53 protein-coding genes and 3 pseudogenes (1 of these 56 running past the window's edge) are annotated in these 57,671 nt (G+C 50.3%); 13 read left to right on the forward strand and 43 right to left on the reverse strand.

The features are described 5' to 3' along the window. Positions 1 to 594 (reverse strand): hypothetical protein (locus tag BLO51_RS10110; protein ID WP_217266718.1); only part of this gene is annotated, 594 nt, incomplete at its 3' end. A gap of 190 nt (positions 595 to 784) precedes the next feature. On the opposite strand from BLO51_RS10110, the gene BLO51_RS10115 reads away from it, so the two are divergent. Both BLO51_RS10115 and BLO51_RS10120 read left to right on the forward strand, forming a co-directional pair. Continuing rightward, a complete protein-coding gene (locus BLO51_RS10115; RefSeq protein ID WP_090670585.1) occupies positions 785 to 1,558 on the forward strand; it encodes a DUF2161 domain-containing phosphodiesterase in 774 nt (257 codons plus the stop codon). Between the two features lie 60 nt (positions 1,559 to 1,618). Further along, positions 1,619 to 2,389 (forward strand): polysaccharide deacetylase family protein, encoded by a 771-nt coding sequence (locus BLO51_RS10120; protein ID WP_245719607.1) that lies wholly within the window; start codon positions 1,619 to 1,621, stop codon positions 2,387 to 2,389. A gap of 93 nt (positions 2,390 to 2,482) precedes the next feature. On the opposite strand, the gene BLO51_RS10125 is transcribed toward BLO51_RS10120, so the two are convergent. From BLO51_RS10125 to BLO51_RS10160, 9 genes and pseudogenes are all read right to left on the reverse strand, one after another. Continuing rightward, positions 2,483 to 3,406, reverse strand: coding sequence for an NAD(P)/FAD-dependent oxidoreductase (locus BLO51_RS10125; protein ID WP_090670588.1), 924 nt, complete (start codon positions 3,404 to 3,406; stop codon positions 2,483 to 2,485). A gap of 105 nt (positions 3,407 to 3,511) precedes the next feature. Beyond that, a pseudogene (locus BLO51_RS10130) lies at positions 3,512 to 3,967 on the reverse strand (GyrI-like domain-containing protein); the annotation flags it as partial. 276 nt (positions 3,968 to 4,243) lie between these two features. Then, positions 4,244 to 5,464 (reverse strand): ArnT family glycosyltransferase, encoded by a 1,221-nt coding sequence (locus BLO51_RS10135; RefSeq protein WP_167670161.1) that lies wholly within the window; start codon positions 5,462 to 5,464, stop codon positions 4,244 to 4,246. A 288-nt stretch (positions 5,465 to 5,752) separates the two neighbouring features. Next, positions 5,753 to 5,863: pseudogene (locus tag BLO51_RS28530) on the reverse strand (transposase); the annotation flags it as partial. A gap of 368 nt (positions 5,864 to 6,231) precedes the next feature. Next, entirely contained in the window at positions 6,232 to 7,350 is a 1,119-nt protein-coding gene (locus BLO51_RS10140; protein ID WP_090670600.1) for a sensor histidine kinase, read from the reverse strand. Positions 7,351 to 7,383: 33 nt separating this feature from the next. Beyond that, positions 7,384 to 8,076, reverse strand: coding sequence for a response regulator transcription factor (locus BLO51_RS10145; protein ID WP_090670603.1), 693 nt, complete (start codon positions 8,074 to 8,076; stop codon positions 7,384 to 7,386). Positions 8,077 to 8,358: 282 nt separating this feature from the next. Further along, positions 8,359 to 9,690: an MFS transporter gene (locus tag BLO51_RS10150; RefSeq protein WP_090670606.1), complete on the reverse strand. Its 1,332-nt coding sequence runs from the start codon at positions 9,688 to 9,690 to the stop codon at positions 8,359 to 8,361. Between the two features lie 232 nt (positions 9,691 to 9,922). Beyond that, the gene (locus BLO51_RS10155) at positions 9,923 to 10,318 is read right to left on the reverse strand and encodes a hypothetical protein (protein WP_217266719.1); all 396 of its coding nucleotides are present in this window, start codon (positions 10,316 to 10,318) and stop codon (positions 9,923 to 9,925) included. Positions 10,319 to 10,339: 21 nt separating this feature from the next. Continuing rightward, entirely contained in the window at positions 10,340 to 11,029 is a 690-nt protein-coding gene (locus BLO51_RS10160) for an ArsR/SmtB family transcription factor (protein WP_090670611.1), read from the reverse strand. Positions 11,030 to 11,156: 127 nt separating this feature from the next. Here BLO51_RS10160 and BLO51_RS10165 point away from each other — a divergent pair, with 127 nt between their 5' ends. Further along, positions 11,157 to 11,789, forward strand: coding sequence for a flavin reductase family protein (locus tag BLO51_RS10165; protein WP_090670616.1), 633 nt, complete (start codon positions 11,157 to 11,159; stop codon positions 11,787 to 11,789). A 113-nt stretch (positions 11,790 to 11,902) separates the two neighbouring features. Here BLO51_RS10165 and BLO51_RS10170 read toward each other — a convergent pair whose 3' ends face one another. The 3 genes from BLO51_RS10170 to BLO51_RS10180 form a co-directional block, all read right to left on the reverse strand. Next, positions 11,903 to 13,201 (reverse strand): ABC transporter substrate-binding protein, encoded by a 1,299-nt coding sequence (locus BLO51_RS10170; protein ID WP_090670924.1) that lies wholly within the window; start codon positions 13,199 to 13,201, stop codon positions 11,903 to 11,905. Positions 13,202 to 13,347: 146 nt separating this feature from the next. Continuing rightward, a complete protein-coding gene (locus BLO51_RS10175) occupies positions 13,348 to 14,184 on the reverse strand; it encodes a carbohydrate ABC transporter permease (RefSeq protein WP_090670619.1) in 837 nt (278 codons plus the stop codon). Further along, positions 14,184 to 15,068 carry a carbohydrate ABC transporter permease gene (locus tag BLO51_RS10180; protein WP_090670622.1) on the reverse strand — a complete coding sequence of 295 codons (885 nt, stop codon included), beginning with the start codon at positions 15,066 to 15,068 and terminating at the stop codon, positions 14,184 to 14,186. Before BLO51_RS10180 ends, BLO51_RS10175 begins: the two co-directional genes overlap by 1 nt. 105 nt (positions 15,069 to 15,173) lie before the next feature. On the opposite strand from BLO51_RS10180, the gene BLO51_RS10185 reads away from it, so the two are divergent. The 4 genes and pseudogenes from BLO51_RS10185 (at position 15,174) to BLO51_RS10200 (ending at position 21,498) form a co-directional block, all read left to right on the forward strand. Further along, positions 15,174 to 17,024, forward strand: coding sequence for a cache domain-containing sensor histidine kinase (locus BLO51_RS10185; protein ID WP_143006859.1), 1,851 nt, complete (start codon positions 15,174 to 15,176; stop codon positions 17,022 to 17,024). Continuing rightward, complete coding sequence (locus BLO51_RS10190) at positions 17,021 to 18,652, forward strand: response regulator (RefSeq protein ID WP_090670627.1); 1,632 nt, start codon at positions 17,021 to 17,023, stop codon at positions 18,650 to 18,652. Before BLO51_RS10185 ends, BLO51_RS10190 begins: the two co-directional genes overlap by 4 nt. Further along, positions 18,646 to 19,171: pseudogene (locus BLO51_RS10195) on the forward strand (phosphodiester glycosidase family protein); the annotation flags it as partial. The gene BLO51_RS10190 and the pseudogene BLO51_RS10195, both read left to right, overlap by 7 nt. An 833-nt stretch (positions 19,172 to 20,004) precedes the next feature. Further along, positions 20,005 to 21,498, forward strand: coding sequence for an alpha/beta hydrolase (locus tag BLO51_RS10200; RefSeq protein WP_245719619.1), 1,494 nt, complete (start codon positions 20,005 to 20,007; stop codon positions 21,496 to 21,498). A gap of 99 nt (positions 21,499 to 21,597) precedes the next feature. Here the strand turns inward: BLO51_RS10200 and BLO51_RS10205 are convergent, their stop codons facing one another. After that, on the reverse strand, positions 21,598 to 21,846 hold the full coding sequence (locus BLO51_RS10205; RefSeq protein WP_174551231.1) for an AbrB/MazE/SpoVT family DNA-binding domain-containing protein: 249 nt from the start codon (positions 21,844 to 21,846) through the stop codon (positions 21,598 to 21,600). 140 nt (positions 21,847 to 21,986) lie between these two features. Then, positions 21,987 to 22,451, reverse strand: a complete 465-nt coding sequence (gene trmL, locus BLO51_RS10210; protein ID WP_090670636.1) for a tRNA (uridine(34)/cytosine(34)/5-carboxymethylaminomethyluridine(34)-2'-O)-methyltransferase TrmL — start codon at positions 22,449 to 22,451, stop codon at positions 21,987 to 21,989. 125 nt (positions 22,452 to 22,576) lie between these two features. Between trmL and BLO51_RS10215 the strand changes: the two genes are divergently transcribed. Next, positions 22,577 to 23,293 (forward strand): response regulator transcription factor, encoded by a 717-nt coding sequence (locus tag BLO51_RS10215; protein WP_090670639.1) that lies wholly within the window; start codon positions 22,577 to 22,579, stop codon positions 23,291 to 23,293. A gap of 118 nt (positions 23,294 to 23,411) precedes the next feature. On the opposite strand, the gene serC is transcribed toward BLO51_RS10215, so the two are convergent. Continuing rightward, the gene (serC, locus tag BLO51_RS10220) at positions 23,412 to 24,500 is read right to left on the reverse strand and encodes a 3-phosphoserine/phosphohydroxythreonine transaminase (RefSeq protein WP_090670642.1); all 1,089 of its coding nucleotides are present in this window, start codon (positions 24,498 to 24,500) and stop codon (positions 23,412 to 23,414) included. A gap of 105 nt (positions 24,501 to 24,605) precedes the next feature. Here serC and thpR point away from each other — a divergent pair, with 105 nt between their 5' ends. Beyond that, positions 24,606 to 25,172, forward strand: a complete 567-nt coding sequence (thpR, locus tag BLO51_RS10225; RefSeq protein ID WP_090670645.1) for an RNA 2',3'-cyclic phosphodiesterase — start codon at positions 24,606 to 24,608, stop codon at positions 25,170 to 25,172. Between the two features lie 67 nt (positions 25,173 to 25,239). Here the strand turns inward: thpR and BLO51_RS29175 are convergent, their stop codons facing one another. Together BLO51_RS29175 and BLO51_RS10230 are read right to left on the reverse strand one after the other, a co-directional pair. Beyond that, a complete protein-coding gene (locus BLO51_RS29175) occupies positions 25,240 to 25,395 on the reverse strand; it encodes a hypothetical protein (protein ID WP_167670164.1) in 156 nt (51 codons plus the stop codon). A gap of 167 nt (positions 25,396 to 25,562) precedes the next feature. Beyond that, positions 25,563 to 25,904, reverse strand: a complete 342-nt coding sequence (locus BLO51_RS10230) for an XRE family transcriptional regulator (RefSeq protein ID WP_090670648.1) — start codon at positions 25,902 to 25,904, stop codon at positions 25,563 to 25,565. A 270-nt stretch (positions 25,905 to 26,174) separates the two neighbouring features. Between BLO51_RS10230 and BLO51_RS10235 the strand changes: the two genes are divergently transcribed. After that, complete coding sequence (locus BLO51_RS10235; protein WP_090670655.1) at positions 26,175 to 26,546, forward strand: helix-turn-helix domain-containing protein; 372 nt, start codon at positions 26,175 to 26,177, stop codon at positions 26,544 to 26,546. A gap of 575 nt (positions 26,547 to 27,121) precedes the next feature. After that, positions 27,122 to 27,490, forward strand: coding sequence for a helix-turn-helix domain-containing protein (locus BLO51_RS10240; protein ID WP_090670658.1), 369 nt, complete (start codon positions 27,122 to 27,124; stop codon positions 27,488 to 27,490). Between the two features lie 94 nt (positions 27,491 to 27,584). On the opposite strand, the gene BLO51_RS10245 is transcribed toward BLO51_RS10240, so the two are convergent. Together BLO51_RS10245 and BLO51_RS10250 are read right to left on the reverse strand one after the other, a co-directional pair. Next, entirely contained in the window at positions 27,585 to 28,187 is a 603-nt protein-coding gene (locus BLO51_RS10245) for an SGNH/GDSL hydrolase family protein (RefSeq protein ID WP_217266720.1), read from the reverse strand. Between the two features lie 200 nt (positions 28,188 to 28,387). Next, positions 28,388 to 30,055 (reverse strand): right-handed parallel beta-helix repeat-containing protein, encoded by a 1,668-nt coding sequence (locus tag BLO51_RS10250; RefSeq protein WP_245719608.1) that lies wholly within the window; start codon positions 30,053 to 30,055, stop codon positions 28,388 to 28,390. Positions 30,056 to 30,191: 136 nt separating this feature from the next. Between BLO51_RS10250 and BLO51_RS10255 the strand changes: the two genes are divergently transcribed. Further along, the gene (locus tag BLO51_RS10255) at positions 30,192 to 31,769 is read left to right on the forward strand and encodes a right-handed parallel beta-helix repeat-containing protein (RefSeq protein ID WP_090670664.1); all 1,578 of its coding nucleotides are present in this window, start codon (positions 30,192 to 30,194) and stop codon (positions 31,767 to 31,769) included. Between the two features lie 19 nt (positions 31,770 to 31,788). Here the strand turns inward: BLO51_RS10255 and BLO51_RS10260 are convergent, their stop codons facing one another. The 9 genes from BLO51_RS10260 to BLO51_RS10300 form a co-directional block, all read right to left on the reverse strand. Next, positions 31,789 to 32,751, reverse strand: coding sequence for a Kelch repeat-containing protein (locus tag BLO51_RS10260; RefSeq protein WP_090670678.1), 963 nt, complete (start codon positions 32,749 to 32,751; stop codon positions 31,789 to 31,791). A gap of 12 nt (positions 32,752 to 32,763) precedes the next feature. Beyond that, complete coding sequence (locus BLO51_RS10265) at positions 32,764 to 34,521, reverse strand: glycosyl hydrolase family 28-related protein (RefSeq protein WP_090670681.1); 1,758 nt, start codon at positions 34,519 to 34,521, stop codon at positions 32,764 to 32,766. 111 nt (positions 34,522 to 34,632) lie between these two features. After that, complete coding sequence (locus BLO51_RS30780; RefSeq protein WP_174551226.1) at positions 34,633 to 35,175, reverse strand: acyltransferase; 543 nt, start codon at positions 35,173 to 35,175, stop codon at positions 34,633 to 34,635. Positions 35,176 to 35,239: 64 nt separating this feature from the next. Further along, on the reverse strand, positions 35,240 to 36,616 hold the full coding sequence (locus BLO51_RS10275; protein WP_090670682.1) for a sugar phosphate nucleotidyltransferase: 1,377 nt from the start codon (positions 36,614 to 36,616) through the stop codon (positions 35,240 to 35,242). A gap of 26 nt (positions 36,617 to 36,642) precedes the next feature. Then, positions 36,643 to 37,977, reverse strand: coding sequence for a UDP-glucose dehydrogenase family protein (locus BLO51_RS10280; RefSeq protein ID WP_090670685.1), 1,335 nt, complete (start codon positions 37,975 to 37,977; stop codon positions 36,643 to 36,645). A gap of 74 nt (positions 37,978 to 38,051) precedes the next feature. Next, positions 38,052 to 39,215 (reverse strand): glycosyltransferase family 4 protein, encoded by a 1,164-nt coding sequence (locus BLO51_RS10285; protein ID WP_167670166.1) that lies wholly within the window; start codon positions 39,213 to 39,215, stop codon positions 38,052 to 38,054. Between the two features lie 53 nt (positions 39,216 to 39,268). Beyond that, positions 39,269 to 40,732, reverse strand: a complete 1,464-nt coding sequence (locus BLO51_RS10290; protein WP_090670691.1) for a lipopolysaccharide biosynthesis protein — start codon at positions 40,730 to 40,732, stop codon at positions 39,269 to 39,271. Positions 40,733 to 40,749: 17 nt separating this feature from the next. Next, the gene (locus BLO51_RS10295) at positions 40,750 to 41,949 is read right to left on the reverse strand and encodes a glycosyltransferase family 4 protein (RefSeq protein ID WP_090670933.1); all 1,200 of its coding nucleotides are present in this window, start codon (positions 41,947 to 41,949) and stop codon (positions 40,750 to 40,752) included. Positions 41,950 to 41,987: 38 nt separating this feature from the next. Continuing rightward, positions 41,988 to 43,058, reverse strand: coding sequence for an O-antigen ligase family protein (locus tag BLO51_RS10300; protein ID WP_245719609.1), 1,071 nt, complete (start codon positions 43,056 to 43,058; stop codon positions 41,988 to 41,990). A gap of 18 nt (positions 43,059 to 43,076) precedes the next feature. Here BLO51_RS10300 and BLO51_RS30245 point away from each other — a divergent pair, with 18 nt between their 5' ends. After that, positions 43,077 to 43,283: a hypothetical protein gene (locus tag BLO51_RS30245; RefSeq protein ID WP_245719610.1), complete on the forward strand. Its 207-nt coding sequence runs from the start codon at positions 43,077 to 43,079 to the stop codon at positions 43,281 to 43,283. Between the two features lie 61 nt (positions 43,284 to 43,344). Here the strand turns inward: BLO51_RS30245 and BLO51_RS10305 are convergent, their stop codons facing one another. From BLO51_RS10305 to galU (BLO51_RS10370), 14 genes are all read right to left on the reverse strand, one after another. Beyond that, positions 43,345 to 44,601, reverse strand: a complete 1,257-nt coding sequence (locus BLO51_RS10305; RefSeq protein WP_090670695.1) for a glycosyltransferase — start codon at positions 44,599 to 44,601, stop codon at positions 43,345 to 43,347. A 19-nt stretch (positions 44,602 to 44,620) separates the two neighbouring features. Then, a complete protein-coding gene (locus tag BLO51_RS10310) occupies positions 44,621 to 45,316 on the reverse strand; it encodes a sugar transferase (protein WP_090670696.1) in 696 nt (231 codons plus the stop codon). A 13-nt stretch (positions 45,317 to 45,329) separates the two neighbouring features. Further along, positions 45,330 to 46,220: a UTP--glucose-1-phosphate uridylyltransferase GalU gene (galU, locus tag BLO51_RS10315; protein WP_090670699.1), complete on the reverse strand. Its 891-nt coding sequence runs from the start codon at positions 46,218 to 46,220 to the stop codon at positions 45,330 to 45,332. Between the two features lie 284 nt (positions 46,221 to 46,504). After that, on the reverse strand, positions 46,505 to 47,251 hold the full coding sequence (locus BLO51_RS10320; RefSeq protein WP_090670702.1) for a YveK family protein: 747 nt from the start codon (positions 47,249 to 47,251) through the stop codon (positions 46,505 to 46,507). Between the two features lie 158 nt (positions 47,252 to 47,409). Then, complete coding sequence (locus tag BLO51_RS10325; protein ID WP_090670705.1) at positions 47,410 to 48,678, reverse strand: glycosyltransferase family 4 protein; 1,269 nt, start codon at positions 48,676 to 48,678, stop codon at positions 47,410 to 47,412. After that, on the reverse strand, positions 48,675 to 49,244 hold the full coding sequence (locus BLO51_RS10330; protein WP_090670707.1) for a WcaF family extracellular polysaccharide biosynthesis acetyltransferase: 570 nt from the start codon (positions 49,242 to 49,244) through the stop codon (positions 48,675 to 48,677). The genes BLO51_RS10325 and BLO51_RS10330 overlap by 4 nt, the downstream gene beginning before the upstream one ends. Beyond that, positions 49,213 to 50,391: a glycosyltransferase gene (locus BLO51_RS10335; protein ID WP_090670710.1), complete on the reverse strand. Its 1,179-nt coding sequence runs from the start codon at positions 50,389 to 50,391 to the stop codon at positions 49,213 to 49,215. The genes BLO51_RS10330 and BLO51_RS10335 overlap by 32 nt, the downstream gene beginning before the upstream one ends. Then, a complete protein-coding gene (locus BLO51_RS10340) occupies positions 50,388 to 51,653 on the reverse strand; it encodes a hypothetical protein (protein ID WP_245719611.1) in 1,266 nt (421 codons plus the stop codon). The genes BLO51_RS10335 and BLO51_RS10340 overlap by 4 nt, the downstream gene beginning before the upstream one ends. Positions 51,654 to 51,665: 12 nt before the next feature. Next, on the reverse strand, positions 51,666 to 52,808 hold the full coding sequence (locus BLO51_RS10345; protein WP_245719612.1) for a glycosyltransferase: 1,143 nt from the start codon (positions 52,806 to 52,808) through the stop codon (positions 51,666 to 51,668). Beyond that, positions 52,805 to 53,941, reverse strand: a complete 1,137-nt coding sequence (locus BLO51_RS10350) for a glycosyltransferase family 4 protein (protein ID WP_090670713.1) — start codon at positions 53,939 to 53,941, stop codon at positions 52,805 to 52,807. The genes BLO51_RS10345 and BLO51_RS10350 overlap by 4 nt, the downstream gene beginning before the upstream one ends. Beyond that, a complete protein-coding gene (locus tag BLO51_RS10355; RefSeq protein ID WP_245719613.1) occupies positions 53,938 to 55,458 on the reverse strand; it encodes an oligosaccharide flippase family protein in 1,521 nt (506 codons plus the stop codon). The genes BLO51_RS10350 and BLO51_RS10355 overlap by 4 nt, the downstream gene beginning before the upstream one ends. A 63-nt stretch (positions 55,459 to 55,521) precedes the next feature. Next, positions 55,522 to 56,514, reverse strand: a complete 993-nt coding sequence (gene gmd / locus BLO51_RS10360; RefSeq protein ID WP_090670718.1) for a GDP-mannose 4,6-dehydratase — start codon at positions 56,512 to 56,514, stop codon at positions 55,522 to 55,524. Between the two features lie 11 nt (positions 56,515 to 56,525). Beyond that, positions 56,526 to 57,479: a GDP-L-fucose synthase family protein gene (locus tag BLO51_RS10365; protein WP_090670721.1), complete on the reverse strand. Its 954-nt coding sequence runs from the start codon at positions 57,477 to 57,479 to the stop codon at positions 56,526 to 56,528. A 39-nt stretch (positions 57,480 to 57,518) separates the two neighbouring features. Next, positions 57,519 to 57,671 carry the end of a UTP--glucose-1-phosphate uridylyltransferase GalU gene (gene galU, locus BLO51_RS10370; protein ID WP_090670724.1) on the reverse strand. Its footprint extends 738 nt past the window's final position, so 153 of the gene's 891 nt are visible here — the last part of the coding sequence; its start codon lies off the right edge, out of view; its stop codon occupies positions 57,519 to 57,521.

A 57,671-nucleotide genomic window follows, 5' to 3' on the forward strand; every position in this document is an offset into this window, starting at 1 on the left:
CAGATTGTGGCTCGACAAGCTCTGCGGCGCAAAGTTCAATACTTCCGTCAGATCTGCATACAGCCCGTTCGGGTCTGTCGCCCTCACCGTAAACGAATCGTTCGTCCGCGTCGGATTTCCGCTCAAATGCACCAAACTACCGCTCACAATGCTCACCGAGAACCCTTGTGGTTGCCTCACGATCGAATATGTTAACGGATCCGCATCCGAGAAGTACATCCCCGCATCCGCATCGTTGTTCACAAACCTCTGCCCCGTCGGATCCCACGTTGTATAGATCATACCACCACTGGGCAATGCCAAAGGAGGGCCGGACAAACCACTTAATTTAATTTTATTTAGTTGATAGGAAATATTCGGGTTGTAAACGGGATAATGATACTTTTCCAAGCTGTCATATACCGACTCTTCCTTTACTACTCTCTTTTCATTCCCAGTGAGTTCGATAGAGCCTGCATTTACATACGGAGCAAACTGAGGGTATAAAACCATGGTGGCTTGCAATATTCTTAAAAGCTTCTGGTAATGATTTTCTCGAGTCAACATGCTCACCTTGTTTCTTTTATTTTTTGAAATGAAATACGTATAATCCATTCAATACAAAAAATCTAGTAATTTTCTCCTGTATATATCGACAAAATAATACTATTTTATTAGGCTTTCGCACTATAACAATTTACTATTTCATATCAAAACGCCCTTCTCTTTTCACCGTCCTCCCCTCCCAAGGTATGATATAATAACCCTACCATATCACTGTAAGCAAAAAAGGAGGCGCGGCCCCTTGGCTATCAAAAGTGAAACGGAGCTGTATGCCCCCGTCAAAGCCTACTTAGAGCAGCTTGGTTACACCGTGCGCGGCGAGGTGCGTCATTGCGATCTGGTCGCCATTCGGGGAGAGGAGCCTCCGGTCATCGTCGAATTGAAAAAAAGCTTCTCGGTCCCGCTCCTACTGCAAGCGATCGACCGTCTGCGGATCAGCCGTTTCGTATACGTCGCTTTCGAGCGGCCGGCCAAAGGACGCGCGCCGCACGGGGCCAGCTGGCCGGAGCTCCGCAGACTGTGCGGCATGCTCGGCCTCGGCATGATCGTCGTGCAGTTTTATAAAACGCGCAAGCCGCGCGTCGAGGTCGAATGTCATCCGCCGGACGGGTCCGGGCTGGCGATGCCGCTCAAAATGCCCAGACATAACAAATATGCGGCCGGTAAGCTGATGCAGGAATTTCAGGAACGCCGGGCCGATTATAACGTCGGCGGCAGCACCAAGCGAAAACTCGTCACCGCTTACCGCGAAAAGTCGCTTCATCTCGCGGCGCTGCTGCACACCCATGGCCCCATGAGCCCCAAACAGTTGCGCGACCTGACAGGCAATGCCCAAGCCGCAGGCATGCTCCAGAAAAACGTATACCTGTGGTTCGAACGCGTAGCCCGCGGCGTATACAAACTCACTCCGCAGGGGGAAGCGGCGCTGCAAACTTTTGCCCACGTCGTAGAGGCTTACTTCCCGGCAGCGGATGCTGACGAAGCACCCCAAGTCCCTGTCCTGCAAAATGCATAAATCGTTTGGGCAGCGGGTATGTATAGAGTGATAGACTACCGTGCAGAAAGGACGTGCGCCATGAAACCGTTCGTTCGGGCTCTCTTCGCGTTATGTCTTGCTATGCTGGCGTCGACATTGTCACTTTTCACCCCTGCCCTATCGCCCGCGCAAGCCGCTTCTTCCATTCGCATCCCCGTGCTCAACTACCACAGCATTACCATCGGTCCCGGCAACCACCGGGCGACCATCGCCCCGGACAAATTCGAAGCGCAGATGCGCTACTTGGCCGACGAAGGCTACACGACGCTCACGCTTCAGCAATTCACCGATATCCTCGAAGGCAAAGAAAAACCGCCGAAAAAACCGATCCTGCTCACGTTTGACGACGGCTATGCAGACAACTACGAGCACGCTTATCCACTGCTCAAAAAGTTGAAATTTCATGCTACATTATTTATGGTCCCGGGGTTTGTAGGCGACGGTTATTATTTGGATTGGGAGCAGGTCAAAACGATGAAAGAGGCCGGTTGGGACATTCAGCCGCACAGTATGAGCCACCCGTATTTACCGAAGCTGAATGCCAAGAAGCAAGCGTATGAAATGACTGAATCCAGGCGGTTGATCGAGGAACAGCTCGGAACGACGGCCGATATTTTTAGTTATCCGTATGGCGAGTCCAACCGGATAACCTTGAATATTTTAAAAGAGAATAAATTTCGGTATGCGTTCACCATCGATCAGGGATGGGCTTCGTCCGATCAGGACCCGCTCAAGTTAAAACGTCTGTTCGTTAACGGAGAAGCATCGATGAAAGCCTGGAAGCAACTGCTGGTGCCGTCCAAATCTTGACTTCCCCTTCCATGAACGGGAAGCAAACGTAAGGGACCGAAGCGATCCCCCTAAATGGAAACGGCTTGGGTCCCTTTACTTATCCGGCGTGACTTAAACGAAGACCGCGGTATTCGCTTTCCTCTTCAAAAGCTCTTTATGAATCCAAATCGCCGCCTGCGAGCCCTCGCCCATCGCGATCGTGACCTGCTCTGAGTGTACTCCGATATCCCCCGCCGCCCAGACGCCGGGAACGTTCGTCATCTTGGTGCGCGGATCGGTGACGATATGACGGTTCTCCAGCCGTTCGATACCGAGCGCCGCCGTCCATCCGGCGTGCACTTCGTTGCCGCCAAAAGCGATAAAGCCGCGCTCCCCCTTGATCGTCCGACCATCCGACAATCGTACGCCGTCGAACCGGGCATCCGGCCCTCCGATCACCTCAGCGATTTCCGCTTCAACTTGCGTTATGCCCGCTTCCATAAGCTTGTCCGCATACTCGCTGCCCACCGCTTCCCGTTCGTGATTAACGTAAGTAATCCGGTCGGTCCAATAGCGCAGAGCATGCGCCATTCCCGCTCCCGTATCGCCCGATCCCATCACTACAGTCAGCTTCCCGGAGACCTCGTAGCCGTCGCAGTCGGGACACACGTAAATACTGACACCGAGCCGTTCTTCCAGCCCGGGCAGTGGCGGGAAGCGATCCAGTACGCCGGTTGCCGCAAGCAGCGTCTCGGTGTGGACGGCTCCGCCCCCATCGGCAAGAGCGATCCGAAATCCGCTACCGTTCCTTGCCGCCGCCACAGCCTCATCGCGGCGAAATTCCACCCCGAGCTGCTCGGCATGCTGCCGTCCGAGATGGCGAAGCTCTTGGCCGGAGACTCCATCGGGCCAACCGAGCACATTGTGGTAGCTGCGGCACAGCGTTGAGCGCCCTCGCCCTTTGTCGATCACCAGCACGCGATGCCGGTACCTTCCAAGCTGGATGGCCGCCTGCAGGCCAGCGATCCCCCCTCCGACGACGATGCAATCGTACATGATCTACGCCCCTTTGCTATTCGTTACCGTTAGCATCCCCCCGCTGTCCCAGATTCCATTCCATCCGTTTCCTAAGGAGTACGAAAAAAGCTTCCTCATCAATCAAGTATCGGGAAATGGCCCGATGGCTTCGAATACAGCCCACGTTGAAGCAGGAACTTCAAGCTTCGTCAAGTGATCCGGGCAATCCTCCGTTGTAGCCGTGCCAATATAGTGATCAAGCTCCCCTTTCTCCTCCATTCGGCCTTCGGAAAAGTTCACCGATGCGCTAAGCAATCCCCGCGGCTCGACATTCGAAAGTGCTTTAAATGCATCAATCGTTGCCCCATCCAAACTTTCCCACATCTCAGCAATTGCCGGATTAACCCCGTGGAAAATGATCGGAACCCTTTTCTTAAAACCCACAATGCGGAATGCTTCTTTTTCTTCCAAACGATAGTTCATTTCGTTGCCTCCCTTAATGGATAACTGGAAGGTCATTCGCGGATAAGCTTTAAGTGAACGGCCATGATTTCTGGCTTCGGACGGCGTGACGCTATGCAGATGGTGAAAAGCCCGAGAGGTTATATACAATAGCAGGAGTGAAATGCATCCATCCGACATTTGGTGCACGATAATGCAGGGTTTATGCTGATTTTACTTCATTCGCTTGGAGACTTGTAAAAATAGAAAACACCGCTTCGGTTTGGTATAGTGATTGAGCAACCCATACCATACAGAAGAGGTGTCCTCTGTTCTATCCGTGAATATCTACATCTGGTACATGCAGTCGAATGTTTTGAATCACTCTTAGAATTGTGTGTTCTTCGTTGTACGCTGGAATTATAACAAGAACTTTCATTCTGTTTTCCTTTCATTCCTGTTTCGCATCAAACAGTATATTTGATAACCCGTTGTACTGGCCAAGACAATGAATAGGGGCATAAGCGAAAAATTATATCGATATTCAGGTACGAAAGCTAAGCGGATCAATGACATTATAATAATCACAGCTGCAAGCATTGTTTTTTGTTCTTTCAATCGAAGGAACGAAATCAGGATCGCTGCTGCTCCAAACCAGACAATAGCATCATGTAACATATTTGACGACAGAATAACTTGGTATAACGGTGCATGGCCCCCTCCATGATACATGTTGGAATACAGATATTCCAACTTTCCAAATGTATACCACCATAGGAAAAGGCGCGGATAATGGGTAAAACCGAAAATTAGCCGTTCCTTTGTAAATTCCATATCGGTTTTTCCATTACGATCGACCATGTTATCTTCGTAATTGTTATATGGGAATGATCCAGCCATAAGTGGATTTGTTTGAGTAGCGAGCGGAATGAATTCATGCAACGTTACGGCATTGCGAATCCACCAAGGTGAAAGTACCAACACAATTCCGAGCAAACTCCATAATAACATTATCCAGACTCGTCGATCTCGTTGCTGCCACCACCTTAATGCATAGAGTACGAAAATAACGGGTAAAAACTCGGGGCGTACCAATACAGTAAGACCCATTAAAATACCTGAAATAAGTGAATGACGCCGAGAAGATGAATCCATTGCGTAAAGCTGCCAAAGTAAATATCCCATAAGAAAGAAAGTGCCAAGAACTTCAGTTAAAACTGCACCGTTTGCCCATACGAAAGGTGGATAAATCGCAGTAACAAATACCGCTAGAAGAGCTACTATCCCGTTTTTTGCCAGCTTTCGTGTTAAGCCATAAATCATTACAAGCGTACACATACTCAGCAATATTTGAACATATCGAGTCAAAACAAGAGGATCCCAATTAAATTTTTCAGCTATGATGTAATTTATGGCGACAAAAAGCGGATAACCTGGCGTAACATATGCGTTTGGGGTTGTACTGTTATAACCATAAAATCCTTTTTCGATTAATTGTTGGGCCATCTTAGAATAATTCACTGCATCTGGTGACATTTCATGTGAAACACTTTGAACAAATTTAACGCGAAGATACAAAGCAATAATTAAAATAAGAGCAAAACACGCCCAATGAATGATCCGTTTATAACTTATGAAATTTTTATCCTGTCTCATTGAATCCTCCATTTTGGCTTCTTTTTACAATAAATAACTCAAACTTCGCAGAGAAGAATTGGCCATGAACCCTTGATAAATAAAGCTGCATCAGAATAAAGATCTATTCCTTGCAAAAATAGAAAACACCGCTTCGGTTTGGTATAGTGATTGTGCCGAGCAACCCATACCTGACTTTAAGCGTCGAGGAAGAGACTGTCAAGAAAAAAGTGTAATCTTTGAAATGCGAATCTAGCAAACGGTGCCGCGGCTTGACCCGGAGCCTCTGGCGGGTCCGATGCTCCCGCGGACTTGTATCTCCAAGTCCCCGTACTCCGTATGGACCGTTTTCTTCCGGTACCCATTGCGGCTGTTCGTCGTCTGCTTGTCCTGCTCATAGCGTAGTATGTCCAACTTTTCTCAATTTCAAAGGTTCTACCTTTTATTTTACTCGTTAGTCATACGACGATTGTATTTTCCAGATACATTCTGCTTGCGTGGCAGCATCGGCAAAGCACCGATCAGCGCACACTTGACGGTTTGTTTTACAGGCACCCGCTCCAAGCAAAATGACGATTGAAACTGCCACAATTCATACCTTTTTTCGCAACATACTAGTTACCTTATCAATGTATTGTTCCCCGGTAAAATAAAACCGGGCCTCTCTCTCTTCTCCCGCTGTCATCCAGTATAATTACGAAATGTTACGGCATGTTAGCCGGACAATTATGGAACGCTTAAATGATTCTTAATAAAAATTAAGCAAACCGCCTAATAAAAAAAACCGGTTAACGGCCTTTTTGCGGTTCTTGTGAGGAAACTTGACATAGAGGAAGTCTGGTTTCAAATGCGGTTTCTCTCCGGTCACTGCGTACGGATATGCGTCCTCCGTGAAGTTCGATAATACTTTTGGTGATGGCCAGTCCCAATCCGGTTCCACCGTTTTGCGAAGACCGGGATTTGTCCGCGCGGTAAAACCGTTCGAATACATAAGGTAAGTCCCTTTCCGGAATGGCTTCCCCGTAATTGATGATTTCTACGACAGCCTCGCCGCCCGTACTGCCGATCCGAATATCGATGTATTTGCCGCTGCTGCCGTAGCGGATTGCATTGGAAATCACGTTCTCGTAAGCGCGCATCAATTGGTGGCCGTCGGCTTCCACATAGATGCTGTCATCTCTAGCGGCCAACCGGCACGACATACCAGCTTTTTTTAATTGGGGGTTAAATTCCTCCGTCAATTGTTTCAGGAAGCCGATGATGTTCACTTTTTTCATATGAAGCTTGATGCCTTCGTCGCTCAGTGACGTATATTCGAAAAGGTGATCGATCAGCTTTTTTAAATTTTTCGTTTTTTCATAGGCGATTTTTGTATAATACCGAAGTTCCACCTCGTCTTTATAGCGGTCCGTCTCAATTAGCTCCAAATACCCGAGAACCGAGGTGAGCGGAGTGCGCAGATCGTGCGATACCCCGGTGATCAATTCATTTTTGGTTCTTTCGGCCTTTCGTTCTTCTTCAATCGATTTTCGCAGTTTCTTCGTCATCCGGTTGAAATGATCGGCCAAAACTCCCAGCTCGTCCGAAGATTGGGTCGTGATCTCATACGACAAATTTCCTTGCGATATTTCCTGAAGCCCTCGTGTAATCTCCTCCAAATAATCGAACATTTTTCTGCTGAATAGGAAGAAATAAATCAGGAACATCAGAAAGCCGGCTGCAACCAGAACGGGCAGGGAGCCGATACGCTTGACGACCCAGTTGATCGGGATGGTGAACGGCTCCACATTTTCCAGCTTAAACCCCAATCGATAGCCTATAAATGCGGTAACGAACGCAGAGGCAATACTGAGCGCGAATACAGAAAGAAACTTCCAGCGCATGGTGTAGATGAAATTAAACTTCATAGCCAATCCCCGTCCAACGATAGTATTTGCCGCTTATTCGATAATATAACCGATTCCCCATACGGTTTTGATATACTGCGGTGAGCTCGGATCTTTTTCGAGTTTTTCCCGGATTTTGCGGATGTGGACCATAATTGTATTGTTCGATTCATAGTAAGGCTCATCCCATACGGATTCGTAAATTTGCTCCATGCTCAACACGCTGCCGCGGTTTTGGGCAAGTACCCGCAAAATGGCGAATTCGCGCGGCGTCAACCGGATTGGATTATGACCGAGAACCACTTTATGCGTTAACAAATTGATAACGAGGTCATCGATGACAATTTCATTCTCGTTTTTGGCGTGGTTCGCATTGAACTGCCTGAACCGGCGAAGCTGCGATTTAACCCGTGCGATCATTTCCAAGGGACTGAACGGTTTGACGACATAATCGTCGGCCCCGATGCTCAGGCCTGTAATTTTATCGATTTCCTGACCTTTCGCGGAAAGCATGATGATCGGCATTTGTTTTTCTTCCCGTATTTTCATGCAGGCTTCAATACCATCCATCCGCGGCATCATCACGTCCAGAATGATTAGATCGACGCTGTGCGTCTGCAAAAGCTCCAAAGCCTCGACGCCGTCGCCTGCAATTAATAAATTGTATCCTTCATTTTTCAAGTATATTTCCAGAAGATTCGTAATCTCCTTCTCGTCGTCAACCAAAAGAATGGTGCCTCTGAACATGGGTCATCCTCCTTGCTCTCAAAACCATGATCTAAAACAATATCATACATCAATTCTCAAGAGGAGGCGAATCCCCACGTTAGTGATTGCGACAGTCGGCGCCAAGGGGGTGATCATGGAAGATTTCTCGAAAAGCGTGTTTGAGGACGAACATAGTTGGAGATTTCGTTCGGAGTTGAAAGGAATGGACATTTCATAACAACAGATCAACGGGCTTAACGTATCCATCATTGGTTTAGCAATTGGAATGAGCCCGTCAAGGCCCTGAGCTTCCTCTTTTGATCAAGAGGAAGCTTTCATGCCGGTGCGGGAGCCGCTCCCCGAACCGGAACCTTGCACCGCTGGGGCATCACCTAAAGGAGGCTCTTCATCCGCGCGTCGGCTCAGCAGCCAGACCAGCCCGATTTGCAGCGCGGCCGTTGCCGCCAGCACCCAGGGAAGCACTTCGCTGCCTGCGGCGCTTGTAAGCCAGACAAGCAGGCCGATCGATACGACACGCCCCCCGTTCAAGAACGTCTCGCGCATCACGACCGACTCGACGCGAAGCTGGCCCTTGAGCGGCAGCACGCCGATCAGGCGGTAATAATACGAAGTAATCGTGTTGCCCTGCAGCGGCGCGCAGATGGAATAAATGATCATAAAAGCGATTACGGTGCCCAGCGTCAGTTTCCACAAAATGAACCCCGTGCCGATCACGAACCCTATGGTGGAGATGAACATAAAGGCCTTCGCCTTGGATTCGGTGCCGTAACGGGAAATGAACATCCCCGTGCCGATGCCGAGACTGGCGTACAGCACTCCCAAATAACCGACCAAATCCTCCCGGCCGACGATCTGAAAAAGCAAAATGTTCGGCAAAAACAGCATCAGTCCCTGAAACAGACCCATAACCGAAAAAGCGATTAGTGAATAGGTCCAATCCCGGTTTTTGCGCATCAGCAGGCCGACATATTTCAGATAATACGCTTTATGGTGAGAAGCTTTCATCGGGATCTTGAAGCTGCCGAGCGCCGCCAGCAAAAACATGAGGAACGAGATGCCGAAAACGATCGTGTAGCCCTGCAAGCCCTCGAATTGCCGAATGAGAAATCCGGCCAACGCCGGTCCGATCAGTCCTCCGAGCGTAAACGTGATCATATTGATCGCAAGAAAACGGATGCGGTTCCGGTCCGTCGTAACGTCATACATCAAGGTCAAATAACCTACCCAGTAAAACGAACTCGCGATGCCGTTCAGCACGGCAAAGAGCACATAATATTGAACCACCAGCTCCCCGGAGAAGACAACGGACAAATAAAACAGCGCAATCATCGCAATGCCCATCCGGTACGTAACCATGCGGTCCTTGCGCTTGATCATCCAGCCGCCAAGCGCGAATGCCAGCGGCGCCACCGCGTAGTTAATCGCATAGTATGCTCCGTTAATTTCAAGGCTGTGGGTCAGCCGCCACAAGTACAGCGTCAAAAAGACACCCGACATCGAAGCTCCGAACTGAAAGCAAAAATGAATAAAGAGTGAAGCGACCGCCTCGGCCGACAGCCTCTTTTCTTCCGGTACCGCCGTCTTCCGCGACTCCGCCCAATGCCTGACTGCTTCTCCGAGTCGTAACCCCATCCGAGCCTGGACCGCCTCTCCCGGCAAACAGGAGGCGCCCCTGCCCCTCCGTTCGCTCAACATCGATTTTACGACCATTGTATCAGCGGGGACAGCCGTTTGTGAAATCGCAAACAAGCGCGATTGCAAGCGTATCCGGTCATTTTTCGCCAGCAGCGGGAGAAGGCCTCGGTCAACCTCCCGTTATTAGCCGTTTCCCCGTGATATACCCAAAATCTTCACTCCACAAATTTCAGTCGCCATATTTATCAACAAACCCGCGCGCAGTTGGGTATTTTGTGAAAAAATCGATTACCCTCTCATTCGTTATCTCCGGCCTAAATATAGAAACGTTGGCATCTCTCAGTTTAAGGCCATAGCTATATATTTTTTCCTCCACGTCATCCAAAAGTGACAGGCACATACCATTCACAAGCTCCGTGTACTCGTTAATGAGATTTGACAGCTCCCCAGGAATTGCATATTCGAGAATTTCGCCTGTGCAATAATATTCTTTATCTTCGCTATGACGATATTCTATTTTTGCATACTCATTGTGATCTTTATCAAAAATATAATCTATCATATAAATCCTCAGCCCCCTTTGAATGTGCTCGATATTCGCCTTTATTCGCGTCAAATCCTTCACTCCGCTGTACCAACCGCCGGTTTAATCCAGCTGAATGCCAAATCGCTCCGTTATGCCTTGCTTTCCTTCCTGCGTGATTCGCACGGCCCGGCTTTGCTCCTCCCGGTGAAACCAATCCATCGCAAACATCCGCTCAGTCAGCCCTTGCCCAAGTGCGCCGGCCAAATGATGCTCGCGCTCCGTCCAATCGAGACAGCAGCGGGAGAAAGCCCGCCGCTTCTTGCGAAGCTGCGGCAAATCCAAGCCGAAATCCGCAAAAAATGTTTCGCCGGAAACCGTAACGTGAAGCTGCAGGCCGTCTTTCTGCAAATGCCCTGCCCTTAGCAGCGATTCCGTAATGCGTACCGCAGCTTCCCCTGCCAAATGGTCGTAGCACATCCGTGCGTGACGCAGCTTTTTCATTTGGTCCGATTGCCGTAACGAGACGACAGGCGCCGGCCCGGCAAACGAAAGCAGCTGCTCGATCATTTCCGCGTCGCTCGCCTGCGCAATCCGGTAATACCGGTGCCGGCCGTGCTTTTCTACCGTTACCGTCCCGATCTCCGCCATTTTAGCCAAATGAAAGCTGGCGGTTTGCGGCGTGATTCCTGCTGCGGCTGCCAAATTCCCGGCCGGATGGCAGCGGCCGTCCAACAGATGCAGCAGGATGGCCGCCCGGGACGGGTCGCTGATCAGCGAAGCGATGGACGAGACATTCCGTTTCATGTTCATCGTAACCCTCCTTTTTATTGCATTTCACATTTCGATGATAATGGAAACGTCTATGAATTACAATGATTTAGGAACCGTTATCCTGAAATTCCTATCGGACTATGACAACCATCGGAGGTAATGAAGCATGAATACGAAAGTATCCCCTACGGAATCAAGCCATCTGAACATTCAGCCTAAAATTTTATACTACGGCATGCCCGTTATTCTCGCTACGACGCTGAACGAAGACGGCACGACCAACATCAGCCCCCTTTCTTCGTCATGGGCGCTAGGACGGTATTTGGTGCTCGGCATGGGCTTAGGCGGGCAAGGCATGGATAACCTGCAGCGGACGCCGGAGCTGGTCGTCAACGTCCCCGACGCCGCCATGTGGCAGCAGGTCGAAAAATTGGGCTCGCTCACTGGAAAACATCCGATGCCGGACTACAAAGCGCAGATGGGCTACCGCTACGAGCCGGATAAATTCACCGCGGCCGGGCTTACGCCGGCCGTTTCGCTGTCCGTTAAACCGCAGCGAATCGCGGAATGCCCGCTGCAAATCGAATGCACCGTCAAGAAGATTACGTACCCGGAGTATGCGCCGATGTTTGCTATCGTCGAAACCGAAGCGGTGCAAATCCACGCTCTCCCGGATATCGTGAAGAAGACGGGCAGCGATCATATCGACCCTTCCCGCTGGAACCCGCTGATCTACAACTTCCGTCATTACTTTGGGCTCGGTGATCGCCTAGGCAACAATTACCGTGCCGAAGTATAGCGCCCAAGCCTACAAGCCCTACAAGCCGCAAGTTGACATCCCTGACACTCCACAAAGCACAAAAAATCAAGGCACCGCCCGACAGGGGCAGATGCCTTGATTTTTCAACCTTCTTATTTCTTCAGGCTATCCCAGATTTGCTGGAATTCCGTCAGCATTTGATCCTTCGTTTTTTGCTTCGCGACGTAGGCCTGCATCGTGGAAGCAAACTTTTTGCTGGACGCTTCGCCGCCCGGGAATTTAAACCAGTTCCAGCTCAGCGTTTTATTTTCTTTGATGTATTTCATCAGATCGGCAGCGAGCGGTCCGAGAATTTTCTCGTCGCCTTGGATGTTGGTGAAGGCCGGGATGAACTTGAATTCTTCCACCATGTACTTTTTACCCATATCCGAAGTCACGAGCCAGTTCAGGAACTTTTTCGCTTCTTCTTTGTTCGGGGAATTTTTATTGATTACCCAGTTGTTCGGCACGCCGACCGGCAGCTTGTCGTTCGCTGCAGCATCGTCGGAGATCGGCATCGGCAGGAAGCCGACCTTCAGGTTCGGGTTCGTTTGTGTCAGCTGCAATTGCGTCCAGTTGCCCTGCTGCGTCATCGCCGCTTTGCCGGTAGCGAACTCGGTCACCTGCGTTTTATAATCGGTTTGAAGCGGGTTCTTGTTGCCGTACTGGAGCTGCAGATCGAACAGCTTCGCCCAATTTTCGAACACCGGGTCGCCCGGAATTTTCGCCGTGCCTTTGTTCAGGCCGTTAATGAACACATTCGGATCTTTCTGATAAGCGAACGGCAAGTTCACGAAGTGGTTCCCAAGCACCCACCATTCAGCATAGCCGTTCACGAACGGCGTAACGCCTTTGGCTTGCAGTTTCTTCGCCGCGTCTTCAAGCTGCGGCAACGTTTTCGGCAGCTCGGTGATGCCGGCTTGGGCGAACAAGTCTTTGTTATACAGGAAGCCGTAGCCTTCCAGGTTAAGCGGCTGGCCGTACAGCTTGCCGTCTTTGGTCATCGGCTCTTTGGAAACCGGCACCAGATCTTTTACCCAAGGCTGATCGGACAAGTCTTCCAGATGCTCGATCCACTTGTCCAAATCGGAGAAGCCGCCGTTGTTGAAAATATCCGGTTTGTCCCCGGAGTTGAATTTCGCCATCAGCGCCGCGCCGTAGTCCGCACCGCCGCCGACCGTATCGATTTGGATTTTGACGCCCGGGTTTTGTTTCTCGTACTCGGCCTTCAGCTTGGCAAGCGGTTCCGCAATTTCGACCTTGAATTGGAACATTTTCAGCGTGACGTTTTTGCCTCCAGCCGCACCGCCTCCGGCGTTCGTTCCGCTTGGCGCTTCCTCTTTCTTCGCGCAGCCCGCGATGAGCGACATCAGCATAACCGCCGCCATGCCGGCGCTCGCAACCTTGTTCATTTTCATGATGTAACCTCCCTTATTTCATACTGCTGTTTGTCTGTTCGTTTCATTTGTATTGTATAAAATGCCCCGCCTTTCGAACACGTACTATATTGAACGAAAAGGTGGAACATTTTGAACAACCGCTTACATAACCATTCTTGTCAGCCTTTGACCGATCCGGCCGTAATCCCTTCGATAATAAACCGTTGCATCGACAAGAAGAAGGCGACCATCGGAATAACGCCGAGTACGAGCGCGGCAAGCGCCATATCCCATTGCTTCGTATATTGGCCGAAGAACGAATAGGTGGCCAGCGGAATCGTCCGCAGGTCCGGGCTGTTCAGCACGAGCAGCGGCAGCAGGAAGTCGTTCCAAATCCACAAGCTGTTGAGCAGTATAACCGTGACGCTCATCGGCTTAAGCAGCGGAAAAATAATTTTCCAGAACACGCCGTAGGGGCTGCAGCCGTCCACGGTGGCGGATTCCTCGATTTCCCGGGGAATAGCCTTGATGAAGCCGTGATACAAAAATACGGTCAGCGAAATCCCGAAGCCGAAGTAAGAGAAGATCAGTCCGAGCTTGCTATCCATTAAGCCGACCGAGCTTGCCACCTTGACGAGCGGGATCATGATCGACTGGAACGGGATAACCATCGCGGCCACGAAGGCGAGGAACAGCAGATTGTTGAACTTCGACGGGAACCGCACCAGCCGGTAAGCGGCCATGGAACCGATCACCACAAGCCCCAAGTTGCTGAAAACGGTAATAATCAGCGAGTTCGTAAATACTTTCGGAAAGTTCATGATGCCCCACACTTTGACATAGTTGTCGAAGTTGAGCGATTTCGGCAGATTCGCCGAATTGACCAGCAGATCTCCGAAGGATTTCATCGAGTTGACGATAACAAAATAGAACGGCACGAGGAAAAGCAGGGCAAGCACAATGCCAAACAGCTCCAAGGCGAAGGTACGCAGATTGTAACTTTTGGACGTGTCCATTACACTTCAACCTCCTTTTTCTTCGTGACGGACACTTGAATGAGCGTAATGAGCGCAACCACGATGAAGAAAATAAAGGCCTTCGCCGTTCCTAAGCCGTAACGGTTGTTGCGGAACGCTTCTTCATAAATATTGAGCGCCACGGATTGCGTCGAGTTGAACGGTCCGCCCTGTGTCAAGGATACGTTCAGATCGTACATTTTGAACGCCCAGGAGATCGTCAGAAACAAACACACGGTAACCGAAGGCATGATCATCGGGATCGTAATGTGGCGCAGCGCTTGCCAGCGCGTAGCCCCATCGATGGTCGCCGCTTCCGTCAGCTCTTTCGGCACGTTCGCCAAGCCGGCGATATAAATGACCATCAAATAACCGGCCGTCTGCCATACGCTGACGATAATGAGTCCCCAGAACGCCGTCGGAGCATCTCCGAGCCACGGGAGCTGGAAGAAGGCGATTTGGGTAAGCTCGCCAATGGTCGAGAACCCTTTGATGAAAATAAACTGCCAGATGAACCCGAGCAGCAGCCCGCCGATGACATTCGGCAGGAAGAAGACCGTCCGCAGCACGTTCCGCGTTTTGAGCGCCTGGGACAGCAGCAGTGCCAGACCGAAGCCGAGCAGATTCGCCAGCAGGACGTTCGTCACGGTGAACCGCGTCGTAAACCAGAACGCTTTATGGAAATCTTTATCCGTCGTCAGGATATGTTTGAAATTGTCGAGGCCGATCCATTTGACGTTCGACGTTACCCCGTTCCATTCTGTGAACGAATAATACATGCTCATCAGAAACGGAACAAGGACAATGAGGCTGAAGAACAGAAAGGCCGGGCCGACAAAGACGAATTGCTGAAGCATGCCGGATAGCCGCTGTTTCGCTTTCATGGATTTTCCCCCTTTATTTCTTACCATTTGCAGGCCAAGCTGAAAGTATACCCCCAGTATATAAGCCTCAAAAAGCAAAGAACACGCACTCTAGTGACGTATCAGGTGGAATTTATTGACCTCAACTGGTACAATAATGGCGCCGACATTTGCATGGAGGGAATCGCGATGATCCGTAACAGCATCCGGAATAAACTAATTGTGTTTCTGCTTGCGGCCACCATATTGCCGATTTCCACTTCCATCGTCATGACGTACTATTTTACGAAGCAAAATATAACCCGGGAAACGCTCCAGACGAATTCTAACCTGATCTATCAAGGCAAAACGAACATTATTAATTATTTGAACGGCATTCATCAGGCCTCGCTAACGGTGTATAACGACATTGATTTTTATGGAGCGATCGAAGCCGGGGCCTCCGATTACAAGAGCCGCAACGAAATCGTCCGGGGTCTCCAAAGCATCGCCAATACCGTGAAGGATATCCAGCAGGTATACTTGTATATCGCCCAAACGGATAAATCGTACCTGTGGACCCAAGGGAACATCTACCGCAACGAAACGAACGAGCCGAAATTCATTCCTCCCGTCAGCCGGACGGAGGATGTCACTTTGGAGCCGACGCACCCGAGCCATCTGTACGGAACGAGCGGCTTCGGCCCGTTGCCTCCGGCTCCCGCGATCAGCCTGCACCGGAAGGTTGTCAATGCCGTGACCATAAAAAACTTCGGCATTTTATCGATTGACTTTAACTTGAGTATGCTCTCTTCCATCTGCGAGCAGCTTTATAAAAAAGGAGAAGAGCAGCTTTACATTTTGGACAATCAAGGCCACGTTGTTTACGGCCCCGGGCCGGCCGGAACCCGGATCGACGAGCCTTGGGTGACCCATCTGCTCAGCTTGTCCGAACCGAGCGGAAGCTTCGAATCGGACAGCGGCGAATTCAAGGGCATTCAACTGTACGAGCGCATGACGACGCCTTATATGGAATGGACGCTCGTCAAGCGGATTCCGTATGACCGGCTGTACAGCAACGCCAGACAGCTGACGGAAATCAACACACTCATTTTGATCGGGTTCCTTGTGGTGGTCATTTCCGCGACGCTGTACATTTCGTTCCACTTTACCGCGCCGATCAAAAAGCTGATCGGATATATCGGAAAAATTCAATCCGGCAATATGCAGGTCGATATTCACGTCAAAGGAAACGACGAGTTCGGCATTCTCGCGAATCGCTTCCGCATTATGATGCAGACGATCAACAACCTGATCACGCAGGAATACAAGCTGGAGCTGGCCAACAAGACGAATCAGCTGAAGGCGCTGCAGGCGCAAATTAATCCGCACTTCTTGTACAACTCGCTGCAATCGATCGGAACGCTTGCCTTGCAGCACGATGCGCCGCGAATTTATTCGCTTCTGTCGTCTCTGGCCAAGATGATGCGCTACAGCATGAATACCAGCGTTGCCATCGTTCCGTTTGACAGCGAAGTAAAGCATGTCCGCTCCTATATGGAGCTGCAGATGCAGCGCTTTGAGCATCAATTAACCGTGGAGTACGACATTGACGCAAACACCCTCCAGGTCCCCGTGCCCAAGATGATCCTGCAGCCGATTGTGGAAAACTACTTTAAGCATGGGTTCGACTCAGGACAAAATACGGGAAAATTGCTGATCGCAAGCCGCGTGGCGGAAGACGGACGCATGGAAGTGACGGTGGCGGACAATGGGAAAGGGATCGCGGAGGAAGAACTGCAGCGCCTGAAAGCGAGACTCGGTTCGCCATCGGAACATCTGCAGGAAGAGGACAGCATCGGACTGATCAATGTGGTATCGCGTCTGCGGCTCTATTACAACCATGAAGCGGACATGAGGGTCGAGCATCACAAGCCTTACGGCGTTAAGGTAACGATCCTTATGCCCATGCATATGAAGGAGAACGGGGAGCTATGAAAGCCATCATCGTCGATGATGAAAAGCACGTGCGGGAAGCGATCAAGCTGCTCGTCCGATGGAGCGACTTCAGCATCGATCAGGTGCTGGAAGCCCAGGACGGGCTGGATGCCGTCCGTCAAATCGAGGAGCATCGGCCGCAGCTCATCTTTACGGACATGATGATGCCCGTCAAGAGCGGCATGGAGCTGATGGAATGGCTGCAAAGCCAATACCCGTCCGGCAAAACGATCGTCATTAGCGGGCACGACGAATTCGAGCTTGTCCGGCATGCGGTTCAATACGGCGGCGTCGATTACATCTTAAAGCCCATCGATCACGAGCAACTGGCTGCTGCGGTGGAGAAGGCGGTATCCGCCATCCGGCGCGAAGAATCGGAACGCCGCCTGCAACAAGCGCGCAATATCGAAATGAATCAGCTGAAGCCGGTCTATTGGGACAAAATATTGTCCAATCTGCTGACCGAGCCGAAGCTGTATGCCCAGCATGCCAAAGCATTAGACGCGGAGTTCGGGCTTGGATCTTCGGTAAAAGAGTGCCGGATCGCCATCTTGAGCTTGGATACGATAAGCCTCAGCTTCAAGGACAAGTTTATGGCCGATTACGAGCTGCTCTTTTTCTCGCTCACGAACATCTGCAACGAGCTGCTGTCCGCCCGCGCGTCCGGAGGTCCCCGGCAAGGCATCGCCTACCGGTATTGGAATAGCGACAGCGAAGCGATCTTGCTGCTTTACGGCGGACTGGACCAGACGCAAGCATTGCTCGAACGCATCCGAGAAGGCATCCGGGACACGTTCCGCAGCTTCTTCGATACGGGCGTCAGCCGGGTGCATCCGTTCCCCGATGGACTGACGGCCGCTTATCTTGAAGCCAGGCAGATACTTCGCAGACGGAATCTGTTGATCCGGGAGAAGCGCACGCTGATCGCCGGACCCGCAGCGGCGGCGCCAAGCAGCCGGCAGCTTTCCTTTACGGATCATGCCGAACCGATCCGGCTCTCGGTGCAGAGCGGCAGCGAGGAGCAGATCCGCCGCGCGGTCGCCGCGTGGTTCGCGGACGTGCGCAAGCTGGAATGTATCGACATGGAGCAGTTGGAGCATTGGTGGCACGAGTACAATGTCGTGCGCAGCCGCTGGTTGGCTGAGCTGTTCGAGGGCGACGGGCATCGCGGCGAGGAGGAGCACAGCACGCCGTTCGTCGTTCCGCTGGACGAGGAAGGGTTTCTGTCCCTCGACCGCTGGGAGCAGCAGCTCGTCCGCAGCTTGTCGGAGCTCTCGCGGCTGCTGCTGTCGCACCAGCGGCAGGACAGCAACGTTATTTTTGAAATTGCCAAATTTATTCAGAATCATTACCATCAGGACATTACGCTGCAAGAAATCGCCAACCATTTTTACTTGAGTCGCGAATATATTTCCCGTAAGTTCAAGCAGGAATTTCATGTGAATTTATCCGATTACACCAGCGGCATCCGCATCGATAAAGCCAAGCTGCTGCTTTTGAACCCGAATCTTCGCATTTCCCAGATCGCAGCTATGGTCGGCTACGACGACGAGAAATATTTCAGCAAAGTGTTCAAGAAGACGGTTGGCGTCTCTCCTAACGAGTACAGGAAGGTGAACCAACCATGAGTGACGTCGATCTGAAATTATATACGTTTACGGAACCGAGGTATAAAGGCTACGCCCTCAAAGTCGATCTGAAATCGGATAAAGGCATGAAGATGGTGCTGGGGAAAGACAAGGTTGGGGGCAGCGAAACGACGCTGGACGCAGTACGCCGCTATGGCGCTGTCGCCGGGATCAACGCAGGAGGCTTTGCCGACGACAACAAAACCGGCAAGCGGTTCCCGCTGAACACGACGGTGCTCGGAGGCATCCTCGGCCCGCGCGCCGCGGACGGTGGTCGGCAGCTTCAAGAACGATCAGCTGCTCTTTATGGTGACGGACGGCAACGACGAAAACGGACATTCCGGCGCCACGCTGCCGGAGCTTCAGGACAAGCTCGTCGTACTCGGCGTCAAAGACGCTTACAATCTGGACGGGGGCGGCTCGTCGAGCTTGATCTATGACGGACAAGTGATCAACCGGCCATCCGATGCCGGAGGGCGCCTGCGGCCGCTGGCGACGCACTTCTTGTTTTTCAAGTAAAATTCACATATTTAGCGTTTTCTTTTGCCAAACGGTTGGTTATAATATAGGCGGGAGGTGCTGAGTAAATGTCAGTCACATTTTGGATCGTTATCCTTGTTTTTCTTATGTTTATCGTCTCGATGCTTACAGCCGCATACAATGATGACAAAACCAAGGGACTTTAATCATACGCTTCCCTTCGCCTGCGGGTTGAAAGACTCGGCTTCCGAATCAATCAAGGTTACGTTACAGCACCTGATTGCATTTGCGGCCGGCATCTTTCAACCCGTTTTCGCGCTCCGCAGATACATTTTGTATCTATCCCCATAAAAAAATAGAACCGCCGGCTAACGTGTGTCTTCGTTCTCCTCTGCGGCTGGCTGCGAAATCTGGTCAAGGGTTATCGGACTGCTGCTGAACTTTTGCCAATCGAGCGGATTGAGCCCAAGCTGCCTCATTATTTCATGGATTTCCAAATGTATAACGTTTTCATCTCCAGTAGTCATTGCGATTCGCTCCATCCTGACAAGTCCACCTCTATATGGTTATAGTTATGTTTTTGTATTGAGCTTGACCGAAGAATCTAAAAATCCTTTACAGGCATTCTAGCATAGCAAGCGTTACAGAATGGTTACAAAAATTAAAGAATTCATAAATTTTCCTCTTGCTTTATTAAATTTTGGATAAACATTTGATATAATATCCAAAGACCTAGTCCTGTTAGACTAATTTTAATGAAAACTTAAATCTCACAGGGGGACTTTGGACTTATGTCATTTTTCATTTCTGCCGATTCTCTGATGTATTACGAACTTTACGAATGCCCCGCAAAGGGAGCGAAAACTTTGGTTATGATCCACAGCGCCGGATTGAACTCCACCTTCTGGCAGTCCATTGTCCCGCTTCTCGAATGGCGCTATACCATCCTCTTGTACGATTTAAACGGCCACGGACAAAGCAGCGAAAGACACACGGACATTTCATGGGAGCCGCTGACGGGAGAACTCCATGCTCTGCTGCACTTTCTTAGATTGGAGCGTGTCACCCTGCTGGGTCACGACTTCGGGGCACACCTCGCCATCCAATTCGCATCGGCGTACGGCTCAATGGTTGAAAGCCTCATCCTGATCTCGCCGTTCGCCCACCTTCCGCTTATCGCACTTCATAAAGAATACAAGCTGCGCATCTCCCTCGCCAAAAAACTGGCCCGTCCAACGCTTGGGGAAGCCATGGCGAAGCGCATGTCCGTCAAGCATATGGATACGGTCTTGAGGCAGCGAATCGTGCAAGCCTTTGAACGGGTCCATTTCCCTACCTACGTTCAAATGCTGGAACTGGCGACGAAGCCCGTATTTCTAAAAGATTACCTCGTCCTCCAAAAGCCTTCGCTGCTGCTTTCCGGCGAGCAGGACCCTGTCTTCACGCCGGCGCTGGCCGGTCTGACGCATACGCAGTTGGAAACGACGGCCTTCTTGGTCGTCCCGGACGCCTCAAGCCTGGTGTTCGTCGATCAGCCGATTTATTCGTCCGACTGGATCGATGCCTTTATCCGCAAGCCGTTTCCCGGACAACGGAATAATGCCATAAACCGCGAACTGCGGCAGCACGTGCGGCAATTGTCAAAACAGGGCTATGAGCATTGGAGCGGCAACCGGATTCGCATCCGCTGCTTGGGCAAATTCGAGGTCTGCCTGAACGACCGGATCTTGCCGGACGGCTGGAATACCCGGTACGCCAAAAGCCTGATGATCTATCTGGCCTTTCATCCGACCGCTACGCGGGAGCAGCTGTGCGAAGCTCTCTTCCCGGAAGTCGAGCACCCAAATGCGATGCGGAATTTGCGGGTCTATTTAAGCCACTTCTCCAAACTGCTGGAGACGAATGATACGGAGAAGCCGTGCGTGACCATCGGAAGAGATGTCGTCAAGCTTCATTATCTTGTTAACTGCGATTTAATGGAATTTCTGAACGATCTGCAGCAGGTCGCCGCGGAGCAAGATAACGAGGTGAAGTACGGGCTGTGCGAAGATTTGCTTAGCCGGCTCAGCGGCAAGCTCATGCCGGGATGCTACGATCCTTTTGCCTTATCGCTGAAAGAAAAAGTCGAGCAGCTATGGGAAGGCATCACTTTATGGGCGGCCGATTACTGCATGCTGACCGAAAGAAGCAGCCAAGCGATTCCATTCCTGCTCAGCGGACTACAGCACGGCATGGCGGACGAAACCTTGTATTATGACCGGTTGATCTCCATTTATCAGCAGAACGGTAACGCCAAAGAGCTGCGCAAATGGGTCCGTAAAAAAAGAAGCAGCTTGTCTGCGCCCCCGGCGGAGGAAAAGCTGTAATGCGGCTTCGATAAGACGGAAAAGCACGGCCAGCGTCCCTTACGGAACGTTCCGGCCGTGCTTTTCCAGTTGCGGATTATCCCTGCGCGGCTGCGCGGATTACCCTTTCAATAGATGCATCTCGCCCAGACATTCGGCGCAAATGTGTCTTTCCTTAAAATCGCTCACTTGCTCCATCGAGCCGCAAAATACACAGCGGGGACGATACCTCTCCAGAATGATATGATCACCGCTTACCAATATTTCAACAGGATCGCCTTCGTTCATTTGGTATCGTTTGCGCAGCGATTTCGGGAGTACAATTCTGCCGAGCTGGTCGACTTTTCTTACTACTCCTGCCGGTTTCATCATCAATTCACCTCACTTTCGCACAATTACGCTTGCCCTCCATATAGTTCGACGCTAATGTTAAAATTCCTTCCCATAATTGCGAGTTTTCTCGGTTGATTTCGATAAGATTCGCATTTTCGCAACGAATGGGCCAAGCTTCAGGACAATTCTGGAAATCCGGTCTGCCGGAGTGCTTCGAACAGAACGATCGCCGCGGCGTTGGACAAGTTCAACGAACGGACGGCGTCCGTCATCGGCAGCCGCATCAACGAATCCGGGTGCTCTGCCAGAATCTCCGGGGTAAGCCCTTTCGTTTCTTTGCCGAATACCAGAAAATCGCCGTCTTGAAATGTCAAATCCGTGTAAACTTTAGACGCCTTGGTCGTAGCAAAAAAGAAGCGGCCGTCCTTGTATTTGTCCTTTACTTCCTGAAACGAATCGTGATACTCCAGCTTGACGGCGTGCCAATAGTCCAGTCCGGCCCGCTTGAGAGTCCGGTCGTCCGTATCGAAGCCGAGCGGACGGACCAAGTGCAGCCAAGTGCCGGTCGCGGCGCACGTTCTGGAGATATTCCCCGTGTTGGCCGGTATTTCCGGCTCTACCAGTACGATATGAAAAGCCATGCTGCTCCGTTTTCCTCCCGAATGCCTTTTTAATTTTACATACGTTTTACCTGTTCTTAATACGAAGATGATAGTGGCCTGAGATAATGAATTCATCCAAGCGACTACAAAGGAGACTATCCGAAATGATGAAGAAGAAAATTCTTGTCGTCGACGACGAACCTTCAATTTCGATGCTCATAGAATTCAACCTGAAGCTGGTCGGCTTCGAAGTGCATTGCGTCTATGACGGCGAAGCGGTATTCCAGGCGATTCAGCATTTCCGCCCCGATCTGATCGTGCTCGACCTGATGCTGCCCAAGATGGACGGCATTCAAGTGTGCCGCAAGCTGCGCGGCCAGAACAATCTCGTGCCGATCATTATGTTGACGGCGATGCAGGACTTGTCCGACAAAATCGCCGGGCTCGATAACGGCGCCGACGATTACATGACGAAGCCTTTCAGCCCGCAAGAGCTCATTTCGCGGATTCAAGCGATCCTGCGCCGCATTCAAACTTTGCCTTCCGCAAGCCCGAACACGCCGGTCTCCATCGGGCAGATCGTCATCCAGCCCGATCAGCGGGAAGTGAAGATCAAGGGCCAGCCGATCGAGCTGACACCCAAAGAATTCGATCTGCTGCTCTTTCTGTGCAAGCACCGCGGCAAAGTGCTCAGCCGCCAGCAGCTGCTGCACGGCGTCTGGGATTATCATTTCCTTGGCGATACGCGGATCGTCGATGTGCATATCAGCCATTTGCGCGACAAGATCGAGACCAACGCGCGCAACCCTGAATATATCGTAACCATTCGCAACGTCGGTTACAAATTGGCCGAGCCTGCCATGAAAGAATCTTACGCCTAATATCCGATTCAACGAGCGCCGCGCAAGCTTGCCGCGGCGTTCTTGTCATATTCGCGCCGTACAAAAAGCAGCCTTCGCTCGGCTTCATGCCGTGGCGAAAGCTGCCGGACGGGTCCGATTACCCGTTGCGTTTTTGGAAATCGACCATAAATTCGGCCAGCGCGGCGCAAGCTTCGTAAGGAACCGCATTGTAAGCGGAAGCGCGAATGCCTCCAACGCTGCGGTGACCGGCCAGACCGACGAAGTTGTTCTTTTCCGATTCCTTGACGAAAGCTTTCTCCAGCTCTTCGCTCGGCAAGCGGAACGTAACGTTCATGATCGAACGGCTGTCCGGGGCGATGTTTCCGGTATAGAATCCGCCCGATGCATCGATAACATCGTAGAGCAGCTTCGTTTTGGCGACGTTCTGCTTCTCCATCGCCTCTACTCCGCCGTTCTCCTTCACCCATTTCAGCATCAGGTTAACGACATAGATCGAATGTACGGGAGGCGTGTTATACAGCGACTGATTTTTGGCATGTGTCGTATAGCGCAGCATGACGGGAACATGCTTCGGTTCTTCCTGGAGCAGATCGTCGCGGATGACCGCAACGGTTACGCCGGCAGGACCAAGATTTTTTTGCGCCCCCGCATAAATCATCGCAAATTTATGGGCATCGATCGGACGGCTTAAAATGCCGCTGGTCATATCGCCGATCAGCGGAATGTCTCCGGTTTCCGGAATGTCGGACCATTGGGAGCCTTCAATCGTATTGTTCGTTGTCATATGCACGTAAGCGGAGTTCGGATCGATCCGAATTTCTCCTGCTTTCGGCAGGCTTCTCCAGTTCGTTTCTTTATTGGAGGCGGCGATGACCGCTTCCCCAACAATTCGGGCATCCTGATACGCCTTCTCGGAAAAGCTGCCCGTTACGAGGTAGCTCCCCACCTTGCCAGGCTTCAGGAAGTTGAGCGGAATCATTGAAAATTGCATGCTGGCGCCGCTGCCCAAAAACAGTACCTGATAGCCGGACGACAAACCGAGCAGTTCGAGCATCAGCTCTTGGGTTTCACGGTTCAGCGCTTCATATTCCTTGCTGCGGTGGGAGATCTCCGTCAGCGACATGCCGATGCCGTTGTAATCGACGAACGTTTCCTGAGCTTTCTGCAGCACTTCGAGCGGGAGCGCAGCCGGGCCGGGATTGAAGTTGTACGCGCGCTTGGACATGTTTAAAACCCCTTCGCTTTTCATATGATATGGCTATGATAGCAAAGGTTGCATCGCCGCATCAAGTGTAAGTTTCATGAACATCGGAAAGGAGAGAAGTCTCGAATGGAACCGTCCGACCGCCTGTTCGTCGCTGTCCCCGCTCCGCCGTCCGTGATTTCTTCTGCTGAGTCTTTGTTTCTGGGACTAAAGGACCAGTTCACCTTCGCCAGATGGGTCCATCCTCAGGATTTGCATCTTACTGTGCAGTTTCTCGGCGACGTTGCGCGGAACCGGATCGATCAAATCTCGCAAGCGATCGGACAAGCGGCTGCGGGCGCAGCTCCCTTCTCGCTTCATTTTCAAGGCTTGGGAGTGTTCGGCAAGCCGAGCGCTCCGTCGGTGCTGTGGGCCGGGGTGCAGGGAGAAGTGGAGAAATTAGGGCAGCTTCAACGCCGGATAGAGGACGCGATGACAACGCTGGGGTTTGCTGCAGAAAACCGTCCGTATAAACCGCATTTGACGCTGGCCAGAAAATTTACAGGTCCGGCCGGAAGCCATGCCGCAATGCCGGACGTTGCGCTGCCCGACGAATGGCAGACGCCTTGGCGGGTCAAGGAGACCGCGCTTTATCGCAGCCGCTTGGGCAGCCGTCCGATGTACGAGCGTGTCGCCTCGTTTCCTCTCCGATGAAAGAACGCGAACAATCGGTGAGCTTGGCAGAGGCAAGGCAGCAGGACATCGTACCCTGAGGCAGGGCCTAATCGTCGGTTAAATGAGCGGCCTCATCTGGCGGGGCCGCAGGTTCGGGCGGAAGGGCGGTCTCCTCAATGGTCAAAAACTCCATGGCTTTCATCGGATTCATGCCTAACTGACGCAGCAAATCTCGAATATCGAGCAAGATGGTTTTGTCCATAGCTACCTCTCTCCAATGTTATCCTCAGGGTCTCCTCGTCTATGCTATGTATTGTAACGGAATGTTCATCTTTTTTGATAGTCTAAAATGGTTATTTTATCGACTCTAAAGATTTTTTTAGCAGGTTTGTCAAATCACGACAATAGGCGCGCATATGGATGATTTTGTCACTGGGCCTGGTCGTAAGTCACCGTTTGTCTCATCTTCAGCTGTACGACGATTTTGCGAAGCGACTCTTTGTTCAGGCCGAGCTCGTTCAGCTCCTGAATCAATTGAACCCATTCCTGGTCCAACATCTCGGGCTTGTCCCCCTGATCGTGCAAAATAAGCGTTTGTACGTTTACGCCGAGTACGGGCGCGAGCTTCCGAAGAAACTGGATGGACGGATTCGATTGCAAGTCCCTTTCGATCGAACTCAAATAAGATTTGGCGACGCCGGCGCGGGCTGCAAGCTCCGTAAGCGACATGCGTTTCTGATGTCGAAGGGACTGAATTCGTGCCCCGATCATGATTAATTCCTCCTTAGTTTTCCCGAAGGCCGAGTTTAATAGTTTTAGTTCTATATTCATACTAATTGTATCATATTACGATACGTTTTGTATCTATATTTAAAAAATTTTATTATTTTTTGCCTATTGACCGCAACTTTTTTTTGAAATAGGGTTCTTCACAAACTTTGCTACGTAATGTATAATCTAGTCAAGCTTGAATTCAACAGATTTCGACAAAAGTCTCACACGGAGACTAGTACATCGGCAATGTTTTGGAGGGAAACGGAAATGGTCAGAATCGGGGATAAAATCGCTCTGCTCCGCGAAAAGCAAGCGCTCACTCAGGAAGAGCTTTCCAGTAAAATCAACATTTCGCGCGCTTCGCTCTCTCATTACGAGAAAAACCGAAGGGAGCCGGACTACGAAACCGTGGTCAAAATTGCAGATTTTTTCAAGGTATCCATCGATTACTTATTGGGAAGAACGGAGGACCCAAGAGTCGTACTGGAGCCGGAGGTACGGGCTTTCGTAGATAGTCTGGAGCTATCCGACGAAAAGATTATCGACCGATTCTCCTTAACCGTAGACGGCATGAAACTGACTTTTGACGAGGCAAAGCGGTTCATTGCCTTCGTAAGGGCCGAAAGATCGCTCAGATAACGCTGCCAGCTTCCCCTCCTGTCAAGCAAGCAGCCTGGCTCGATCCTCATTTCCATACAATCAGGTATACCTGCGCCCCGCAATGGCAATAATAGGCAATTGAGCGTTCTGCACGGTTCGCCGCGGATCGATCCTTATCCTGGCTTCGTGTGGCTGGGCGTCTCCTGTACAAGGTTTGGGTACAACGGCATCCAGTATACTTATTGTATCACAAAATAGATACAAATTGTAACTCTTTTTTTCTTTTCTTTGCCATTCGTTTACAAAATTTATCCAAAATGGGGAAGAACCATCCTTCACAAATGTCGATACGTAATGTATAATTTAATTACTTCCTCACACAGTCTGGGAGCTTGACTCTTCGTTACGGCCGTTCTTTATAGAAAACAGGCCCCGCTGTGATAAGAGAAGCAAACGCATTCAATTGGTCTGGAAAGTTTGCTCCTGAAACGGTCTACTCCGGATTGTGTTTTAGGTACAACGACTCATTCGCAACGATTTGACAGACCTGGAACGAGATATTTCTTCCTATCTGGAGGACTATCGTATACTTAAGATGATCGGGGTGAGAACAGTTGGGGCAAATTGGAAACCGCATCGCTGCATTAAGGGAAAAGCAAGGATTGACGCAAGAAGAGCTTTCCTTCAAACTCGACATTTCCCGCGCCTCCCTCTCTCATTATGAGAAGAACCGCCGGGAACCCGACTACGATACCCTGGTGAAAATCGCCAATCATTTCAAAGTATCGATCGACTATTTGCTTGGTCGCACGCAGGGCCCGGAGATGGTGCTGGATCAGCAGGTCAGACAATTCGTCGACAGTCTGGAGCTGTCGGACGAACGAATTTTGCAGCATTTTGCGCTTACGATTGACGGAAAGCAGCTCACGCCGGAGGAAGCCAAGCGGTTCATCGCCTTTGTCCGGGCAGAGCGGTCCTTTTAAGCATGGCAATGTTAAATTAAAATTGCAAAACGCTTGTCGGATTCCTCCGAGCGATTTGCAATTTTTTTGCGCGTTATGGCTATTTTCGCTTTCTCTACTGCCACTGCTGCTTCCCGGTAAGAAAATACATTTCGAGAATTTTTGCCCACAAATCGTAGCCTTTGTCGTTAGGATGGGCATCGTCATACATGATGTCCTTGAGCGGCGTTTGAAGATTCGCCAACTCCTTATTCATCGCATCGTAGATATTAATGTACTCCCAGCCTTTGCTTTTGATGAATTCTTCCGTTTGTCGAATATAATCTTCATAGCTTAAACCTTCTTTATTCTTCGCTTCTCCGCGCAGTCTCGGGTTGGGGGATTGCAGTATGATGCGGCTGTCCGGCAGTTCGGTATGAAGGTGCGTTATAATTAATTCGATGTTTTTTTTGGTCGTTTCAACGGGAACGTTTTGTCCGTAATCGTTAAGGAGACACGTTTCGAACAATATCACATTCGGCTTCTGTTGTATCAGAACATCCGCCTTCTTTTCTTTAACAATTCGGCTGGTGGTGTAGCCTCCCCATCCGCTGTTATGATATCTCAGTTTCTCTAACCCACGTTCCTTCTTCAAGCGTTCGTAAAGCTTGTTAACCCAGGTTTTGTTGACGCCGGTCGAACCCGATCCGGCCGTAACGCTGCTTCCAAGCGTAGACATAACGAGACTTTTGTTGGGGGTAACCTGCGTTTTTAACATCGATGCCACCGGAGTGATCCGGCGGCAACTTTCTACATGGTCCAGAAAATACTTGGGGTCTGTGCATTCCGATTGGGCCGGTCCTCCCATAATGATCAAACCTGATATAAGTAATCGGATTAAATTTTCAAGAAGCTCCCACCCGCTCAATGCGATCCCCCCTAATTCAGCATAATTATTCCTTCATATTGGACGTCAAGGACCAGATCGGCTTTGGCTGGCGTATCCGAATAGGCGTTGACTTCCAACTGCTTGCTTTTCATCCGGGGAACGGATATATGAATCCCTCCCGATCCCGTTTCTTTAAGCAATTTGATTTTCAGATTGGTTTCGTCCCACGTCAATTGGAACAGCTTGGAGCAGTGCAGATTCGCATGCTTGGCTACCAAATGGATATACCCTTCAGCAAAAATTCCGAGTGAACCAACAATCTTCCACTGAGAGTTGTTTCCCGACGATCCAAAATTAAGAATAGTTTGGCTTTGACCTACAGGAACTGAGAACGTCGGTTTCTCCACATGAATGCACTCTCCGCCGTTCTCATAAACCGTATTGCCGGAGATGGACACCATTTTGGATTCTTCCAGCAGGATGCCGTGACTCTTATTGGCACGAACGATATTGTTTTTGACTTGAATGCTGTGGCTTGAACCGGCCAAATTTATACCGCTTCCGGCATTGTCGGTAATAATATTGTCTGAAATCACGGCATCCGACATTTTGTTGCCGGCATAACGAATGCCCCCCGAGCCGCAGTTCGTAATATTGTTACCCACGATGGTAGCTTTGTTTCCTTGATTTTCCTTCGAATATTCAAAATGTACCCCATAATTTTTGCAATTGCGGATTTCGTTGCCGATTACGGCTATTTGCTCGGCATTCAGCACATAAATTCCAGAATTCAACTGATTATCCGGATCGTCCTGCACGCCATCGATAATGTTGGCCGTTATGGAAATATTACGGCAGTTATCTTCTACATGGATCGCTTCGTAGCGGCAATTTTTAAGGATGTTTCCAATAACGGACACCCGAGTAACACCTGCCATTCCGATTCCGAAACCGGCCGTGTCCCCGGTTCCCTTTCCTTTCGGCACGGAAATGAAATTATTCGCAATAATGATATTTCCTGCCGACTCGTAAATCGCCTTCTTTGTTCCTGTAATTGGACTGTTTAATTCAATTGCGTCCCCATAGATGTCTAAAAATTGGTTGCCGATAATTCGGAGGTCTTCCAGATCGTCGGCTTTGTAATTGCAAAGTACGCCGTACGTCACCGAGTCAAACAAGCAATCCTGAATCAGGACATGAGCAATGCCGGTGGCATTCATGGCAATACCTTGGGTTCTTATCCCTGTGAATTTACAATTCCGAATAACGATATGCTGGCTGTTACGCGAAATATTGATATTGATGCCTGCGTTTTCATTCAAGTTTTCCATCCACAGCCCGTCGACTTCAATATGATTTCCCGCAAGATTCAGTATATCGATTTGGTTATTGTAAGGTTTGACCAGCTTCGCTTTTCCCACAAGCTTCGTATTATGACCAACGGTGACCCGTGAATGAAGCAAGTACGTGCCATTAGGAAAATATACCGTTCCTCCGCCTGCTTTGGCGCAAGCATCGAGAGTTTTTTGAATCGCCAGGGCATCATCCGTTTGACCGTTACCTGCGGCTCCGAAATCCAAAACGTTCAACTTATCGTCATTCGAGGGAGCTTGAGCGGAAGCAGGCGCCATCATATTGGCCGCCAATGTGACTCCGCCTACTCCCAACATGCCCAACATCGCCCTTCTCGTCATGGTTCGATTAAATTCGCTTCCCATCGTTAACCTCCGCTTCGAATGTCGTTTCCAATTCTAGTTGATATAGTATTAAATATCGGGTCACTTGTCCGATCACTTTAGCTCTATTTTACCAATATAATGTAGGAAACAAAACATTTGACGGAGGTGGTTGCAAGTGGTTTATACGCTGGAAAACGTGCGGGATCTAAAGTATGGCGCCTTGGGCAACGGAGCGCAAGACGATGCGCCCGCCATTCAGAAAGCATTGGACGCCGTGGCAGCGCTTGGCGGCGGCGTTGTCTACTTGCCGCAGGGAACATATAACATCGGCAATGTCCTTACCTTGAAAGATAACACCAAATTGCTGGGAACCGGTAAAGGAAGCATTATTGTTAACAGAGATGACACAAACCGAGCGCTGTTACAAATCAAAGGAAACGACGTGACGGTGGAAGATTTGATGCTGGAATATTCGGCACCAAGCAACGGCGTCGGGATCGACTGGGGAGCGGGTGCAACGCATTCCTCGATCCGTAACTGCTTGTTTACTGGCATAACAGCACAAGGCATTAATATGAACCAGCCTGGAATTAAGCATATATCCATTACAAACTGCCGGTTCTTCAAAATCAACTACGGTGTTTTGGTCAATTTGTACGCAAACGATCTTTACGATTTACGGATCATCGGTAACCAGTTTTTCGACATTTACGGCGACGCCATTGAAATTAACAGTCCAATCAAGCAAATGGGTATGAACCGCGAGCCCTTCGATTCCGCGCACGCCATTATTATTTCCGGCAACTACATCTCCTGCCCGCTGGGGCTAGGAACCAGTGAAAATTCCGGCTTCGGCATCGGGATTGCAGGCGCCACCAGAGTATCTATCGTAGGAAATGTACTCGACAATTGCAGGCAGCAGGGCATTCATATCGAGGATTACGCTTCCCATATCGTCATCAACGGCAATACGATTTACGACGTTGGGTCCGAACCTAACAACGGAACCAACTCGGGGATATACGTACTCGATGGAGACTTCATTACCATTAACGGCAACTCGATTTACAGGTGCGACGACTATGGCATCCAGTTGGACTATAATTCCTCCAGACGAGTCCACGGCGTTTCCCTTGCCTCCAATCTGATCACGGATTGTGGCAGCGGCATTCTTATCAGCGGCGGAGGTTTCAGTGATTTTAGTATTACCGATAACATCGTAATGCGAAATTCGGGCCACGGACTTATCATCGTAGGAGAACCGATCGGAATCAAGGTCACGGGCAATACGTTTCGCAGCAACGGCGCTTACGGGATTGTCATGAATAAAGGCATATTTTTGGGCGAGCTGTCTGGTAATTCCTTATACGGGAATAAAGCCGGCGCTTACCAATATACATCCACTACCAAAATTCCGCTGGTCTTGGGAGACCAAACCAACTACTTGTTCACTCCGATCACCGGAAATTATACCCCGTGGGTCAATGTCATATCACTGGGCAAAGTTGCCGACGGCTTGCTTTATTGCATAGCCAAGAGCGGAACGCAAAGCAAAACGGAACTGCATAAAATTCAGTGGGACGGCCTCCAATTAAATTCGATCAAAATCAAGGAAGAATTAATCGGAACCATCGAATTGATGGAACCCCGGATAAACGGGAACAACTTGCAGCTGCAGGTTCACCATACTGCGGCAAACGGAACCAACATACAATTGTTTGTCCAATTTTTCGGAAAAATTATGTTTGCCTAGTAACGGTTCACAGGCGCAATTATTGGTTCGACAAATCCCAAGCTTCCACCGCTGTCATATACGTTTGTCTATACCCGCCGGCAAGGTAAAGGACTTTGTCCAGTACAGCGACCTCCAGTTCATTCCGGTTACCATAAACCGGCTCCTTCAGCGGCGTCCACCGATCAGCAGACGGGTCGTATCGCTCGGCGAATTGTTCTTCCGTGCCCCCGCCAACTACAAAAAGCTGCCCTTTCACGAACGTTAGAGCCGGATGCATACGCGAGACAAGCATCGGTTTCTCTTGCGTCCAAGCATTCTTCCGAAAATCAAAAGCCAGTAATGTATTCAGCGGTTTTACAGTACCGTATGCGTTATTCGCCCCTCCTGCGACATAAAGAATGTCGTCCAAAATGACGGCTCCATGGCCGAAACGCGGGGCTGGCATGCGGTCGATCAAGCGCCGATCCCCCGTATTCGGATCGAACTGCTCCACAGTATCTTGCGTTACGCCCCATGAATCGTAGCCACCGATGACATAAACCCTTCCGTCATAGACAACGATGGCCGGGTCGTACCTCTCACAAATAATCTCCTTTTTGATGCTCCATTTGTTCGTTTTCGGATCGTAAATTTGGACGGGGAGGTATCGTTTCGTGTTTGGATCGTATCCCGCGATCACATATAAAAGTCCGTCGATTACGGCCGTTTTTAAATGGACTCCCGGCATCGGCAGCCCTGCTTTCAATGTCCAGCGGTCGGCTTGAGGATCGTACTCTTCAACCGACGCAAGCATCCCTGACGCCGAGCCGTTCTCTCCGCCAACGGCATACAGTTTATCGCCGATCGTTTCCAGGCCGAATCCGGCGCGCCCGTCATGCATCGGCGCCTTCGCCGCCTGAACCACTTCCGCAAATGCCGTCCCCAAGGAGATCGAGGCGGTAAAAACGCAGCAGAGCGCAAAAAGCAAAACCGCTTTGTAGACGGGGCAAGGTTTCCTCATTCTCGCCACTCCTTATTTCATCATTTTATCCAGAAATGATCTTGTGCGGAATTCGGAGTACGAAGCCATGTAAGCGTCAACGATGACCGTTCCGGACCCGGATGACGACGAACTTACTTTCAGTTTCACATAGTCTTTGGCATATCCGGCCGGAATGTGGATGGCTGCCCTGTATACTTTATTGTTGGAAGGGCCGGTTGGAAGTGGAAGAAGCATGCGCATGGTCGCGTTATCGTTATCTACTAGCTTCCATTGCGTATCCGGCCCCGCTCCGAGCGAAACATAGACGGTCGAGCCGCGAACAAAATCGTTGACAGGAATCGTAAATTCCTCCTCCTTCATCACACCAGTGACGCTTTGTTTCGGATAATTTTCAACGATCACCTCAGGTCTTTCATAGCGGGGATAACCATTGACCTGTCCTCCGAAAACAGTTCCTTCCTGCTTGCCGTCAAGCTCGACTTTCGCCTGATTATATACAATCAGCCGCGGCGGGATCGAGGAGATCTTGACATCGGCCGAGTTGTATACGGTAATGTCGTGTGCGGCCACCCGGGCGAGCCCGACCACGTATTCCGACAAGGACGAAAACACCTGGTCCGTGTCGATCTGAATTCGTTCGTAAGTTTGTTCCTCATCGTACAGAAAGCCGTCTGTGAATCCGTTCGTACATTCGTTGTTTTTAAAACGGAACCGGCAGTTATTGATTTTATCGCGCTTGGAAAACACATACTTCGGGCACAGCGGCCCGTTGTAGTCCCCGCTCAGCCCTTTGCGAAAAATATTGTTACAAATGCTGATATCCTCAAATTCTCCGAACAGCAAAATAAACGATTTACGGATGTCTTTAAAGCCAAGATCTTTTTTATCGGCATCCGTACCGCTTCCGCATCGGTTAAACATATTGTTCGCAATGGAGATGCCGGCATTCCCGGGGCGGATCTCAAAAGCGTTGCCGCTGATCCGGTCGAAATAATTATCATGGAACTGCAGCAACTGGCATCCGCTCAGTACGACGGCCGAATCACGGTTAATCCATTCAAAGCGGCATTTTACAACCATGTTAGATTTTGCTTGCATCCAGTCGAATGCTTTGGCTCCGACAAAAATACACTGGTCCCAAAGCGAATCGATAATCCGCCCCAAAAATAAAGCTCCCGTTTCGTAAGCCGTAAAGGCGCAGGAAATAAATTGAAAATTGTGGTAGGACTCGCTTTCGCCGCCCGGCGCTTTTAAAATCGCAATGAATTTGCTGAAACTGCAATTCACAAACGTCATATTTCTGGGGCTGGAGGGGTTAGCCAGCAGCGCGAAATCGCGGAAAGAGATGTTACTGAACGCACCGCGCTTCATACCGGAAGCGAACAAAACGTTATTGCCGTTACCGGCAATAACGGTTCCTTTGTCAAAATCTAAGTACCCCGGCTGCGACCAATACGTTTTGTTGGCCGCCTCGCCTTCCATCATGACATTGTCAATATCTTTAAGTGAACCGTTGATCCGATAAACGCCATGAGGAACGACAATTCGACCGCCATATTGTTTAATCTGGTTGATGGCGGCTTGAAAAGCCGACGTATCGTCTGTCTTTCCGTCTCCTTTGGCGCCGAACGAAAGTATATTTACGCCTGGCAATGTTTCTGTTGTCGTTGTTCCCGAAGATGCAGCTTCGACGGCACGTCCTGAGAAGACGCGGATGCCGGAAGCCAGCGTCAAGCCGGTCAACCCTAAGGTGGCCAGTATTTCTCTTCGAGTCCATAATTTTTTCATAGCTCACACTCCATCGCGTTGTAGGCATTCAAACGGCCAAGGTGAGGAATTTATAGCTTCTGTATCATACAAAGCATTATATGATACGATACGTATCAAAGTCAAGCCGCCTTACTTCCATTCCTTTATTTCTTTGATAACTTTCGCAGGCACGCCGGCAGCTACGCAGCGCGGTGGGATATCCTTTGTTACGACAGATCCTGCGGCGATCACCGCACCGTCTCCAATGCTGACTCCCTTCAAAATAACAGCCTTGCACCCAATCCATACGTTGTTTCCTATCGTCACCGGTGCGGTATCCGGCTGGCCGTCAATCGCATGAAAGTCCGTATCCAAAATTGAAACATCCCATGAAATGGCGCAGTCACTCCCGATCGAAACTTTGTTCTTGGCCATAATTTCCGATCTACGGTTAATGTACGTCCGGTCTCCGATCACAATTTCGGCGCCGGGCGCGTCCAAGTAAAATCCAACGTTCTGGTACAGCATCACCCGATGACCAAGCCGGAGAAACGTTCCGCTTTTGCCGCTCCGGGTTATTTTGCCGCATACCCGCAGACGTCTGCCGCACGATTCCGTTTGGAAGCGAAACAAAGCCCCGAGTCCGATCCGATACGCATATTTGACATACTCCCTGAAGGAACGTCTCCCCATTATATTCTCTCTCTTTCTCAAAGGTTCGGTTTAATCCCGGCGCAAAGAGGAGCTTTGAAGAGCCCTACAACCGGACTTGTTCCAGAATTTCGCTCCACTCGGCGTGGAGTCGAACGCTGTCTTCCTCCGTAAGCTCGGTTCCCGTTTGCACTTCGATATATTCCAGATCCGTCAACGCCCGAATGCTGTGCCGGGCACCCGTCGGGATGTGGAGCGTATCGCCGGGCTTCACCTTCCGGTATTGCTCGTTCAGGATAAACTCGCCTTCGCCGGAGAGGATGGTGCATATTTCGGTACGCTTCAAATGAAGCTGATAGCTGACGTTTTTCCTAGCCCGGAGGCAAATTCGCTTTGTTAGCACCTCGTGCCCTTCACGGTATTTTTTATAATCCAGCACGCGGTATGAGCCCCAGCGGCGCTCCTCGTACATCGGCCGCTGCTCCATGTTTTTAAGCATGTCCTTGATTCTGGGGCTGGCGTTCTTCTCCGTAACAAGAATACCGTCCGGACTCGTCGCCACGACGACATTGTCGAGGCCGAGAACGACAACCGGAATGTCCAGTTCGTTAATCAAATGTGTATTTTTCGAGCAAGGCGAGATAAGCCCTTTGCCGATTTGGTCCGTATCCATCTCCTCGGTCAGCGTATTCCAGGTGCCGAGGTCTTTCCAATAGCCTTCATACGGAGTAACGACGATATGCTGCGCCTTCTCGACGATTTCGTAATCGAAGCTATTCTTCGGAAGCTTGTCATATTGCTTCGCCATTGCTTCGTATTGGATGGGAAACCCTTGCTCGATCAGATAAGAGATAATGTAATCAAGCTTGAAGGCAAACACGCCGCAGTTCCACAACGCTTGCCTGTCGATCAGTTCTTGCGCCTTGGCTTCGGTCGGTTTTTCAGCAAAGTGGTTTACATGGAAAATCTCGGTCTGCTCGATGAACGTTTGACTGTTCGTTTGCGGTACGATATAACCGTACTTCTCAGACGGATAGGTCGGTTTGACGCCAATTAGCGCCAAGTCAGCCTTCGTGCTTTCGATCACTTGCTCCAGCTCTCCGATTTTCTGGAAAAAGGCTTCGTCAACATAAGGATCGACGGGCAAAATGGTAACTACTTCGTTCAAGCTCATGCCTACGATGGAATATAAGTAAGTCGCGGCCAAAGCAATTGCCGGAAACGTATCCCTGCGCTCTGGCTCGACAATGACAGGAACGCCGCCAAGCTGGCTTTGGATCATTTCCATCTGTGCCTTACCGGTCGCTACGTAAGACGAATCCGATAATCCGACCTGATCCAGCTGCCTCCATACCCTTTGAACCATGGATTCCAACTGCTTTTCCGGATTGACGAGCATCTTCAAAAACTGCTTCGATCTGGAATCGTTCGACAACGGCCACAATCTTTTGCCGGACCCGCCGGACAACAGTACGAGTTTCACACAAACCACACTCCCTTTATATATTATTAATAGGTTCCCAGAATCGGCTCCTGAACATGACGCCTCATGCTCGGACGGCCAACGGAATAGTAGCAGAAATTCGTTATGGCGATTTGTTCGCCGGAAAATACATTTCTTCCGTCGATCAAAATAGGTTGCTTCATGAGCGCTTCCGTCTGAACGAGATCAACCTGTCTGAATTCGTCCCACTCGGTCAAGAGGCACAACGCATCGCAGTGTTCCGCGGTTTCGTACGGGTCGTCGCACCAAACGAGGGAAGGGTCGTTCACGACCGCCTTAAATGTGCTCATCGCTACAGGATCGTAAAGCCGGATACTCGCTCCCTTCGCAAGCAGCGTCTCCACAATTTCGATCGAAGGAGCGTCGCGAACATCGTCGGTGTTCGGTTTGAAAGCAAGACCCCAGATGCCAATCGTCTTTCCCTTCAAATCCCCGAGCGATTCTTTCAGCTTGGCAATGACGTTGAAGCGCTGATCCTTATTAACTTCAACAACAGCCTTCAGCAGTTTGAATTCGTAATTGACGTTGCCTGCAATTTGAATGAGCGCCCCGGTATCTTTCGGAAAGCAAGAGCCGCCGTAGCCAATCCCCGCTTGCAGGAAGGAGGAGCCGATCCGCTTGTCGTAACCCATCCCTTCCGCCACTTTGGTAACATCCGCGCCAAGCTTTTCACAAATGTTGGCGATCTCGTTGATAAACGAAATTTTGGTTGCCAGAAAAGCGTTGGATGCATACTTGATCATTTCCGCACTTCGAATGTCCGTAACAATTATGTTGTCCGTCAGGGGCCGATGAAGTCCGACAACGGTTTCTCCTGCCCGCACGCTGTCCGTTCCGACGATAATGCGATCCGGGTAGAGCGTATCTTGAATCGCCGAGCCTTCGCGCAAAAATTCCGGAACAGAAACAACGTCGAATGGATACCCGCTGAATTGTCCGATAATTTGCTGAATTCGCTCATTCGTTCCGACCGGGACAGTGCTTTTGGTCATGACGATTTTGTAGCCGTTCATGGCTAGGGCGATTTCTTGGGCCGCTTGTTCGATGTATGCCAAATTCGCTTCCCCGCTTGGCAGCGAAGGCGTACCGACCGCCAAGATCACGATATCCGACTGTCGAACGGCTCCCGACAGTTCATCGTCGAAGGACAATCTGCCAGCCGCAACGTTCTTTTGAATCAGCTCCCGGAGTCCCGGCTCGTAAATCGGTACTTCCCCCTGACGCAACATGGCGATTTTCGAGGCGACCTTATCGACGCAGATAACTTCGTTGCCAAGATCGGCAAAGCAAACGCCCGATACCAAACCAACATAACCCGTCCCTATTACAGCGATTTTCATCTCTATACACTCTCCTATCGAATAAGTCGGACCGAATCGTAACGAACGTACACAGACCGTAACTGGGTCAACCTCTAGATCGTTTCCAACAAGCGGACTCGATGCTTCCAAAGGCAGTTTTCCGTTACCCACCGGAACCCGTTCTCTCCCATCTCCCTGCACAGGTTTGCGTTGTCCAGAAGCGATTTGATCCTCATGGCGATTTCCCCGTCGCTGAGCGGATCGACCAGATAACCCGTCACGTTGTCGAGGACGGCGTCGGGAATCCCGCCGCTGTTGCCGGCAATGACGGGCAGCCGATTGTAGTTTGCCTCCAAAAAGACGATGCCGTATCCTTCCACATCGCCCTTCTCGACGATTTCGCGGCTTGGCATAATGAACAAGTCGGCGAAACTATACAGCACGGCCAATTCTTCGTCGTCCACAACGCCGGTGAACCGGACGTAAGGCTCCAGCCCATATTCTGAAACTAGCTTCGACAACCGCTCCCTGTCGGGACCGTCGCCGCAAATGACGTAGCATAAATCCGGATATTCGACGATTAGCTTGGACAAAGCCTTTAGCGTGACATCGTGGCCTTTTCGTTCTACAAGCCGGGCAACGGTCAAAATCACTCTTTTGCCGTCCAAGCCCCATTTCTTTCTTAGCGCATCAAGCGTCACTTCCGCTTGTCGGGGCTTCTGCTCTTCCATCTCGATCCCCGGAGGGATAATCGTGAGCTGCTCCTCCCGGATACCAATTTCCATAAGTTTACTTTTTGTGTAATAACTGTTACAAACAATCTTGTTCGCAAATTTCAAGGTGAACAACAACGAAACGTATTTGTACGAACGTTTTCTCCGGATGATACTGAGCGCATCCAGCCCGTGAATGTACGTATAATAACGCACGTTGCACAGCAGCTTAGCCAAAGGGCCGCTCATTCCCACGGGCAGAACGTTCCCGAAATGAATTTCCCGGATACCGTATTTTCGTTTTAGACGAATGATCCAATATAACAGGCGGAGCAGATGTAGAAAGCTGACCGCAACGGATTTTGTTTTGAGGCCGATGCGGTACACCGGAAAGAGCTGCTCTTTATCAAACTGCTCCGTCTCCGCCCGCTTCGCTTCCGAAGCGGAATCAGTAAGCACGAAGGTCTCGGAAGGCGGTAGATTGGAAACCAGACCGTACACATAATTTTGAATGCCGCCCTTCTCCGGGGGGAAATCAATAGAGACGAATAATCGGCGGGGCATGCTTGACAACCTCCTTGATTGCAGTGTAAAAAGGAATATTATGTATATTCCCGTTACGCCCGAGTTGACTTGACTTTTCTTCGTATCGTACGATTCAGCGCCTGCATCAGCTTGCGGGAACCCCATTCGATCTCGGTTCGGTTGAAAAAGTAACTGACCAGCGCATAGGTCACGATTGCCACTGCAACCATAACGATCAGCTTCGGCAGAGACAGCATTCCCGGCAGGGCCCATTTGACGGCGCTCACAACGACCGCCATGAGGAAGGCGGTGTAAAAGCTCCGCAGCAATCGCTTCAAAAGCAGCTTTGTGCTCAAACGGATCAACCGGTTAATAATCAGGATTTTGACCGTTTCGAAAACGAATGTATGAAGCAAAAGCGCCACTGCTACCGTTACCAGGCCATACTTGGAAAAAATAAGAAGCAGCGCAAGCAAAACGGCAGAAGAATATAAAATGTATTTCATTTCCTCCTGGGGCTTGCCGATCCCGCGCAGAACGGAGCCGCCCGGCGAACCCAGGGTGGAGATCATGCCGGCAGCAAGCAAAAGTTGGAGTACCGGGATCACTTCCGTCCACGCCTTCCCATAGACAACATCGACGAATTCCGGAGCAACGATGATAAGCCCCATGCAGAAAGGGAACGAAATAAACGAAATCCGTGTAAGCATGCTTACAAAGATGTGCCGGACTTTTTCCATATCGTTCTGATGGCTCGAAACGGCGGAGAAGCCGACTTTGCCTACCGGACCGGAAATATAAAAGCGGGTAAACATCCCCCACTGCCAAGCCACCGTATACATCCCGAGACTCCGGCTGCCGAGCAATTTTCCGATGAGCAAGTAATTGATAATATTGTTGAAGTAGCCGAAAAATGACGCTGCCATGATCCGGGCGCTGTACGGCACCATCTCTTTTACAACGTTCCAGTCAAAGCTGCCTGTGGTTTCTTTCCATGTCGTGCCGAGCAGGATGACCGCTTGGAGAGCCGGCCGGATCACCAGACGGGACGTAATCGCGAGCAGCGGAAAGCCTTGCGCAGCCAAAATGACTGCGACCACGCTGGTGATCAGCTCAGCAGACAGGTCGATGGCGGCAAGTACGTTAAACTGCATGCGCTTGGTATAAATGGCCCGGCCGATTACGCCAAACGAGCCGAACAGCAATCCGACGGCAATGTAGCGGACGACGCTTTGCACATCGTCGACACCGTAGAATGTCGCAATCGAGCCAGATGCAAACCACAGAAGGGCTGCCAGCGCCGCCGAAATAGCGAAGTTCAGCCAAAAGGACGTACTGATTTCCTTCCGCTCGATGTCCTGCTTGTAGACGAGATAGGAACTAAAGCCTACCTCCTGCAATAGAACGACCAATCCGGTAAACACGGTCGCCATCCCGAGCATGCCGAACAGCTCGGGGTATAGCATTCGCGCCAGCACCACGTTGGTCAAGAGTCCGATGAGATTGACGCCAAGTGTATTGACCGACGACCAGAGGGTGCTTTTAAATAAGGACATGCTGCTTAGCCTCCAATTTATTCGTTCACGGCTTTTGGGCGCGACAGCATGGAACCGCAAACTTGCTTGTATAGATCCAGATGCTTCTCGGCAAGCGCGTCCGACGTAAAATTACTGCAATGTTCCAAACAACGATCAAGCATGCGCTGCTTGGATGCGGGGGATTGATGATAATAAGACAAAATCGAGCGCTTGATAGCCTCGGTACTACCCGGCTCGAAGAGGCACTCGCTACGGTCGGTGACAATGTCAGGAATTCCTCCGACTGCCGAGGCATACACTGGCGTTCCCGCTTGATACGATTCAATGATGACCCGGCCGAAGGGCTCATCCCATGTCGAAGGAACGATTGTCAGATCCACCTCCGACATCAGTTCCCTCGCTTGCGCAGGCGTTACTTTTCCGGTAAACGCTATTCGCGGATCGTCCGCGCACCTTTTGACCAATTGTTCCTTCAAGCTGCCTTCTCCGCAAATGTACAGCCGTTCCACAATTTGGGGCGGTAGCTGCTTCACTGCTTCAACTAAATGGGCTATGCCTTTTTCCGCCTCCACTCTACCAAAGCAGCCAAGCTTCAGTGCGCCGCTTACCGCTGGTTTGGGAATGCTGCGAACGGCCCCGTCCACTGCATTCGGAACGACGGCCTTTATCGAATGAGCAAACAATCCGGCCTCGGTATGTTTGTTTAGGATGTGGCTGCTTATACCAACCACAGCCGACACGCAAGAGCTGAAGCGCAGCGGCACTTGCTTGTATAAACCTTTGATGAACGGATGAATATCCGTCGTGCTCATGGGCGAAAGCAAAGAGTAATCTCTTAGTGTGTGAACGACAGGGATTCCAAGATCTGCCGCTACCTTCCAGACGCCCGCGCCGAGACCAGACAAGTTCTGCGTATGAATCAGGTCTGGCTTCAAATGAATCAAAATGCGCCTGATCTCTTTGAGCTGAAGCGGGTTATAAATATCGATTAGCCTGCGGATTACCTTGCTTACGCCGCTCTTGCCCTTCGACTCTCCGAGCCAGTACAGATTGTTATGCGGCACCCGGATAATCTCGATGCCGCCGACCGTATCAGTAACAACGCCGATGGAACGGTTCTGCGCGCCAACGGTCACTACGCTGACCCGGAGGCCGGCCCCGCTTAGCGTTTCGGCCAGAATTTGCGTCGATATCTCCGCGCCGCCGATAATATCCGGCGAATACAAACTATTCATGATGACAATGTTCATATCCTAAGCTCCATTTCTGAGTATTATGCTTTGGAAACGGCGGCCAAGGAAAAGCGCTCACTCCGGATCGGCCAAAACCGGGGTTCCGGCTGCGTCTCAAAAAAACCTCCCCGGATGAGTCCAATGAGAAGCCAAAAGTCGATAAACGCGTACGAATCGAAATTCATGACCAGCGAGAGGCAGGCCGCAAGCACAAACTTGCTGTAAGAATTTGTGCAGCTTTTTTTCAGCACCGTAAACAGAAACCCGAAAAACAGCACCGCGCCAATCAAACCTTCCTCGCTAAATACCTTGGAGAACAAATTCCGGGACGTTGCGCTTTCCTGATGATTGAAGGCGATGTCCAGCACCTCTTTGAATTTCAGACCGCCGCCGAAGTGCGTCAAAAGAATGTCTGTAAATTCCTTGTAATAAAATCCCCCGCCCACTCCGGTGAGCGGATGCCGCCAAAATTCGATAAAACCGATGATCGGAAATACGAAGCGCACGAAAAATGAGCCGTCCTTCTGCATCAAATCGTCCAGTCTCAAGGTGTCGAGATTAAATCGGTGCGTGTAGTATCCGCTGATTCCAAAGGTTTTGATCAGAAACGGGACCAACCCGAAAATAAAGCACAGCGCAACGCCCGTAATCAGCAGCAGTTTGAACCGATGCTTGCCGCTAATCAAGATGAACAGGAACAAAGCAATTAGAATAACTCCGTAAGCGTATGCCGAGAAGGTCAGGATAAACAGCAACAGTAAGGCGACGAACAAAACAGACCATTTTTTGCGTTTGCTATACAGGTAGTAAATCAGAATTCCGCCCGTCAGCATGTGGATCGTCGCCCAAGACGGCTCGCCCGACAACATCTGAATCCGGTTGTGGTAGACCATCTCGGAAAAATAGGAGGTCAGCGCCTTCGAGAAGCCGTTTCGTACGACAAAGGCGTCGATGAATTGCAGAAAACCGGCTATGACTCCCGGAACAAATGCGATAGACAATGCTTTGATCATCAGATTCGAACCGTCCGGCAGCTCCCTGAACGTACCGCCTACATAGGTTGACACTCGATAGATGGATATGCCGACGATTAACGTAACAATGTGCTTCATGCTGCTGGAAGGGTCGTTATGAATCGCCGAATTAATGAGCGAATTACACGCGCTATAAATAAAAAAGGCAATCAAAAAAATGTCGCCCTGCCGAAACCGAAATTTCTCGAAAAGGAGCAAAAACGACGCTGCAAACAACGGGAACATCGCGACCGGCCGGTAAACCGAAAAAGAAAAATACGGCATTCTATCGTAAGTCAACAAACAAAGGCCAAGAAAAAATAAAAAGTAAATCAAGGGTCTCATTACGGGCACCACACTTCATCCGATTTGTGTTGCACTCGCCTTAGATTAAAATGAGCCGCAGTTTTTGCTTGGTAACGGCGCTACTAAAATGCTGCGAGACATAATTAATAGAATTTTTAGATATTTTTTGATTGAGATCCGCATTGTGCAATAAAAGCAGGATGTTCTGCACCATATCCTGATCGTTTTCGCTGATAAACAATTCTTTACGGTGACTGGCATTGATTCCTTCGCCGCCGATCGCATTCGTGACAACCGGAATTCCCCAGGACATGGCTTCTACGATTTTCGTTTTGATGCCGGTGCCAAAGAGCAGCGGCGCGATCATTAACGCAGAATCCATCACCGTCTGTTTCACGTCGTTGACTTCTCCCGTTACGAATACATCAGGGTATTGACGCCCAAGCTGTGTCACTTGCCGTGTTGGATTTTTGCCGACGATGTAAAATCTCGCTTTGGGTTCCCGCTCTTTGACCTTCGGCCAAATATGTTCGCAAAAGTAGACAACCGCCGAGCAGTTGTGCGGAATATCCATCTTGCCGACGAAGACGATTTTGTACGGGTCGTAGCTTCGCGGGCGCGCCTGACCGGATTGGTCTGGATCGAATTTCATCGGAATGCCGTGGCACGACTCATGCTGGACGATTTGCTTGAACTGCTCCGCTTCTTTAGGCGATGTAAACACCAGATGATCGAACCGCTTCGCTACTGATCGTTCATACTTTTCCAGCAAATGGCTTTCAATACGGATCAAAGCTTTTTGAATAAACTTGAGCTCGGCCGCTCCCCGAAGTATCTGTGGCAGCTTGCTCGCAAACCCTCCGAACACGGAAGGAATGTATTTGAACCACCTGAGCTGCCGCTGGTAACGAAGCGAGAGGAGGTCATCATAGCTCAGAACCGTTCTTGCCGGAAAATCGCTGCGGTATTCTGCCACCCGAACCATATCGTAAATAACGTAAGCTGGCTCTTCCTTACGAATGATTTCGTCGATCAGCCGATGGTTTTTCCTGCTGTAATACACCGCCACCTGCAGCGGCCACTTGCGCAGAAGCAGCGAGTTAACAAAGATATTGTAGAGCTTCTCCGCCAGCTTCGGCGGGTCGATACAAATCATTTGATTGATCGTGTACGGCTTTTCACGCAGATACTTGATTTCATCGACGAACGAAATATTAATAATTTCACTATCCGGATGTATCTCTTTGATCTGTTGAATGTATTGGGAGAGCAAATTTTTCCGCCCGTCGGTGTTGGGAAAAGGAAGCCTGTTGGTAATAAATACGATTTTCATCATCAGAGACCCCCGGTAAATGTCAAAATGCGTCTTTCGATCCCAATAGCACCCTCATCGTTTTGAAGATGATTTTCATATCGAACAGCAGGCTCCTGCTCGCAATATATTGAATGTCCAGCTCCACCATCTGTTCGAAGCCGAGCTGGTTGCGGCCGCTCACCTGCCAGAGTCCGGTGCAGCCCGGCGTCACCTGAAGCCTCTGTCTGTGATAAGCAGTGTACTCCTTGACTTCCCGGGGTAGCGGAGGGCGAGGGCCGACCAGACTCATGTCGCCCTTTAACACGTTCCATAGCTGGGGAAGCTCATCCAGACTCGTTTTTCGGATAAATCGTCCCACCTTCGTGATACGCGGATCGTATTTCATTTTAAACATATGTCCGCTCACTTCGTTTTGGTTGAGCAGTCCGTCAAGCAGTTCTTCCGCATTGGACACCATAGATCGGAATTTGTACATTTCGAAAACCGTTTCGTACTTGCCGACGCGACGCTGCTTGAAAAAAACCGGCCCCTTCGGGTCCTCCATTTTTATAAGAATGGCTATAACGCCAAATATCGGAGCGATCAAGATCAAGCCGACCGCTGCGCCCAAAACATCCATGCACCTTTTAGCGAAGAGGTACGAGCTTTTCTTCTCCTCGTTCACTTTGACGATGCTTGAATCATATCCCCCGCTTTCCAATACATTGCTTTCATTCGATAATTTCGGGGCGCTCATGGGTACACCTCCTCTATCTGGTCAGTTCCGATGCTTCTTCGTGCTCTACCATTTTTTCCAGAGCCTTCAACAGCGGCCTATTCAGTTCCTCGTTCTTGAGCGCAAAATCCAGATTGGTCAGTATGTACCCGAGCTTCTCGCCTATGTCGTATCTCGTTCCTTTAAATTGATACGCATAAACCTTTTCCGTTTCATTCAGCTTCTGAATCGCATCGGTCAACTGAATCTCACCACCCGCACCCGCTTCTTGAAGATCCAAATAATCGAATATGCCTGGCGTTAAAATATATCTGCCCATAATGGCCAGATTGGATGGGGCTTTGCCTAACGGGGGTTTTTCCATCAAGCTTTTGATCTCGTATAATCGCCCATTGCTATTGGAAACATCGACAATACCGTATCGCTGCGTCTCTTCCAAGGAAACCGGCTGTACACCTATAACCGAGCACCCCGTTTTTTCATATTCCTGAATCAGCTGTTTCAAGCACGGCGTTTCCGTGTAAACAATATCATCTCCCAACAATACGGCGAATGGTTCCTCGCCGATAAACCGCCTGGCGCACCAGACGGCATGTCCGAGACCTCTGGGTTCTTTTTGGCGAATGTAGTGAATATCCACATGAGCGGAGCGCTGGACTTCTTTAAGAAGCTCGAGCTTACCTTTCTCGTGCAGATTCTGCTCCAATTCGAAAGCATGATCGAAATGATCCTCAATCGCCCGCTTCCCTTTGCCAGTTACAATGATGATATCCTCGATCCCGGATTCGACGGCTTCCTCCACAATGTATTGGATCGTCGGCTTGTCGATGATGGGAAGCATTTCTTTAGGCATCGCTTTCGTTGCCGGCAAAAAACGGGTTCCGAGGCCGGCGGCCGGGATGATGGCCTTCTTAATCCTTCTCATGGTTTTCTCCTCCACGATATGGGCGTCACACACCCTATTTAGATACAAAATGTATCATAAAAGATACAAGTTATGCCGTCTTCATGGTAGGTAAGACGGCATAACTTGTGCTTCTATTTTAAAAAGAGCCTTTGAAACTAGATTTACAATGAAGTAGGGCATTTAACCCTGCCTCACGCCATACCCTTGACGACTGGCGTCTAAGGCTCCTAGCGAGCCCACAGCATGGCCGAGTACCTGCAGTGATAAAGGTGCAGCAGGCATTACCCAAACACGTAAAAATTTTAACCGCTATGTTCGTTTGTTATCATAACTGTCGTTTCCCTTTGCCCGGATGAGGATCTCGGTTTCATGTCTGCCTTTTTCGTCTTCATTACGACCGACAAAGTCGGCAACTGCAAATATTGCTCCACGTCCGTCTCGGATTTAATCGTGTCGTCCATGTACTCGATAACGAATACGGCCCCGGTAGCCAGCATCAGTGAAAGGACAAGGCCAATCAAAATATTCAACATATGATTCGGTTTCACGGGCACGGGGTTGGGCAAGAGCTTCGCCTCGTTTAAAATCGTGACATTGTCCACCTTCATAATCGAAGGAATTTCCGTTTTAAACACTGCTGCGACAGCATTGACCGTTCTGGCCGCACGATTGTACGAAGTATCCTGCATAATCAGCGTCATGACCTGCGTATTGTTGATTGAACTGACTTTAACCTTGCTCATCAACTCTTCGGTCGTCAATTGCAAGTCGGGATAGCGGACGGCGACGATATCCATAATCGCGGGCGTCAGGATAATTTCCTTATACGTATTGATCAAACGGATGTTTGCATCGATCAAGCCGATGTCCACGGGAGACGCGCCGGTCTGTTCATTGGACTTATTGACGATCAGCTTGTTGGATGCTTCATAAACCGGCTTGATGTAGTAGAAGCTGACAAGTCCGGCAGCCATACTTGCGATGACAACGAACGCTAAAATGTACCAAAGCCTTTTCCTGATCATCCTACCGTATTGTTTCAGCTCCATAATAGTCCTCCATCCGTTTGTTTCTCTCTGTATTTTTCATTTTTTTTCAATAGAAGACATAATTAGATACGAAACGTATCAGACACACATATGTTTAATCTATGATACATTTCGTATCTTGTCAAGCGTTTTTTATACCGCTCGACAACGTACTGCGATTATTGCGTTTTTACACGGCTGTCCGTCTGGATGCACAAGTTTTTTAGCAAATACCGATACTTTTCGATCGATTGTTCTTTTTTTAAATGCACTTCCAGATAATTTCTGCCATTTAACCCCATACGAAGAAGCTTCGCCGGGTTTAGGGAGACAAACGTTTCGATTGCTGCAATGATGCCGTCGTAATCCAGCGGTTCCACCATTAGCCCGGCCCCGCTCTCTACAATAAGCCGCTGAGCCTCGCTTCCGTTCTCCAGCACCCCAAGAATCGGTTTTCCCGAAGCCATGACACCGTATATTTTGCTTGGTACGGACACGCCCTTGATGCCCTTCTGATTGACAACCAAATGAACATCCGCAGCATTGAGAGAATATTTAATGTAATCTTTCGACTGATACGGTAAAAAATAGACATTGATCAATCCGTTTTCCCGAACGAACTGTTCCATGACGCCTTTTACCGCTCCTTCTCCGATAAAGACGAAGGCCAAATCTCTCCGGTGCTCAAAATGCTTCGTCACTTTAATTATGTTTTCCAGATCGTAATAAAGTCCCAGATTACCGGAATACATGATGACGAACCGATCGCTCAACCCGTTTTCAACCAAAAACTTGCGCACTTCCGGATCATCTTTGGATAACGGTACAATTTCCTTTTCCTCGGTCCAGTTGTTAATCACGGAATTGTCCGGTACCTGGCGATGACGAAAACGGGTAAGCAGCGTTTCCTGCATATCGCGGCCGACGATAACAACATGATCGGCCATTTTGCAGTTCACATTATCAAGCGATCGCGCAATACGGTATATCCATTTGCGCTTTGTATAGCTGACGGCCTCCGCCTGTTCGGGATTAAAATCTTGAATATTATAGACGTGTTTTGCCCGCTTGAGCAGTTTGCCTAACGTGCCGATCAAACCACCCAGCACGGGGGGTGAAGAAATGGTATACACGATGTCGGTATTTTTTTCCCGGATCATCGCCCATACCGCCAAAACAAAGTAGCTGAGTATATACCTTACCCGGTTCCACTTGTCGCTTTTATCGAGCCGTGGCAGCCTAATCCGGACGATCCGAATATTTTCGAGACGGTCGGTCATAAACAGCTTTTCCTGAGAAGATTTTTGCCCGGCATATCCGGGTTGTGCAGCAATGACCGTAATCTCGAAGTCGTTTTGCAAATGCAGACATAAAGAGGTCATGAGTTGCCCTGTAGAAGCATAATCGGGATAAAAGTAGTTGATGACAAACACGATTTTTTTCTTCATAGCAACAACCCCGTGTCCTCGAATCTATTTTTCATAAAACGGGCAGGGGCGCCAATATGGACTTCGTTGGCCCCCACATCCTTCGTCACTGTGCTTCTGGCACCCACGACGCCCATCTCGTGAACGGTGACGCCCGGGTAAACGAATGCGCCACTCGCGATCCACGCACCGTCCTTCACCCGGATCGGCTTCGTGACAAGGCCGAAGTACGGGTCATCCATCTGATGGGATCCCGTGCACAAATAGCTGTGCTGCGAAACGACGCAGTGCGCCCCAATGTCGATTCGGTCCAAACTGTACAGCTCCGCATAATCGCCGATCCACGAATGATCGCCGATCGACACTTTCCACGGATAGGTAAATTTGGCCGAAGAACGAACCCGGACATCACGGCCGATCCGAGCGCCGAATGCCCGAAGCAGCAGCCTTCGCCAGCTGTACATATTATGAAGCGAGAACCGGAACAGAGTTCCCTGCACAAACCACCATAGCAGCACGATCAAACCGCTGCGTCCCCTGGAATAACCGTCTTGCTTATACAGATCTAGCCGTACTATATTTTTCATACGACTTCCATAACTCCTCGTAAATATCGGTAGTTTTTCGAACATAGGCGTCTCTGGAAAACTCAAGCTCCGCCAGCTCGCGCCCATTTTCCCCCATCCTGCGACAGTCGGCAGAAAGCGCGCGATCTATCCCCTCGGCGAGCGCCTCATGATCCTGTGCAGGAACAAGCACACCCGTGCTGTCCCTCACCATTTCGGGGACACCGCCCACGTCGGTGGCAACAACGGGCAGCCCCGCGCGCATCGCCTCCAGAATAACCGTAGGAAAAATGTCGTAAACGGAAGGCAGAACGAACAAATCCGATTGGCGAAGCAACTGCGGCACGTCCCGGCGAAGTCCCAAGAAATGCACCGTATCCTCCAATCCGAGCTGTCTGACCATATTCGTTAACGTCTGTTTGTAGCTCTTCTCATGGTCGAACGCCACGTCACCCACGATAAGAAACCGGGCTTCGCGCCCTCGCTTGCGCAGACTATCCGCCGCCCGAATAAAATATTCCACGCCTTTCATCGGGGATAAACGAGCCACCATGATCACGACGGGCACATTAGGCGGAATGTCCAGTTCCTGGCGCAGCCCCTTGACCGGCAGCTCCGACGACCCGCCGGAGAAATCGATGCCGTTATAGATTTTGGTAAGCTTATGCGAAAAGGAAGCTCCCCATTTGAACATGATTTTGCTCCGCTCGCAAAGCACGACCACTTTGTCGTTGAACAAATGGTTTAAGAAGCCGACCAGCCGATAGGCCATCAGCGGCCTGCGCGGCAGCTCGTGCACCGTCTGCACAGCCGGGACCCGAAGAAGCCTGGCCGCGATGTTCCCGCCCATCAGCTCCATTTTGTGGGAATGGACGATATCGATCCGATACTCCCGGATGATGCGTATGACGGTTCGCACCGTTGCAAAGAGCCTGAACATGTTGCGAAAATAATAAGCCGCATCCGTCGGTTTGCCGAAAACGGCAAGCTTACCAAAAAGCACTTTCGCTCCGGCCTCCTCGTATTTGGCCACATATGGGCTCGGGCCGGGCAGCAGTACGTAAGCTTTATATTTGGATTTGTCCAGTCCCTCCACCAATTGCAATAGCACTGTGTCGACCCCGCCGACTTGGCTGGCATAAGGCTGAATGTAGAGAATGCGTTTCACTGGCCACTCCTTTCTTGCGTTTTCACCGCACAATACGGTAACCTTGCTGTTCGAACCTGCGGAATTGCGGACCATCCCCCGGCATCCTGTTCGAAAAGCGGCAGGCCTTCCCGAGGTGTGTTTTTATACGCCGCCATCAACATAATATAGAACAGCGGTGCGTCAAGTACCGGTTGAGAAATGAGCAGCGTCATGAAAAGCGGCGTAATCGCGACAAAATATTCCTTCTTGTTCTCCACCGTAGCAGCCGTTGCAAAATAAACAATTAAAACGAGCAGAACTCCAATAATTCCGATCATATACATGGACGACAGCAGATTGATTCCGAGCTGGTCCACGTTGCTGTATCCGGCATTATACATTCCGGTGCCGAATGGATGGTCCAAGAATAGCCGCAAGCCTTCAAGCGTAGCGTCTGACCGATCGGTAACGGAAGCGCCCAGCTTCTCGGATTTTTCGTTCAAGCCGATAAACGGAGCGTAGAAGGCCGCGTAAAACATGAACGAAAAGATAAGCACCGCTTTGACGCTCCGCCGGTCCAACATGTACCTTAACGCCAGTGCGACAAAGTAGATCGCCAGCCCCGTCGTGGACAAGGTAGCACCGACGCCAAGAAACAGCACCACTTTGATCCAGCCTCGATTCAGACCGTACGATTTCAAGCAAAACAACGCCCAGATTAAGAAGGCCTGGAATATGCCCGACTCCCGAAACAAACCAAGCAATCGCGGCAAGTTCAAACCGGGCATTTCAATGAAGCTGTACAGCACTGTGAACGGAAAGTATGTTTTCCCCGTCGTCTCATACGACTCTACATCGATTTTAAACATAAACAACGCTTCCCAAGGGATAACGAAAGACAGCGCGAGCGTGATATAATACGAAATGACAAACGCCATCATAATAAAGATGAAACCCCGGAAATACATCTGATTCGCTTTCTCTTCGCTTAATATCAAGGCAAACGAAAACAAAATGACGATGTGGGTCACAGTAGCTTTCACCACAAAGTCGAAGTTCAGTCCCGAATGAATACCGGCATGCGAGAAAAAATACACCCACATGACGACGCTGACTACGAGCACAAACTGGATGTGACGAGCGAAGCGCAAGTTTTTTTTGATCGAATGTTCCGCTATATGGAAATAGACCGCACCCAGGCTGATTACAATCGCCAAGCTTGACATCGATTGTCCGAATGCGGTCGGCCGCATCATAAACGTAGCGATCAGAAGCAGGAGGACCTTCACTCGAAACAGCATGGTCTACTCCTTTCACTGTCTTGAAAAAGAGGCATGCATAAAACTTCCATATCTTTTCATAAATAAGTTCGGCTGAATCAGTTCGCGGTACGCGACTTGGCGGCTTCCCAACTCCTCCCGAAGCACGCCGATATTGCGAACGGCCTGGTTCAGTTGACTGGCGAGAACGCCGATATTTTCCGGAGTGAAGGTCAGCCCCAACTGATAATGCCGGATCGTAAATCCGATTTCGCCGTGATCCGGACCAATGACCAACTTCTGGCGAACGATGGCTTCCGTAAGCGGGCCGCTTTGCCCCGTGAACATTCGCCGATACGGCAGCACGACGATATCGGCGATTTCGAAATAGCCGGAAACGTCCTCCTCCGCTATAAATCCAAGGTCTAACACAACGCGGCACCAATCCGGCACATCCGTCAGCAGCCGCTCCATGTCATTCCGTGTAAAGTGCTCTTCTTTACCAGCCACAATCAGCGTGCATGGCTCTTCGATGAATCGCGCAGCCTGAAGCAGCAGATCCAGCCCTTTATCGTAGCGCGTTCCCCCGAACGCCAGCAGGAAAGGACGCGGAAAGTCCGTAAATCGCTGCCGGAGCCGCTCGGTATGCTCCCGGTTCATATGCTGCGGGTGCAGTTGCGGATATAGCACGCTTTCGATCCGGTCGCCGTAAGCTTCACCCACAAGAGCTGCCGTCAAACGTCTCGTAAATTCCCCATGAACAATCAAACGGCGGATAGCTCCGGTTCGAATGAGGAACGAAAGGGCGTGCACTTTGCTCCTGCGCGTCGGATACCAATGCATCGTTGCGGTACAAGACAGTCCCCGCAGCAATGGCCACAACAGCAGAAGCGGAAGTAGCAAACAATCCAAATACATCAGGTGCAGCCGATCGTATCCGTGCGAGCGACAGTAACGAATCAGCTTCCATACCGTTAAGACGCGTCCGATTACAGCCGGCATCCGGACACGAGGAGGGTTAATCAACACTGGTGTAATGCCCGCCTGTTTCAAACTTTCGAATTGTTCAGGTTCCATGGCGGTCGTGGCATAGCTGCACGTCGCGTTTTCAGCCTCCGACAAAACGCCTTGAATCGCCGCCAAATTATAGTAAAAATGGTGTCCGTCGTTCGATGTGTCGAAGAATATGAATTTCATCCCACAGCCTCGCCTTTCCGGATACGGAGGAAACGTTCGAACGCATCCAAATGCGATTCCACCATACAATCAACCGTAAAACGGCTTGCAAAATCCAAGCTTCGGCTGCGATACCGGCTTCGTTCCTCTTCGCCTCGCAGAATCGCACGGCACGCTTCGGTCAATGCCCCCGCGTCTTCGGCAGGTATCGTGAATCCGTTGCCTCCGTTCTCGATTAAATCGTATGCGGCGCCGGCATTCAGGGTCGAGATGAGAGGAAGTCCGAACATAAGCGCCTCATTCAGCACGAGCCCCCACACGTCGTACCGTGTCGGCAACACGAACGCATCCGCGAGCTTGAAATAATCGATCAAAGCATTTTTCTGAACAAATGGAAGCAGGACGACGTTTTTCATTCCGTGTTCCTGTATATACGCTTTGTATTGTACCTCTTGCGGGCCGCCTCCGATGAGCAGAAGCGATGTTTCCGAAGCATTCAATTCCCGAAACGACCGCAGCAGCACATCGAACCCTTTACGCTCGATGAACTGTCCGACCGATAAAAATACAAATTTGTTCAAGCCATGCCGCATTTTCAATTCGGCTGTGCGCTCCGGCCGCAGAGGCCTGAGCTGCTCGGATGTATAGCTTACCGAACTGATCGGATATTCGTGGATTAGCGCTGGCTTCGCCCCATAATATTGCAAATACCGGGTGCAGTTCACACCGGTGGACAGCCAGAACGAGGCACTGGAAATGAACCGTGTCTTCAGCTTGCGCTTCCAAGCGGATTCTTCCGGTGCCGGGAAGCCTCCGTCCGAGTTCAGGATGAACGGAATGCCATTCATCCGCAGCCACTGGATCGCCATCATCTCGGTCGGTGAACTGTAACACCCCATCACATAAAGATCGAACCGGCTCTTCCGAAGCTCTCGCAACACGCTTGGATTGATATGCTTATCCAGCCCAAAAGTCCGTCCGGGCAAAAATTTGTAGTTAAAATGAGTACCGAGACCTTCCACTTCCCATTCGCGGTTCGACTCGTTCTTCGCCTGAAACCAAACAGTCAACTCGCAATGCTTGCCAAGCGCGTTAAAAAAGTCGACTCTGTACGGACTGGGAATATTGGTGATAAATAATACTTTTTGTTTCAAACCGTTTCTTCCCTTTCCCGATTGCGCAAATTTCGGAGCTTTGCCGACATCCCTCCGCCGAACAGAATGAGCCCCATTAACAGCAGCACACCGAGCGCCGCAATTCCGAGCTGAAACAACAGCGATGCCAGTCCCCCAACTTGCGGACCCCCAATCCACGCGATCCACCCCCCGCTTAAGGCAAACAACAGGAGAGCAGGGGCTAGCGTAGTGAATAGAAGCTTCCAGCCTATGCCGAGCAGCCTAAGTTCAATAAACCAGCGGACCGCGATTCCGATCGGCAGCCCCAACATTCGGGAAAACGCCGTCCCGGCCAAACCTGCGAATGGAACAAGCCCTAGCGTGCCCAGCAAGGTTAAACCACTTTGAGCAAAGTTAATTTTTGTATTCAGCTTGACGTATTCCGTTCCATTCAGAAAGTAAAACGGAACAATGCCAATCGTTCCGGACGCCACACCGATAATGAGCAGCCGCAAAATCGGCGCAGCGTCTCTTGAGAAGTCCGGATCAATCCAAACGGACAATATGCTCTCTGCATAAAGGAACATCGGAACGCTGAGTGACGTGACGGCCAGAACAACAACCTTATTGGCTATAGCATACACGCTGCGAAGCCGTTCCGTCTGAGCAGTTTCCCGCAGCGAGCTAAATTTCGGAAATAAGAACGCTCCGGCAGCGCCGGGAATTTCATGGAGCTTGGAAGCAAGCTGCATGCAAACGGAATATACTCCGAGTGCTGCCGGCCCCAAAATCGAACTGATGATGATCCTGTCCGCCTGGGTATAGATAACGCTGCTGATGACCTGTAGCCATGAATAGATCCCGTAACCGAACACAGTTCGCGCCGCTTCCCTGTCCCACTTGGGCCAAAAGTTCAATCCGCGGTTCAACCGCCGCCCGAACGAATACTGGAACGCAGCGGCGATGACGGACATTACCAGCATCAAAACAACCAGTCCGACCAGCTTCATGCCCGCGTAAATCAAGACAACGCTGCATACTGTCGTCCCGACGTTTACCAGCATGTTCGTTTTATTCAGTACATCATAACGATGATGCGCCATGCACACGGCAGAATAAACGCTGGTTACAATTTTGACGCCTACCACTGCGCCAAGAATGCGCGCAGCCGTGACGATCTGGCCTCCCGTCTCCGCAGAAGCATTCTGAAACAAAAATAACAAGTGCGGTCCGAGCAGGAACAGCGCGAGCGTCGTCAATGAACCGATCAGCAAGCATAAAGCCATGGTGAACCGCAGCACGCGGTTGAACGAAGCAAGATCGCTGCGCTCCAGATACGCTGATCCGTATTTCACCACGGCGTTACTTACTCCAAGATTCGTCACGCTTAGGATAGCGACGAGGGATACCATCAGCACCCAACTACCATACAACTCCGCTCCGAGCAGCTTCAGAAGCAACGGAGTGGCCATAATCGTCAAAAGCGGATTGACGAGAAATTCGATCAAGCTGTATCCGATATTTTTGAAATCGCGGGCGGCTCCGATTTCTTTCACTTTTTGAAAAATCCTTCTCAAAGAAGAGTCACCCGCTTCTTCACTGGAGCATGCATTGTACTCCTAGCTTAATGCCATCACGTTCATATAACGAGCTTCCGCCTGTACCCGCTTCAAGTCTTCGTCCACCATCATGCGAATCAATTGTACGAAGCTCACCTCTTGCTTCCAACCGAGCTTTTTCTTTGCTTTGGAGCAGTCACCAATCAAGAGGTCAACCTCAGCCGGACGGACAAACTTCGGGTCGATCACAACGTAATCCGTATAGTTCAGGCCGACGTAAGAGAACGCAACCTCCAACAGTTCGCGTACAGAGTGCGTCTCTTCAGTCGAAATGACGTAATCGTCCGGCTCATTTTGCTGCAGCATTAACCACATCGCTTTGACGTAATCCCCGGCAAATCCCCAATCGCGCTGTGCATCCAAATTGCCGAGCCGCAGTTCATTTTGAAGGCCCAGCTTAATGCGCGCCACGCCGTCCGTGACTTTGCGTGTGACGAACTCCAGACCGCGCCGCGGAGACTCGTGATTGAACAAAATGCCGGAACAAGCGAACATATCGAAGCTCTCGCGATAATTCACCGTAATCCAATGGCCGTATACTTTCGCCACCCCGTAAGGACTTCGCGGGTAGAACGGCGTCGTCTCCTTTTGCGGAATCTCCATCACCTTGCCGAACATTTCGCTGCTCGACGCTTGGTAGAAACGAGCCGTCGGCTTGACAATCCGTACCGCTTCCAGCATGTTGGTTACGCTAAGCGCCGTAATGTTGCCGGTCAGAATCGGCTGCGGCCACGATGCCGCCACATAGGATTGGGCAGCTAGATTGTACACTTCGTCAGGGTCCGAAATCCGCACCGCTTCAATTAGCGAAGCAAGGTCTGTCAAGTCGCCGGATATCCATTCGATCTGATCCTTAATATGCTGCACGTTCTCGTAATTGGGCGTACTTGTGCGTCGGCGCATGCCGTAAACCTTATACCCTTTGTCCAATAAAAATTCCGCCAGGTAAGATCCGTCTTGTCCGGTGATGCCTGCGATTAATGCTGATTTCATTCGCTTTCCTCCTAAATGTTCGTGATCGTTCTTCTATGCTCGCTCGTTTGTAAAAACCATGAATAAGTAGACGCAAGCCCTTCATCCAAACGAATTTTCGCCTGCCAGCCCAGCTTTGTCAGCTTGCTCACATCGACCAGCTTTCTTGGCGTTCCGTCGGGCTTGCTCGCATCGTATAAAATATCTCCGGCATAATCGACGATGGCTCTGATCTTTTCCGCCAGCTCCCGGATGGAAATATCTTCTCCTACGCCGATGTTCACAATGTCGCTATGGTTATAATGGTGCATCAAATAAAGGCAGGCATCGGCCAAATCGTCGGCATGCAAAAATTCTCTGCGCGGCGTTCCCGTCCCCCAAAGCTCAACCACAGACTTGCCTTCCACCTTGGCTTCGTGGAACTTGCGGATCATGGCAGGAAGCACATGACTGTGATTCAGATCGAAATTATCGTTTGGACCGTACAAATTTGTCGGCATGACCGATATATAACGCGTACCGAACTGCCTGTTATAAGCCTGACACATCTTAATTCCAGCAATTTTGGCGATCGCGTATGGTTCGTTCGTCGGCTCCAGCAAGCCCGTGAGCAGATCTTCCTCGCGCATCGGCTGAGAGGCATACTTCGGATAAATACAAGTGCTGCCGAGAAACAATAACTTTTTGACCCCAAATCGGTACGACGCATCGATGACATTCGTCTGAATCATCAAGTTATCCCGAATGAACGTCGCCGGAAACTCGTTGTTAGCTACGATGCCTCCAACCTTCGCCGCAGCCAAAAATACATATTCGATGCCTTCATTCTTAAAGAAAGAATCGACCTGATCGGAGCTGCGAAGATCAAGCTCCTGCGAAGTCCGGAAGCTGAGATTACGATATCCCTCAGCGAGCAGCTTTCCTACGATAGCCGAACCTACCAGACCGCGATGGCCTGCAACATAAATTTTCGAATCTTTATCCAATCGTTTCACCTCATGGTTCATGTTATATCGCGCAGGTTGTTAACCGATGGCATTGGTTAATTTTTGATTGGCAATTGTTTCTTTTATGGCGTGCAGCACCGGCTCCCGCAACTCTCGGGATTGAAGGGCAAACTGCAGCGTCGTCAAAATGAATCCCAGCTTTTCGCCTACGTCGTGTCTCGTTCCTTCAAA

Source organism: Paenibacillus tianmuensis (assembly GCF_900100345.1).
Lineage (GTDB): Bacteria > Bacillota > Bacilli > Paenibacillales > NBRC-103111 > Paenibacillus_G > Paenibacillus_G tianmuensis.

Excerpts from the sequence above, each read along its gene's own strand:
- BLO51_RS10120 (WP_245719607.1), top strand. The coding sequence starts at position 1,619 with ATGAAACCGTTCGTTCGGGCTCTCTTCGCGTTATGTCTTGCTATGCTG.
- BLO51_RS10125 (WP_090670588.1), bottom strand. The coding sequence starts at position 3,406 with ATGTACGATTGCATCGTCGTCGGAGGGGGGATCGCTGGCCTGCAGGCG.
- BLO51_RS10135 (WP_167670161.1), bottom strand. The coding sequence starts at position 5,464 with ATGAGACAGGATAAAAATTTCATAAGTTATAAACGGATCATTCATTGG.
- BLO51_RS10140 (WP_090670600.1), bottom strand. The coding sequence starts at position 7,350 with ATGAAGTTTAATTTCATCTACACCATGCGCTGGAAGTTTCTTTCTGTA.
- BLO51_RS10145 (WP_090670603.1), bottom strand. The coding sequence starts at position 8,076 with ATGTTCAGAGGCACCATTCTTTTGGTTGACGACGAGAAGGAGATTACG.
- BLO51_RS10150 (WP_090670606.1), bottom strand. The coding sequence starts at position 9,690 with ATGGGGTTACGACTCGGAGAAGCAGTCAGGCATTGGGCGGAGTCGCGG.
- BLO51_RS10160 (WP_090670611.1), bottom strand. The coding sequence starts at position 11,029 with ATGAACATGAAACGGAATGTCTCGTCCATCGCTTCGCTGATCAGCGAC.
- BLO51_RS10165 (WP_090670616.1), top strand. The coding sequence starts at position 11,157 with ATGAATACGAAAGTATCCCCTACGGAATCAAGCCATCTGAACATTCAG.
- BLO51_RS10170 (WP_090670924.1), bottom strand. The coding sequence starts at position 13,201 with ATGAACAAGGTTGCGAGCGCCGGCATGGCGGCGGTTATGCTGATGTCG.
- BLO51_RS10175 (WP_090670619.1), bottom strand. The coding sequence starts at position 14,184 with ATGGACACGTCCAAAAGTTACAATCTGCGTACCTTCGCCTTGGAGCTG.
- BLO51_RS10180 (WP_090670622.1), bottom strand. The coding sequence starts at position 15,068 with ATGAAAGCGAAACAGCGGCTATCCGGCATGCTTCAGCAATTCGTCTTT.
- BLO51_RS10190 (WP_090670627.1), top strand. The coding sequence starts at position 17,021 with ATGAAAGCCATCATCGTCGATGATGAAAAGCACGTGCGGGAAGCGATC.
- BLO51_RS10200 (WP_245719619.1), top strand. The coding sequence starts at position 20,005 with ATGATCCACAGCGCCGGATTGAACTCCACCTTCTGGCAGTCCATTGTC.
- BLO51_RS10205 (WP_174551231.1), bottom strand. The coding sequence starts at position 21,846 with ATGAAACCGGCAGGAGTAGTAAGAAAAGTCGACCAGCTCGGCAGAATT.
- trmL (WP_090670636.1), bottom strand. The coding sequence starts at position 22,451 with ATGGCTTTTCATATCGTACTGGTAGAGCCGGAAATACCGGCCAACACG.
- BLO51_RS10215 (WP_090670639.1), top strand. The coding sequence starts at position 22,577 with ATGATGAAGAAGAAAATTCTTGTCGTCGACGACGAACCTTCAATTTCG.
- serC (WP_090670642.1), bottom strand. The coding sequence starts at position 24,500 with ATGTCCAAGCGCGCGTACAACTTCAATCCCGGCCCGGCTGCGCTCCCG.
- thpR (WP_090670645.1), top strand. The coding sequence starts at position 24,606 with ATGGAACCGTCCGACCGCCTGTTCGTCGCTGTCCCCGCTCCGCCGTCC.
- BLO51_RS29175 (WP_167670164.1), bottom strand. The coding sequence starts at position 25,395 with ATGGACAAAACCATCTTGCTCGATATTCGAGATTTGCTGCGTCAGTTA.
- BLO51_RS10230 (WP_090670648.1), bottom strand. The coding sequence starts at position 25,904 with ATGATCGGGGCACGAATTCAGTCCCTTCGACATCAGAAACGCATGTCG.
- BLO51_RS10235 (WP_090670655.1), top strand. The coding sequence starts at position 26,175 with ATGGTCAGAATCGGGGATAAAATCGCTCTGCTCCGCGAAAAGCAAGCG.
- BLO51_RS10245 (WP_217266720.1), bottom strand. The coding sequence starts at position 28,187 with ATGTCTACGCTTGGAAGCAGCGTTACGGCCGGATCGGGTTCGACCGGC.
- BLO51_RS10250 (WP_245719608.1), bottom strand. The coding sequence starts at position 30,055 with ATGGGAAGCGAATTTAATCGAACCATGACGAGAAGGGCGATGTTGGGC.
- BLO51_RS10260 (WP_090670678.1), bottom strand. The coding sequence starts at position 32,751 with ATGAGGAAACCTTGCCCCGTCTACAAAGCGGTTTTGCTTTTTGCGCTC.
- BLO51_RS10265 (WP_090670681.1), bottom strand. The coding sequence starts at position 34,521 with ATGAAAAAATTATGGACTCGAAGAGAAATACTGGCCACCTTAGGGTTG.
- BLO51_RS30780 (WP_174551226.1), bottom strand. The coding sequence starts at position 35,175 with ATGGGGAGACGTTCCTTCAGGGAGTATGTCAAATATGCGTATCGGATC.
- BLO51_RS10280 (WP_090670685.1), bottom strand. The coding sequence starts at position 37,977 with ATGAAAATCGCTGTAATAGGGACGGGTTATGTTGGTTTGGTATCGGGC.
- BLO51_RS10285 (WP_167670166.1), bottom strand. The coding sequence starts at position 39,215 with ATGCCCCGCCGATTATTCGTCTCTATTGATTTCCCCCCGGAGAAGGGC.
- BLO51_RS10290 (WP_090670691.1), bottom strand. The coding sequence starts at position 40,732 with ATGTCCTTATTTAAAAGCACCCTCTGGTCGTCGGTCAATACACTTGGC.
- BLO51_RS10295 (WP_090670933.1), bottom strand. The coding sequence starts at position 41,949 with ATGAATAGTTTGTATTCGCCGGATATTATCGGCGGCGCGGAGATATCG.
- BLO51_RS10300 (WP_245719609.1), bottom strand. The coding sequence starts at position 43,058 with ATGAAGCACATTGTTACGTTAATCGTCGGCATATCCATCTATCGAGTG.
- BLO51_RS30245 (WP_245719610.1), top strand. The coding sequence starts at position 43,077 with ATGAATCGCCGAATTAATGAGCGAATTACACGCGCTATAAATAAAAAA.
- BLO51_RS10305 (WP_090670695.1), bottom strand. The coding sequence starts at position 44,601 with ATGATGAAAATCGTATTTATTACCAACAGGCTTCCTTTTCCCAACACC.
- BLO51_RS10310 (WP_090670696.1), bottom strand. The coding sequence starts at position 45,316 with ATGAGCGCCCCGAAATTATCGAATGAAAGCAATGTATTGGAAAGCGGG.
- galU (WP_090670699.1), bottom strand. The coding sequence starts at position 46,220 with ATGAGAAGGATTAAGAAGGCCATCATCCCGGCCGCCGGCCTCGGAACC.
- BLO51_RS10320 (WP_090670702.1), bottom strand. The coding sequence starts at position 47,251 with ATGGAGCTGAAACAATACGGTAGGATGATCAGGAAAAGGCTTTGGTAC.
- BLO51_RS10325 (WP_090670705.1), bottom strand. The coding sequence starts at position 48,678 with ATGAAGAAAAAAATCGTGTTTGTCATCAACTACTTTTATCCCGATTAT.
- BLO51_RS10330 (WP_090670707.1), bottom strand. The coding sequence starts at position 49,244 with ATGAAAAATATAGTACGGCTAGATCTGTATAAGCAAGACGGTTATTCC.
- BLO51_RS10340 (WP_245719611.1), bottom strand. The coding sequence starts at position 51,653 with ATGCTGTTTCGAGTGAAGGTCCTCCTGCTTCTGATCGCTACGTTTATG.
- BLO51_RS10345 (WP_245719612.1), bottom strand. The coding sequence starts at position 52,808 with ATGAAATTCATATTCTTCGACACATCGAACGACGGACACCATTTTTAC.
- gmd (WP_090670718.1), bottom strand. The coding sequence starts at position 56,514 with ATGAAATCAGCATTAATCGCAGGCATCACCGGACAAGACGGATCTTAC.